At 27.1% G+C, this 57,671-nt stretch carries 57 protein-coding genes and 2 tRNA genes (2 of these 59 running past the window's edge); 52 read left to right on the forward strand and 7 right to left on the reverse strand.

The window, feature by feature from the left end:
• The 18 genes from CP965_RS10925 to CP965_RS11010 form a co-directional block, all read left to right on the forward strand.
• A protein-coding gene (locus CP965_RS10925) for a hypothetical protein (RefSeq protein ID WP_129062139.1) crosses the window boundary here: on the forward strand, positions 1-665 show its 3' portion. It extends 409 nt beyond the left edge of the window; only the last 665 of its 1,074 coding nucleotides appear in the window; the start codon falls outside the window, past its left edge; the stop codon is at positions 663-665.
• Positions 666-693: 28 nt separating this feature from the next.
• Positions 694-891: an addiction module protein gene (locus tag CP965_RS10930; RefSeq protein WP_129062140.1), complete on the forward strand. Its 198-nt coding sequence runs from the start codon at positions 694-696 to the stop codon at positions 889-891.
• On the forward strand, positions 888-1,124 hold the full coding sequence (locus CP965_RS10935) for a type II toxin-antitoxin system RelE/ParE family toxin (protein ID WP_129062141.1): 237 nt from the start codon (positions 888-890) through the stop codon (positions 1,122-1,124). Before CP965_RS10930 ends, CP965_RS10935 begins: the two co-directional genes overlap by 4 nt.
• Positions 1,121-2,053 (forward strand): glycosyltransferase family 9 protein, encoded by a 933-nt coding sequence (locus CP965_RS10940; RefSeq protein ID WP_129062142.1) that lies wholly within the window; start codon positions 1,121-1,123, stop codon positions 2,051-2,053. The genes CP965_RS10935 and CP965_RS10940 overlap by 4 nt, the downstream gene beginning before the upstream one ends.
• 62 nt (positions 2,054-2,115) lie before the next feature.
• Positions 2,116-3,429, forward strand: a complete 1,314-nt coding sequence (locus CP965_RS10945; protein WP_129062143.1) for an ATP-binding protein — start codon at positions 2,116-2,118, stop codon at positions 3,427-3,429.
• A gap of 207 nt (positions 3,430-3,636) precedes the next feature.
• Positions 3,637-4,380, forward strand: a complete 744-nt coding sequence (locus CP965_RS10950) for a hypothetical protein (RefSeq protein ID WP_129062144.1) — start codon at positions 3,637-3,639, stop codon at positions 4,378-4,380.
• Positions 4,381-4,499: 119 nt separating this feature from the next.
• Positions 4,500-5,870, forward strand: a complete 1,371-nt coding sequence (locus CP965_RS10955) for a mannose-1-phosphate guanylyltransferase/mannose-6-phosphate isomerase (protein ID WP_129062145.1) — start codon at positions 4,500-4,502, stop codon at positions 5,868-5,870.
• Positions 5,871-5,881: 11 nt separating this feature from the next.
• The gene (locus CP965_RS10960) at positions 5,882-7,159 is read left to right on the forward strand and encodes a glycosyltransferase family 4 protein (RefSeq protein ID WP_129062146.1); all 1,278 of its coding nucleotides are present in this window, start codon (positions 5,882-5,884) and stop codon (positions 7,157-7,159) included.
• On the forward strand, positions 7,149-7,922 hold the full coding sequence (locus tag CP965_RS10965; protein WP_164971021.1) for an ABC transporter permease: 774 nt from the start codon (positions 7,149-7,151) through the stop codon (positions 7,920-7,922). Before CP965_RS10960 ends, CP965_RS10965 begins: the two co-directional genes overlap by 11 nt.
• Positions 7,922-9,139: an ABC transporter ATP-binding protein gene (locus CP965_RS10970; RefSeq protein ID WP_129062147.1), complete on the forward strand. Its 1,218-nt coding sequence runs from the start codon at positions 7,922-7,924 to the stop codon at positions 9,137-9,139. The genes CP965_RS10965 and CP965_RS10970 overlap by 1 nt, the downstream gene beginning before the upstream one ends.
• Positions 9,129-9,605: an acyltransferase gene (locus tag CP965_RS14445; RefSeq protein ID WP_129062148.1), complete on the forward strand. Its 477-nt coding sequence runs from the start codon at positions 9,129-9,131 to the stop codon at positions 9,603-9,605. Before CP965_RS10970 ends, CP965_RS14445 begins: the two co-directional genes overlap by 11 nt.
• Positions 9,606-9,763: 158 nt before the next feature.
• Positions 9,764-11,323 carry a methyltransferase domain-containing protein gene (locus CP965_RS10980; RefSeq protein WP_129062149.1) on the forward strand — a complete coding sequence of 520 codons (1,560 nt, stop codon included), beginning with the start codon at positions 9,764-9,766 and terminating at the stop codon, positions 11,321-11,323.
• Positions 11,320-12,351 (forward strand): glycosyltransferase family 4 protein, encoded by a 1,032-nt coding sequence (locus CP965_RS10985; RefSeq protein WP_129062150.1) that lies wholly within the window; start codon positions 11,320-11,322, stop codon positions 12,349-12,351. The genes CP965_RS10980 and CP965_RS10985 overlap by 4 nt, the downstream gene beginning before the upstream one ends.
• Position 12,352: 1 nt before the next feature.
• On the forward strand, positions 12,353-13,618 hold the full coding sequence (locus CP965_RS10990) for a class I SAM-dependent methyltransferase (RefSeq protein ID WP_129062151.1): 1,266 nt from the start codon (positions 12,353-12,355) through the stop codon (positions 13,616-13,618).
• Entirely contained in the window at positions 13,615-15,936 is a 2,322-nt protein-coding gene (locus CP965_RS10995) for a glycosyltransferase family 4 protein (protein ID WP_129062152.1), read from the forward strand. Before CP965_RS10990 ends, CP965_RS10995 begins: the two co-directional genes overlap by 4 nt.
• The gene (locus CP965_RS11000) at positions 15,933-17,933 is read left to right on the forward strand and encodes an acyltransferase family protein (RefSeq protein WP_129062153.1); all 2,001 of its coding nucleotides are present in this window, start codon (positions 15,933-15,935) and stop codon (positions 17,931-17,933) included. Before CP965_RS10995 ends, CP965_RS11000 begins: the two co-directional genes overlap by 4 nt.
• Positions 17,930-19,066 carry a glycosyltransferase family 4 protein gene (locus CP965_RS11005; protein ID WP_129062154.1) on the forward strand — a complete coding sequence of 379 codons (1,137 nt, stop codon included), beginning with the start codon at positions 17,930-17,932 and terminating at the stop codon, positions 19,064-19,066. Before CP965_RS11000 ends, CP965_RS11005 begins: the two co-directional genes overlap by 4 nt.
• Positions 19,067-19,340: 274 nt before the next feature.
• The gene (locus CP965_RS11010) at positions 19,341-22,286 is read left to right on the forward strand and encodes a DUF4214 domain-containing protein (protein ID WP_129062155.1); all 2,946 of its coding nucleotides are present in this window, start codon (positions 19,341-19,343) and stop codon (positions 22,284-22,286) included.
• Between the two features lie 154 nt (positions 22,287-22,440).
• Here the strand turns inward: CP965_RS11010 and CP965_RS14450 are convergent, their stop codons facing one another.
• The 3 genes from CP965_RS14450 to CP965_RS11025 all read right to left on the reverse strand — a co-directional run bounded on the left by CP965_RS14450 (position 22,441) and on the right by CP965_RS11025 (position 25,662).
• Positions 22,441-23,949: a nidogen-like domain-containing protein gene (locus CP965_RS14450; RefSeq protein ID WP_129062156.1), complete on the reverse strand. Its 1,509-nt coding sequence runs from the start codon at positions 23,947-23,949 to the stop codon at positions 22,441-22,443.
• A 33-nt stretch (positions 23,950-23,982) separates the two neighbouring features.
• Positions 23,983-24,759, reverse strand: coding sequence for a DUF4214 domain-containing protein (locus CP965_RS11020; protein ID WP_129062157.1), 777 nt, complete (start codon positions 24,757-24,759; stop codon positions 23,983-23,985).
• A gap of 108 nt (positions 24,760-24,867) precedes the next feature.
• A complete protein-coding gene (locus tag CP965_RS11025; RefSeq protein ID WP_129062158.1) occupies positions 24,868-25,662 on the reverse strand; it encodes a DUF4214 domain-containing protein in 795 nt (264 codons plus the stop codon).
• 199 nt (positions 25,663-25,861) lie between these two features.
• Between CP965_RS11025 and CP965_RS11030 the strand changes: the two genes are divergently transcribed.
• The 21 genes from CP965_RS11030 to CP965_RS11130 all read left to right on the forward strand — a co-directional run bounded on the left by CP965_RS11030 (position 25,862) and on the right by CP965_RS11130 (position 43,905).
• A complete protein-coding gene (locus CP965_RS11030) occupies positions 25,862-26,107 on the forward strand; it encodes a type II toxin-antitoxin system Phd/YefM family antitoxin (protein ID WP_129062159.1) in 246 nt (81 codons plus the stop codon).
• The gene (locus CP965_RS11035; protein WP_129062160.1) at positions 26,101-26,370 is read left to right on the forward strand and encodes a Txe/YoeB family addiction module toxin; all 270 of its coding nucleotides are present in this window, start codon (positions 26,101-26,103) and stop codon (positions 26,368-26,370) included. The genes CP965_RS11030 and CP965_RS11035 overlap by 7 nt, the downstream gene beginning before the upstream one ends.
• 133 nt (positions 26,371-26,503) lie before the next feature.
• A complete protein-coding gene (locus CP965_RS11040; protein ID WP_129062161.1) occupies positions 26,504-27,709 on the forward strand; it encodes a Calx-beta domain-containing protein in 1,206 nt (401 codons plus the stop codon).
• 118 nt (positions 27,710-27,827) lie between these two features.
• Complete coding sequence (locus CP965_RS11045; RefSeq protein ID WP_129062162.1) at positions 27,828-29,201, forward strand: SapC family protein; 1,374 nt, start codon at positions 27,828-27,830, stop codon at positions 29,199-29,201.
• Positions 29,202-29,212: 11 nt separating this feature from the next.
• Positions 29,213-31,024, forward strand: coding sequence for a type I secretion system permease/ATPase (locus CP965_RS11050; RefSeq protein ID WP_129062163.1), 1,812 nt, complete (start codon positions 29,213-29,215; stop codon positions 31,022-31,024).
• A 2-nt stretch (positions 31,025-31,026) separates the two neighbouring features.
• A complete protein-coding gene (locus CP965_RS11055; protein ID WP_129062164.1) occupies positions 31,027-32,319 on the forward strand; it encodes an HlyD family type I secretion periplasmic adaptor subunit in 1,293 nt (430 codons plus the stop codon).
• Positions 32,309-33,610 carry a TolC family protein gene (locus tag CP965_RS11060; RefSeq protein ID WP_129062165.1) on the forward strand — a complete coding sequence of 434 codons (1,302 nt, stop codon included), beginning with the start codon at positions 32,309-32,311 and terminating at the stop codon, positions 33,608-33,610. Before CP965_RS11055 ends, CP965_RS11060 begins: the two co-directional genes overlap by 11 nt.
• 9 nt (positions 33,611-33,619) lie before the next feature.
• Positions 33,620-34,654 (forward strand): GDP-mannose 4,6-dehydratase, encoded by a 1,035-nt coding sequence (gene gmd / locus CP965_RS11065; RefSeq protein WP_129062166.1) that lies wholly within the window; start codon positions 33,620-33,622, stop codon positions 34,652-34,654.
• A 1-nt stretch (position 34,655) separates the two neighbouring features.
• The gene (locus tag CP965_RS11070; RefSeq protein ID WP_129062167.1) at positions 34,656-35,534 is read left to right on the forward strand and encodes an NAD-dependent epimerase/dehydratase family protein; all 879 of its coding nucleotides are present in this window, start codon (positions 34,656-34,658) and stop codon (positions 35,532-35,534) included.
• Complete coding sequence (locus tag CP965_RS11075) at positions 35,531-36,628, forward strand: glycosyltransferase (RefSeq protein ID WP_129062168.1); 1,098 nt, start codon at positions 35,531-35,533, stop codon at positions 36,626-36,628. The genes CP965_RS11070 and CP965_RS11075 overlap by 4 nt, the downstream gene beginning before the upstream one ends.
• 25 nt (positions 36,629-36,653) lie before the next feature.
• Positions 36,654-37,994: a sugar transferase gene (locus tag CP965_RS11080; RefSeq protein WP_129062169.1), complete on the forward strand. Its 1,341-nt coding sequence runs from the start codon at positions 36,654-36,656 to the stop codon at positions 37,992-37,994.
• Positions 37,995-38,062: 68 nt separating this feature from the next.
• Complete coding sequence (gene rfaD, locus CP965_RS11085) at positions 38,063-39,073, forward strand: ADP-glyceromanno-heptose 6-epimerase (RefSeq protein WP_129062170.1); 1,011 nt, start codon at positions 38,063-38,065, stop codon at positions 39,071-39,073.
• Between the two features lie 60 nt (positions 39,074-39,133).
• Positions 39,134-39,361, forward strand: coding sequence for a ribbon-helix-helix protein, CopG family (locus CP965_RS11090; protein ID WP_129062171.1), 228 nt, complete (start codon positions 39,134-39,136; stop codon positions 39,359-39,361).
• Positions 39,348-39,689 (forward strand): type II toxin-antitoxin system PemK/MazF family toxin, encoded by a 342-nt coding sequence (locus CP965_RS11095; RefSeq protein ID WP_129062172.1) that lies wholly within the window; start codon positions 39,348-39,350, stop codon positions 39,687-39,689. The genes CP965_RS11090 and CP965_RS11095 overlap by 14 nt, the downstream gene beginning before the upstream one ends.
• An 87-nt stretch (positions 39,690-39,776) precedes the next feature.
• Positions 39,777-40,034, forward strand: coding sequence for a type II toxin-antitoxin system Phd/YefM family antitoxin (locus CP965_RS11100; protein ID WP_129062173.1), 258 nt, complete (start codon positions 39,777-39,779; stop codon positions 40,032-40,034).
• The gene (locus tag CP965_RS11105; protein WP_129062174.1) at positions 40,018-40,320 is read left to right on the forward strand and encodes a type II toxin-antitoxin system RelE family toxin; all 303 of its coding nucleotides are present in this window, start codon (positions 40,018-40,020) and stop codon (positions 40,318-40,320) included. Before CP965_RS11100 ends, CP965_RS11105 begins: the two co-directional genes overlap by 17 nt.
• Positions 40,304-41,731: a D-glycero-beta-D-manno-heptose-7-phosphate kinase gene (gene rfaE1, locus CP965_RS11110; protein WP_129062175.1), complete on the forward strand. Its 1,428-nt coding sequence runs from the start codon at positions 40,304-40,306 to the stop codon at positions 41,729-41,731. Before CP965_RS11105 ends, rfaE1 begins: the two co-directional genes overlap by 17 nt.
• Positions 41,728-42,294: a D-sedoheptulose 7-phosphate isomerase gene (gene gmhA / locus CP965_RS11115; RefSeq protein ID WP_129062176.1), complete on the forward strand. Its 567-nt coding sequence runs from the start codon at positions 41,728-41,730 to the stop codon at positions 42,292-42,294. The genes rfaE1 and gmhA overlap by 4 nt, the downstream gene beginning before the upstream one ends.
• 25 nt (positions 42,295-42,319) lie before the next feature.
• Positions 42,320-42,604, forward strand: a complete 285-nt coding sequence (locus CP965_RS11120) for a nucleotidyltransferase domain-containing protein (RefSeq protein ID WP_129062177.1) — start codon at positions 42,320-42,322, stop codon at positions 42,602-42,604.
• On the forward strand, positions 42,601-43,044 hold the full coding sequence (locus CP965_RS14250) for a hypothetical protein (protein WP_206732296.1): 444 nt from the start codon (positions 42,601-42,603) through the stop codon (positions 43,042-43,044). Before CP965_RS11120 ends, CP965_RS14250 begins: the two co-directional genes overlap by 4 nt.
• Positions 43,045-43,905: a glycosyltransferase gene (locus tag CP965_RS11130; protein WP_129062178.1), complete on the forward strand. Its 861-nt coding sequence runs from the start codon at positions 43,045-43,047 to the stop codon at positions 43,903-43,905.
• Here CP965_RS11130 and CP965_RS11135 read toward each other — a convergent pair.
• Positions 43,902-44,708, reverse strand: a complete 807-nt coding sequence (locus tag CP965_RS11135; protein ID WP_228712715.1) for a DNA ligase — start codon at positions 44,706-44,708, stop codon at positions 43,902-43,904. The genes CP965_RS11130 and CP965_RS11135 overlap by 4 nt on opposite strands.
• Before the next feature lie 141 nt (positions 44,709-44,849).
• On the opposite strand from CP965_RS11135, the gene rpmB reads away from it, so the two are divergent.
• From rpmB to CP965_RS11190, 11 genes are all read left to right on the forward strand, one after another.
• Positions 44,850-45,038 carry a 50S ribosomal protein L28 gene (gene rpmB, locus CP965_RS11140; RefSeq protein WP_129062180.1) on the forward strand — a complete coding sequence of 63 codons (189 nt, stop codon included), beginning with the start codon at positions 44,850-44,852 and terminating at the stop codon, positions 45,036-45,038.
• 23 nt (positions 45,039-45,061) lie between these two features.
• The gene (locus CP965_RS11145; protein ID WP_129062181.1) at positions 45,062-46,189 is read left to right on the forward strand and encodes a potassium channel family protein; all 1,128 of its coding nucleotides are present in this window, start codon (positions 45,062-45,064) and stop codon (positions 46,187-46,189) included.
• A gap of 13 nt (positions 46,190-46,202) precedes the next feature.
• A complete protein-coding gene (argJ, locus tag CP965_RS11150) occupies positions 46,203-47,384 on the forward strand; it encodes a bifunctional glutamate N-acetyltransferase/amino-acid acetyltransferase ArgJ (protein ID WP_129062182.1) in 1,182 nt (393 codons plus the stop codon).
• Between the two features lie 81 nt (positions 47,385-47,465).
• Positions 47,466-47,687, forward strand: a complete 222-nt coding sequence (locus CP965_RS11155; protein ID WP_129062183.1) for a YdcH family protein — start codon at positions 47,466-47,468, stop codon at positions 47,685-47,687.
• 128 nt (positions 47,688-47,815) lie between these two features.
• Positions 47,816-50,398 (forward strand): DNA gyrase subunit A, encoded by a 2,583-nt coding sequence (gene gyrA / locus CP965_RS11160; RefSeq protein ID WP_129062184.1) that lies wholly within the window; start codon positions 47,816-47,818, stop codon positions 50,396-50,398.
• Positions 50,398-51,435 carry an aspartate-semialdehyde dehydrogenase gene (locus CP965_RS11165; RefSeq protein ID WP_129062185.1) on the forward strand — a complete coding sequence of 346 codons (1,038 nt, stop codon included), beginning with the start codon at positions 50,398-50,400 and terminating at the stop codon, positions 51,433-51,435. Before gyrA ends, CP965_RS11165 begins: the two co-directional genes overlap by 1 nt.
• Positions 51,435-51,950, forward strand: coding sequence for a YqhA family protein (locus CP965_RS11170; protein WP_206732297.1), 516 nt, complete (start codon positions 51,435-51,437; stop codon positions 51,948-51,950). The genes CP965_RS11165 and CP965_RS11170 overlap by 1 nt, the downstream gene beginning before the upstream one ends.
• An 18-nt stretch (positions 51,951-51,968) precedes the next feature.
• Complete coding sequence (hemE, locus tag CP965_RS11175; protein ID WP_129062186.1) at positions 51,969-53,006, forward strand: uroporphyrinogen decarboxylase; 1,038 nt, start codon at positions 51,969-51,971, stop codon at positions 53,004-53,006.
• A gap of 7 nt (positions 53,007-53,013) precedes the next feature.
• Entirely contained in the window at positions 53,014-53,931 is a 918-nt protein-coding gene (locus tag CP965_RS11180) for a radical SAM protein (protein WP_129062187.1), read from the forward strand.
• A 73-nt stretch (positions 53,932-54,004) separates the two neighbouring features.
• Positions 54,005-54,079, forward strand: a tRNA-Asn gene (locus tag CP965_RS11185).
• A gap of 37 nt (positions 54,080-54,116) precedes the next feature.
• Positions 54,117-54,191, forward strand: a tRNA-Asn gene (locus CP965_RS11190).
• 144 nt (positions 54,192-54,335) lie between these two features.
• On the opposite strand, the gene CP965_RS11195 is transcribed toward CP965_RS11190, so the two are convergent.
• Positions 54,336-54,806 carry an MOSC domain-containing protein gene (locus CP965_RS11195; protein ID WP_129062188.1) on the reverse strand — a complete coding sequence of 157 codons (471 nt, stop codon included), beginning with the start codon at positions 54,804-54,806 and terminating at the stop codon, positions 54,336-54,338.
• A 173-nt stretch (positions 54,807-54,979) separates the two neighbouring features.
• Here CP965_RS11195 and CP965_RS11200 point away from each other — a divergent pair, with 173 nt between their 5' ends.
• Together CP965_RS11200 and CP965_RS11205 are read left to right on the forward strand one after the other, a co-directional pair.
• On the forward strand, positions 54,980-55,561 hold the full coding sequence (locus CP965_RS11200; protein ID WP_129062189.1) for a LysE family translocator: 582 nt from the start codon (positions 54,980-54,982) through the stop codon (positions 55,559-55,561).
• Between the two features lie 15 nt (positions 55,562-55,576).
• Entirely contained in the window at positions 55,577-56,356 is a 780-nt protein-coding gene (locus tag CP965_RS11205) for an AraC family transcriptional regulator (RefSeq protein WP_129062190.1), read from the forward strand.
• Positions 56,357-56,366: 10 nt separating this feature from the next.
• On the opposite strand, the gene CP965_RS11210 is transcribed toward CP965_RS11205, so the two are convergent.
• The gene (locus CP965_RS11210) at positions 56,367-56,795 is read right to left on the reverse strand and encodes a hypothetical protein (RefSeq protein WP_129062191.1); all 429 of its coding nucleotides are present in this window, start codon (positions 56,793-56,795) and stop codon (positions 56,367-56,369) included.
• A 95-nt stretch (positions 56,796-56,890) separates the two neighbouring features.
• On the reverse strand, positions 56,891-57,671 hold the 3' portion of the coding sequence (locus tag CP965_RS11215; RefSeq protein WP_228712716.1) for a protein adenylyltransferase SelO family protein. It continues 911 nt past the right edge of the window; 781 of the gene's 1,692 nt are visible here — the last part of the coding sequence; the start codon falls outside the window, past its right edge; it ends in the stop codon at positions 56,891-56,893.

Genomic DNA, 57,671 nt, shown 5'->3' on the forward strand with positions numbered 1-57,671 from the left:
AAAGTCACCATTTACTAAAAAAAGATTTAAACCTTATTTTTAAAAAGTTTCAAAATATTGCAAGTGAATACCAAATAGGAACTACAATAAATAGAGCAAAATGGGGCTTCTTCGCCGTAAAAGAGTATTTAGAGTTTTATAAAGTAGCTCAAGATTTAAGAGATGATAAATATAAAAATTTAAAGTTATTAGGTCCAAGTATCATTGACTTTGAATATTATTATAACATCAGAGCAATGTTTAATTTTCACAATATCAAATATGATAAATTAAGTGCTTTGCTTTATGTAGATAGAAGAGGAGCCCCAAGTAATACTCAATATGGTATTTTTGATACAAAAAATAAAATAAATTTACTTTATACTTTAGCTAAACTATCATCTAAAACAAGTGATGAAATCTATATTACAGAAGTGAATTGGCCTTTATCAAATACAGCACCTTATGCTCCAACAAGTGAAAAAGAGTGTATAAGCAATGAAAAATATTGTAAATATATGAAAGAATATATACAAATAGCAAAACAAAGTAAAAAAGTTCAAAAAGTTTATTGGCATCAGTTAATAGCACCAGGATATGGACTTGTAGATAATAGAGATGGTAAAATAAAAAAACTACCACAATTTTATACATTCAAAGAAGTTTTAAATAAAGATAAAGAATGATAAAATAAATTAAAAGTAAGGAGATATCATGGGTATAGCTGAAATAAAAGATCTTAATACAAAAGAAAAATTAATTTTGATAAATGATATTTGGGAAAGCTTAGAAAAGGAAGATTTTAATATAGAATCTCCTTCTTGGCATAATGATATTTTAGAAGAAAGAATAAAAAAAATAGAAGATGAAAAAGCAAATTATATTTCAATAGAAGAACTAAAAAATAAATGAATATAAAAGATATAATTTTATTAGATGATGTTGTTATTGATTTAAAAATAGCAGAAGAATTTTATGAAAAACAAAATAAAGGTTTAGGTAATTATTTTAGAGATACAATTATCTCTGATATAGAATCTTTATGGTTATATGCAGGAATTCATAATAAAATATTTAAAAATATATATAGACTATTGTCAAAAAGGTTCCCTTATGCAATATACTATAAAAAGATTAATATATGAAAATATTTATAGAAATACCAACTTGGTTAGGTGATGCAATTATGACAACACCTGCAATAGAAAATATTATAAAAACATATCCTGATGCAAAGATAACACTTTTGGGTTCTTTTGTTTCAACCCAAGCCTTAGGAAACTTTAAAAATATAGAAAAAGTATTAGTTGACAATACAAAAAAACAAGGTAACCGATATATAAATCTATATAAATTAGCCAAACAAATAGGAAAAGTAGATTTAGCAATCTCCTTTAGAAGAAGTTTTTCTTCAAAACTTATGATGTTTTTTATAAATGCAAAAAAGAAATTCAACTATAAAAGACTAGAAAAAAAAGAAATCCATCAAGTCCTAAGATATAATGACTTTGTAAACCATGTACTAAACTTACAAAATAAAGCAGGGGATTTAAAACTATATTTTACACCCTTTAAATATCCAAAACCAACTTTAGGAATAAACCCTGGAGCAACCTATGGAAGTGCAAAAAGATGGTATCCAAAAGAGTTTGCTAAACTTGCAATAAAACTTGCCTCAAAATATGATATTGTTATTTTTGGAGGACCAGCTGAAACAGATATTGCAAAAGATATAGAAAATGAACTTATTGAAAATAATATCACCAACTACCAAAACCTAGCAGGGAAAACAACAATCCCTGAGTTAATAGAAAAAATAGCAGGTTTAAGTTTATTTATTACAAATGATTCAGGACCTATGCATGTTGCAGCAGCATATAAAGTAAAAACAGCAGCTATTTTTGGACCTACAAGATTTAAAGAAACAAATCAATGGAATAATCCAAATGAAAATATAATCACAAAAAATTTGGATTGTGCCCCTTGTATGAAAAGAACCTGTCCTTTGAAACATCACAATTGTATGAAGCTAATCACAGCAGAAGATGTCCTAGAAAAAATTGAACTAAAATAAAAACAATTTTTAAGTATTAACTTACTATAATAACCTAGGTTATCATAATAAAGGTTATCATAATGAAATTTTATAATAGAGAAAAAGAATTAGAGATTTTGAAAAAAGCAGATATTCTCAAATATCAGCATTCTATTATGACAATGCTTATTGGTAGAAGACGAGTAGGGAAAACTACACTTGCTTTACAAAAATACTCAAAAGAACAAGTATTATATTTCTTTGTATCAAAAAAAAGTGAACAATTACTTTGTGAAGAGTTTGTAGAAGAAATCATAGCTAAACTAGAGGTTAAAATCTTTGGAAAATTATCAAGATTTGAAGAAGTCTTTGAATATTTACTTGAACTTGCAAAAACAACATCATTTACCCTTATTATAGATGAGTTCCAAGAGTTTTTGAAAATAAATGAATCAATTTATTCTTCTATTCAAAAATTATGGGATATAAACAAAAAAACTACAAAAATTCATTTCATAGCTTGTGGTTCAGTATATTTTTTGATGAAAAAAATCTATGAAGATAATAAAGAACCTCTCTTTGGTCGATGTGATTTTAAAATAGATTTAAAACCTTTAAAAATATCTGTTTTAAAAACAATTTTAGAAGATTATAATGCCTATTCAAATAAAAACTTATTAGATTTCTATCTATTTTCAGGTGGAATTGCAAAATATATTGAGCTTTTTGTTCTAAATAAAAGTTTTGATTTAGACTCAATTATAAATACTATTATTGAACCAAATTCTATATTTTTACAAGAAGGTAAAAACAGATTAATTGAAGAGTTTGGAAAAGAGTATGGAACCTATTTTTCGATACTCTCTCTTATATCTGATTCAAAAACTTCAAGAAGTGAGATAGAATCAATTTTAGAAAGAAATATATCAGGTCATCTTGCAAGACTTGAACATGATTATAATATTATACGCTCAATTAAACCTATAAATGCAAAACCAAATGCAAAAATCCAAAAATATGAAATAATCGATAACTTTTTGTCTTTTTGGTTTAGATTTATTTTTAAGTATCAGTCTCTTATAGAAGCAGAAAATTTTACTAGGTTAAAAGAGATTATATATAGAGATATTTCCACTTTCAAAGGAAAGTTTCTAGAGAAACTTTTTGTAGAACAGTTAAAAGAACAGCAACTATACACAAAAATAGGTTCATATTGGGAAAGAAATAATCAAAATGAAATAGATATTGTCGCAATAGATGAGATAGAAAAAAAACTTTTGATATGTGAAGTAAAGTTAAATGAAAAAAAACTAAATTATAATAATCTAGTTGTCAAATCTCAAAAATTGTTACAAAATTATAAAAACTATGAAATAGAATATAAATTATTATCTATAAAAGATTTAAACAATTGAATAATTAAAAACTAGAACAAAAAGGTGAGTATATTTGCTAAGAAATGATTTTTCTTTTAAAGTAGATTTAGTTAATTAAAATACAAAAGATGAACTTCTTAAAAATGAAATAGAAAAAAATTTTATTTTACTTTGAAATTGAACTACTATAAAGTCTGTATTTGTTAAAATATTTAATATATAACAACATTTTTTATAGGATTAACATTGATTTACGATTTTTGGAAAAACTACCAAGAACTACTTTCTTACGAACAAGCATTAGCCTTTGATTATCGACTTGATAATATTGTATTAAAATTAAATGAATTTTTTCAAAGACTTATGGTAGAACAAGTTTCCAAAAAAGAAATAAAATTCTACCTTGCAGGTTCATGTATCAAATCAGATGTTTTTAGAGACCTTGATATGATTTTTCCAGTAAGTGAAGATAGAGAACTTATAAATAACTCTTTAAACAAAGACTACTTTGAGTATGAAAACAATTCATATACCTATAGATATAAAAATGATATTTATCAATTAGTTTTCAGAGAAAAGTTTAAAAATGCTACCTTAGAAGAACTTGTTGAAGGTTTTGACTTTGATTCTACAAAAGTAGCTTTTGAGTGTGTTTATAATACAAAAAAAAGACTTCTTACTATTCTTGATTGTAAAATTCAAACAGAGTTTATTACTTATATTAATACAAAAGTAAATAACCTTTCAAAAGTAAGTGTCAACCCTTTTGTATCTTTACAAAGAGCAATTCATTTTCTAAAAAGAGGAGATGATGTACCTTATTCTGTTTTTTTAGATATTTGTGAAAAAGTAGCAGAATTAAAAATAAAAGAAAATGAAGATATCTCAAAACACTTTGATAGACTTCAAGGAAACCCAAACAAGTTAGAAAATATCAAAGATGCAATTACAAATTTTATCGAGCATAAAATTGAAGAAGAAACAAAATAGGTAAAATTGTAAAAAAAGACCCTTTCATTTAAAAGAGAATATTACTTTTATTAGATATAATTTATAATCTATCAAATAATAAAAATCCTATAATATATAGCTATTAAAAAAGGTGATAAATGACAAATATTATTTTATGTGGAGGTAGTGGTACAAGACTTTGGCCTATAAGTAGAACACTTATGCCTAAACAATTTGTAAAACTCTTTTCTGATAAATCCTTATTTCAACTAACGGTACAAAGAAACAAAAGTTTTTGTGATAAACAGTTCATTGTTTCAAATTCAGAACAATATTTCCTAGCATTAGATCAGCTTGAAGAATTAGAACAAGAAAACAATAACTATCTTTTAGAACCAATTGGAAGAAATACAGCTCCTGCAATAGCACTTGCTTGTTTTGCATTGGAGTATGATGAACTTGTTTTAGTAACCCCTAGTGACCATTTAATAAAAAACTATAAAGAATATGAAAAAGTGGTACATCAAGCAAAAGCGTTAGCAGCAAAAGATTCTTTAGTTACTTTTGGAATAACACCTACTTTTGCAGAAACTGGTTTTGGATATATTGAAGCAAATGGTTTAGATGTGAAAGCTTTCCATGAAAAACCAGATGAAGAAACTGCAAATAAATATTTAACAGCTGGTAATTATTATTGGAATAGTGGAATGTTCTGTTTTAAAGCAGGAGTATTTTTAGAAGAATTAAAAAAATACTCTCCAATTATATATGAAACTTCTCTTAATGCTTTTAAAAATGCAAAATGTGACTCAATGATAAGAATAAAACATGAAGATATGGAAAAAATTCCAGAAGATAGTATTGATTATGCAGTAATGGAAAAAAGTTCAAAAGTAAAAGTAATTCCTTCAGATATTGAATGGTCAGACTTAGGAAGTTTTGATTCCCTTTATGAAGAATTACCAAAAGATGAAAATGCTAACACAGTAAATGAAAATCATATCTCATGTGATTCTAAAAATAATTTAATCTATGGAAATGAAAGAAAAATAGCAACTATAGATGTAAATGACTTAATAGTTGTAGATACAGGAGATGCCTTACTTATTTCAAAAAAAGGAAGTTCCCAAAAAGTAAAAACAGTAGTAAATGAGTTAAAAAAACTTGATAGTGAACTTCACAATATACATCTAACAGCTCATAGACCTTGGGGAACTTATACTGTTTTAGAAGATAATGCAAATTATAAAATAAAAAGAATAGAAGTAAAACCAGGTTCTAGACTATCTTTACAAAAACATTTTCATAGAAATGAACATTGGATTGTAGTAAGTGGAACAGCAACGGTAACAGTAGGTAATGAAACAAAATATATAAGACCAAATGAATCAACTTATATCAAAATGGGAGAAGTTCATAGATTGGCAAATGAAGGTAAAATCCCTGTTGTTCTTATAGAAGCACAAGTTGGAGAATATACAGGCGAAGATGATATTATAAGACTTGATGATGATTTTGAAAGAAAATAAAAACAATAATAATGCAGAAAATATATATAGATTGTACTCATACATATTATAGTGGCTTAAATACTGGAATCCAACGTGTTGTAAGAAATATTGTTAAAAAATCATCATTTATAAATGATACAAGTATAAATATTGTTCCTGTTATTTTATATAATGACAAGTATATAGAAATAAATGAACTACCCGTAGTTTCATATACAAAGAAGAAAATCAACATAAAAAATTATTTAAAAAAACTTTATGTAAAAATAAGAAATATAATTTCTATTATTCCTTTTTTTAAAAAAATATTATATTCACCTTCTTTAACTACATATTTAAATAGAAGTTATGATTTAATTGCTTTTAATTACTTGAAGAAACCTAAAAATAATAAAAAAGTATTCTTCAAGGATAAGGATATCTTAATATTATTAGATGCAACTTGGTTAGATAGTAATTTTAAATTATTAGAGGAATTAAAACAGAAAAAAGTTTTTTTAATAAGTATTGTTTATGATATTATTCCTATAACTCATAGTAGATATTGTAGTGATGATTTATCAAGGGCTTATTCTTTATGGCTTAATAAAATATATCCTTTAGCAGATGCTTTTATTTCTATTTCAAAGACTGTTGAAAAAGAGTTAGTGTCATTTATGCAAAATAATTATAAAGATATAAATAAGAAATTTTTTGACCATTTTCTACTAGGAGTAGATTTCAAAGATATTCAATATACTCCAAATACTTTAGATGCTAAATATAAAAATATTTTTATTAAAGATAAGACTTATATAACGATAAGTACTTTAGAACCAAGAAAAAATCATGAATATCTTTTAGACGTTTTTGAAAAATTATGGGATTCTGGTATAGATGTTACTTATGTTATCATAGGTAGATTAGGCTGGAAAATAGATAAACTTCTAAAACGTATTAAAAACCATAAAGAATTAGATAAAAGACTTTTTCTTTTTAACCATATTGATGACAATGCTCTTATTTATGCCTATAAGAATTCAAAAGCAATGATATTTGCTTCTTATGCAGAAGGTTTTGGCTTACCTATTATAGAAAGTCTTCATTATAATTTACAAGTTTTAGCTTCTGATATACCCATACATAGAGAAGTAGGGCATAGTTATGTAACTTATTTTGATTTAGCAAAGAAAGAAACTTTAATTAAAATAATAAAAGAAAATAATTTTAATAAAGACTTAAATAAATTTAAATATATAGATTGGGAAGAAAGTACCAAACAACTAATTACAAAATCTTTAAAGGTGACGAAGAATAATGAAGCATAAAATAAAATTAATGTTGAGTTTTGCAAAAAGAGACTTTCAAGAAAGATATGTAGGTACGGGTCTAGGTCAATTTTGGTATATTTTATCTCCTTTAATTATGATTTTTATTTATACTGTAATATTCTCAGATTTTATGAAAATGAAACTAGATATTGTTGATAGTAAATATGCATATAGTATATATTTAGTTCCTGGTTTACTAGCTTGGACTAGCTTTAGTACTACTATCTCAAGGTTAAATAATTCCTTCTTCGATAAAGCAAATTTAATTAAGAAAATAAATATTCCTATGTATATATTTCATGTAAGTATCTTATTGACAGAATTATTTATTTTTTTCATATCTTTTTTATTAGCTTTAGGCTTTTTACTTATAATAGGACATAAAATAACTTTTGTTTTTTTACTTCTTATTCCTATCATGATTTTACAAATGATATTTTCTTTTTCTTTAGGGGTTATTTTTTCTTTATTTAGTCCTTTTTTTAAAGATATTAGAGAATTTATTCCAATTTTCTTACAATTATGGTTTTGGATGACTCCTATTATTTATATGAGAGAAATGATTGAAAACAAATATCCTTTTTTATTAATTTATAATCCATTCTCTTATTTTAGTTCTATTTATCAGGATATTTTCCTTTTTTCTAAAGTACCCAGTATTGATAAAATATTAATAATTAGTAGTATGTCATTTTTATTTCTTTTATTAGCAATGTATTTGTATAAAAAAATGATTAGTACTATAAAGGATATTATCTGATGGCTAATAGTATATTACAAGTAAAGAATATAACAAAAATATATAGAATTTATAAATCAAACTATGATAGATTAAAAGAAATCTTTTTTAATAAAAAATATCATAAAGAGTTTATTTCTAATAAGAATATTTCTTTTGAACTTTTAGAAGGTGAAACACTAGGAATAGTAGGAGTAAATGGTGCAGGAAAATCTACTATCTTAAAAATAATAGCAGGAGTAATAAATCCTACAAAAGGTCAAATAATAAGAAATGGTAGAGTAACAGCATTATTAGAATTAGGGACTGGATTCAATGATGAACTAACTGGTTATGAAAATATATTTTTAAACGGTACTTTAATTGGTATGACAGAAGAAGACTGTAAAAATAAAAAACAGCAGATTATAGATTTTAGTGAATTGGGAGATTATATTTTTGAACCCATAAAAACTTATTCTTCAGGGATGCGTATGAGATTAGCTTTTTCTATAGCAATTTTTTCTGAACCACAAGTTTTAATAGTAGATGAAGCTTTATCCGTAGGTGATGCTCATTTTTCAGCAAAATGTACAAAAGCTTTAAAAGATAGAAAAAAACAAAATATGAGTATTATTTATGTATCCCATGATTTAAACTCACTAAAATTACTTTGTGATAGAGTTATTCTTTTAAATCATGGTGAAATAGTTAAAGAAGGAGAACCAGAAGAAGTTATTAACAGTTATAATTTTTTAATTTCTAAGTTAAATGATGATGAAGAAAAAATAATAATTAATGATAATGACTCTTTTGGAACTTTTGATGTGGAAATTGTAAAAGTGACAATAACAGGAATGAACTCCAAATCAAATATAATAAGTTCTGGAGAAAATGCTGAAATTGAGTTAGAAATTAAATCACGCAAAAATATAAATAATTTAAATATTGGTATTTTAATAAAAGATAAATTTGGTCAAGATATTTTTGGAACAAGCACTAAGAATGAAGGTTTTGAATATAATCTTCAAGAAAATGAAACCTATAAAATAAAATTTAATCTTGATTTAAATATTGGAATTGGAAAATATAGTATTAGTGCAGCTTTAGTTATTGGAGAAAATCATTTAGACAATTGTTTACATTGGTTAGATTTTGCTACAGATTTTGAGATTGCAGGTATTAAGGGTAATATATTTACAGGTATGAGTAAACTATATCCTAAATTATCTAAAATGGAGAAAATAAATGATAAATAGTGATTTTGAGAAAATCATACATAAAGGTTCAAATATACACTATGAAGAAAAATTTAGAGTATTTACAGGACATCATAATATTTTTTTAGGTTCAAATATATATTTAGTTGATACTTTAATTAATGCAGGTGATTCTATTGGTAAAGTGACAATAGAAGATTATGTTTTTTTTGGGCATGGTGTTAAGATATTAGCAAGAGCTCATAATTATAAAGTTTATAATGAACAAAGACAACAAGATATTACAGAAAAGCCAATACATATAAAAAAAGGTGCTTGGATTGCAAGTGGAGCAATTATTCTAGGTGGAGTAACTATTGGTACAAATGCAGTTGTAGGAGCAGGAAGTGTGGTAACAAAAGATATACCTAATAATGCAGTTGTGACAGGCAACCCTGCAAAAATAGTAAAATATACTCATAGAAAATTAAACCTATTTGAAAAACTAAGAATATTACTAAATTGAATTATCTTTAATAGAATTCATATAAGAGAATTGGTAAAATAATTTTAATTATACTCATGTAGAAATAAATACTATTTACAGTAAAATCAACAACTTGCAGCATAATATTAATAACTTTAATATATATTTATTAAGGTTGTATTTTAGGATAAATAAATATGTTAAATTCAGAAAACAAAAATAGTTCTGTAGATCAGATTATACAAAAAGTGAAAGAAGAAGCAAAAAATAGAGCACCACTCAATACCAATATTGAATTTGAAGAATATAAAGAGACACCAACTTTTTCAACTTTAGAAGAAAAAGAGAGCAATTTATATAAAGTAGCTAAAACTATAGGAAAATTTTTAAAAAAATTTGGATTAGGAAGTTTTGTTAATTTTATAAAATTAAATCTAAACTTGAAAAAGTATACATATGTCTATAATTTAGAGGATCTTACCAAATTTAATGATGAAGAATTTATTGACAATACTTATAATATAACTTTAAATAGACAAGCCGATGATGAAGGAAGAGCATACTACTTAGAAAAATTACGAAATGGTAGCTTATCAAAGTCACAAATTATTGCATTTTTACATTTTTCAAAAGAGGGTAAAGAACAAAATATAAATATTAGTGGTGTTAAAACACAATACATTCTATCTAAGATATATAAAATTCCTTTTTTAGGTTCTTTTGTTAAAGTAATTTATTATGTTGTAACTTTACCAAAGTTAGTTAATAAACTAAATCATACTGAAAATTATATGAATAGAGAATTTATAAAAAATAAAGAACAATATTCTCAATTAGAAGATATTTTAGAAACAAAAGTTGATGAAGTTGTTTTCCAAAATTTAGAAAAAAACTTCTATAAAGAAAATGAAAGTTTAAATAAAATAATAAAAGAAAAAATTGATAAAAAAGAGTTCGAGTTTTATTTAGAGTCTGTAAACTATGGAACTAAACAAATTGAATTAAGTAAACAAAATTTAGAAACTTTAGTGGAAGAAGCAAAAAATAGATTACCTTCTGAAGTTTTTAATAAAGAAGAAGTAATTTCTATTGTTAATGAACAAAATCATAATTTTGATAGCTTATATGTATCTTTTGAAAATCAATTTAGGGGAGAAAATAAAGATATAAAAAATAAATTAAAAGTATATCTTCCTTATATTAGTAACTTTTCTTTAGATATTAATATTTTAGATGTAGGATGTGGTAGAGGTGAATGGCTAGAGCTACTATCAGAAAATGGTTATAAAAATATAAAAGGAATAGATTTAAATCAATTAATGATATCTTTTTGTAAAGATTCAAACTATAATGTTGAATGTATAGATGTAATAACGTATTTAAAATCTTTAAATGATGAAACTTTATCAATTGTTACAGGTTTTCATATAATAGAACATTTACCTTTTGAAGTTTTAATGACTCTTTTTAGTGAGACATTAAGAGTATTAAAAAAAGGTGGAATGATTATTTTTGAAACTCCAAACCCAAGAAATATTTTAGTAGGTTCTTCTGATTTTTATTTAGACCCTACACATATAAAACCTATACATCCCGCAACACTAAAATTTTTAGCAAAACAAACAGGTTTTAATAATGTCAAATCGCTTATTTTAGATAATGAAAAATTATCAGACTTTGATGAATTACCATTTAATGACTTAAATGATTATATAAATATAGGTAGAGACTTGGTTGTAATTGGTTATAAAGCATGAGAATCTTAATTCCTTCTATTCAAGTTCCTTTTATAAGTGGTGGTTCTATTCTTATGACTCAAGGATTAAAGAATGCTTTAATAAAAGCAGGACATGAAGTAGAAGTAGTAACTATACCTTTTAAGTTTTCTCCTCACTCTTACATAGAAGATTTAATAGAGTTCTGGAAAAAACAAGATTTCAATAACTTTAATGGTTTCCACATAGATATGGTTATTGTTTTACAATTTCCTGCCTATTATGTTCAGCATAAAAATAAAGTCTTATGGCTTATGCACCAACATAGATCTGTTTATGAACTATACAATGAAGAAAAAGCATTAGAAGAGGATAAACAATTAAAAGAATTGATAGTTAAAAGTGATACGCAAGAATTAGCCTTGATTAAAAGTAGATTTAGTATGTGTCAAAATGTTTCAAATAGATTAATGAAATATAATAATATCTCTTCAATACCTTTATATCATCCTCCTTTTAGAGAAGAGAAGTTTTATTGTGAAGAGTCTTATGATTTTATCTTTTGTCCTAGTAGGTTAGAAGAGTTAAAAAGACAAGATTTACTTATTCAAGCTATGCAATATACTAAAACAAATGTAGTAGCTATAATTGCAGGAACAGGTGGACAAAAAGAAAACTATGAAAAACAAATAAAATCCTTAAAGTTAGTAGATAAAGTTAAACTAATAGGACATATTTCTGATGAAGAAAAAGAAACTTTTTATGCAAGAAGTTTAGGTGTCTTTTTTGCTCCTTTTGATGAAGATTATGGTTATATAACTTTAGAAGCAATGTTAAGTTCTAAACCTTTAATAACTTGTATTGACTCAGGTGGTCCTTTAGAATTTGTTATAAATGATGAAACGGGATTTATTCTTGAACCTAATCCAAAAGAAATAGCAGAAAAAATAGATTATTTATATCAAAATAAACAAAAAGCTAAAGAAATGGGGATTAAAGCATTAAAGCATTATAAATCAAAAAATATTTCTTGGAATAATGTTGTAAATAAAATATTAGGAAGTAAATAATATGAATAATAATTTTGATATTACATATGAAACTTGTGGTATAACTGATGTTGAAACTTTTTATAAAGAAAAGTTTGCTCATAATGTAAGTTATGATATTGAAGAAAGTTTACTATATGAATATAATATTCTAAATTTAAAACAAATGTATATTTATGATTATATTAAACCAAATTCTAAAGTTTTAGATTTTGGTTGTGGTAGTGGTACTTTTAAAATATTAAAAAAATTAAACTGCTACCTTGTTGGTGTAGATATGTCTTCAAAAGCAGTTGAATATGCAAAAACTTTAAATCAGTATGATGAAGCATATTCTCTTGATATCTTTGATACTTTTTTTGATAAGTATATTAATTCTTTTGATTATATTATTTCTTCTGATGTTTTTGGACATATTGAATTTAAAGATAAAGATAATGTCATAAAAAGATTAAAATCTTTACTAAAAGAAAATGGTACTATGATTCATGGAATTGAAACAGGTGATATCAAATATAGTGAAATGACAAAAGAACAAAGAAAAAGTTTTGCGATAGTAGATGGTCATATTGGTATGGAGAGTGAAGAAAATACTAGAAAAAGATTTAAACAGTTTTTTAATCATGTAGATGTCTATACTCCCTATGGAATAATAAATGATTTAGATGAAATCATAAAACAAAATGAAAGTTATGATGTATCATATTTAGACCAAAATCTTATGGAATATTTAAAAAATAATCGCTCAAATAAATTTTTTCTTGATGCTTTTAACATCAGTCAATACTGTGCTCATAAAGCATATGAATATAATGTACCTAAAAATACTTTTTTTAATTTATATGGTTTTAGCTTTCTAATCTCTAGTGATAATAAAATAATAAAAAATACAAATACTTATCCTAAATCTCATATTCAATTTTCTTCAGACTTTTATCAAGAAGAATTATTAGAAAATAAAAAATTTAGATGGTCAAAACCATATAGTTATATCTATTTAAATAACATATCAAGTATTACCTTTGAAATAAAATCATATATTCCTGCATATACACAAAAAGAACAAAATATAACATTAGTCTTAAATAATAAAAAGATAGAAAAACTTACTTTTAATTCTGAAGTACAAACTTTATCTTACACTTTAACAAATCAAGAAAAGTCAAAAAATTTACTTTTAGAGTTTTATGCAGATTCAAACTTTACTCCAATGTTATTTGAAGAAAACTCAAATGATAATAGAATTTTAGCTTTTAATCTTTCAATTATTTCAAAGGAACTTATGTGAAAATTGCAATAGTAGCCCCAAGTCCAATTCCTTTTGGTATTGGAGGTGCAGAAAAATTATGGTGGGGAATGATTAATTATATTAATACTAAAACAAATCATCAATGTGAGTTAATAAAAATACCTATTAAAGAAAATAATTTTTGGAACCTAATAGATGCTTATTATAAATTTTATTGTTTAGATGTTTCTCATTTTGATATGGTTATTACTACAAAATATCCAGCTTGGATGTTACAGCATAATAATCACCATATCTATTTACAACATTGTTTAAGAGGTTTATATGATACTTACTCTTTAATGTCTTTACCTGAAGAATTTATTTCTAAACATCAAAAAGTAAATCATTTACTTCATCTTTTAAATACCCCAAGTACAACAAGTATAAATCAATTTTTCAATGCTTTATTTGACTTAAAAAAAGACCCTACAATTTCTCAAAATACTTATGATTTTCCTGGTCCTTTAATAAGAAAAATAATACATTTTTTAGATAAAAAAGCAATGGAAAATATAAAAGCTTTTTCAGCAATATCACAAACAGTTATCAATAGAAAAGAGTATTTTCCTAAAAATACCTTAGTTCAAAAAGTTTATCATCCTTCAAATCTTGAAGGTTTACACAACAATACTTATGAGTATTTTTTTACAGCAAGTAGACTTGATGATGCTAAAAGAATTGAAATGATAGTAAAAGCTTATTTGAAATCAAAAACAAAAATACCTTTAAAAGTTGCAGGAACAGGTCCTTTAGAAGCACAATTAAGAAAATTAGCGAAAAATGACTCAAGAATAGAATTTTTAGGCTTTATAAGTGATGAAGAACTTATAAAATACTATTCAAATGCCTATGCTGTCTTATTTGTTCCTTATGATGAAGATTATGGATTAATCACAATAGAAGCTGCAATGTGCCATAAACCTGTATTAACTTTCTCCGATACAGGTGGAGTAGTAGAATTCATAAAAGATAATGAAACAGGCTTAGTATGTGAACCAAAAGTTTCTGAACTTACAAAAAAAATTGATTTTATTTCTGAAAACCCTCAATTTTGTAAACAAATGGGTGAAAAAGTTTATAACTCAGTAGTTGATATAACATGGGAAAATACTATTACTTCTTTACTAAATCCTTCAATAGAAAATACAAAAAAAGATAAAATTACAGTTGTAACTACTTATTCTATTTATCCACCACGTGGAGGAGGACAAAATAGAATATTCTATTTATATAAAGAAATCTCAAAGTTTATAAAAGTTGAAATAATATGTTTAGTTGGAAGAAATCAAAATTATAGAAAAGTTGAAATTTCTCCAGATTTTTTTGAGATAAGAGTTCCAAAAAGTAGAATTCATGAGAAAAAAGAAATAGAAATAGAAAAAAAAGCTGGTATTCCTATTACAGATATTGCAATGCTTTATTTATATAATGAAACACCAAAGTTACAAGAGGAAATTAAAAAATCAGCAGCAACTTCAAAATATATTATTACAAGTCATCCTTACACATATAGTTTGATAAAAGAAATAGTAAATATTCCAATTATTCATGAATCTCATAATGTAGAATATAATTTAAAAAAACAAATGTTAGAAGACAACCCTTATAATAAAAAACTATTAGAAAAACTTTTTGAAGTAGAAAAAGAAGCTTGTCAAGACTCAATTTATACAACAGTATGTTCTAAAGATGATGCTTATGTTATGGAAGAGTTATATAATCTTGATATTAATAAATCTCTTGTAGTTCCAAATGGAGTAGACTTAAATACAGTTCCTTATATTTCATCTGAAAAAAGACAAGAGTTACAAAGCTCTTTTAAAGCAGAAAATGAAAAAATTGTTTTATTTATTGGAAGTTGGCATCAACCAAATATAGAAGCAGTAGAAGAAATATTTTTATTGGCAAATACCTTACCTGAATATAACTTTATTATTTTAGGAAGTGTAGAAGGATACTTCTCTTCACATAAAAAACCTAAAAATGTTGGTTTTACAGGAATTGTTACTGATGAAGAAAAAGAAATTTATTTAAGTATTGCAGATATTGCAATTAATCCAATGTTATCAGGTTCAGGAACAAATCTAAAAATGCTTGATTATATGGCAAATGGAATACCTGTAATAAGTACTAAAATAGGAGCAAGAGGACTTGATATTCCTGCAGAATATATTGTAAACTGTGATATAAAAGAGTTTAAAAATTATATCTTAAATATAAAAGATTATGTAAATATTGAAAAAAGTAGAAAATATGTGGAAGAAAATTTTTCATGGGAAGTAATCCAAAAACAGCTGGAAAAGATTCTTAAATGACAAATACGTATAAATTAGGCTATATAAAATCTATTGACAGTTTAAGAGCATTTGCAGTTCTTTCTGTTATGTTATATCATCTTTACCCAAAAGCATTGCCTGGAGGTTTTACTGGGGTTGATGTATTTTTTGTTATTTCTGGGTATGTTGTTAGTAGTTCCTTATTTAAAAACTATAATTCAAACTTTTTTAAATTTACTTTAGATTTTTATTCAAGAAGAATTATTAGATTAATTCCTGTATTTTTAGTCTTTGTACTTTTTTCTACACTTATAACAGTACTTTTTATTCCTTCTTCTTGGTTAAGTGATACTATAAACAAAACAGGTTTAGCTTCTTTATTTGGACTTAGTAATTTTGCTTTAGTTTGGTACAATGATGGGTATTTCTCCCCTAGAATAGAGTTTAATCCCTTTGTACACACTTGGTCTTTAGCTGTTGAAGAACAATTTTATATAGTTTTTCCTTTGATATTTTTCTTGTGGTACAAGTTTCAATCTTCATCAAAAAAAATTATTTCACTTGGATTAAGATATTTATTACCTTTATTACTTGTGCTTTCTTTAATATATTCTTATTATGAAACATCAGCAAATCCCCAACACGCTTTTTATCTTTTATTTAGTAGATTTTGGGAATTAGCCTTAGGAGCTTTTCTTTTTAAATTACATTCTTCTAATAAATTAGTAAATCATTCAACTAATATAAATAAATTATTTTTGCTAACAGGAATTATTTTAATAACAATAGGTTTTGTTTTTTCAAAATCAAATTCATTTCCTTTTCCTTGGGCTATAGCACCTGTATTTGGAACTGTTTTTATGATTATAGCTTTTGTTCATAAATCTTATCAAAATTCTTTATTTTTAAAAGTATTTGAAAATCCTTTTTTAACTTATATAGGAAAAATATCTTACTCTTTATATTTATGGCATTGGGCTATTTATGTATTTTTTAGATGGACTGTAGGTTTACAAACAATTACTCAAATGATATGTGCAGCACTTCTTACTATAATTTTTGCAGTTTTATCTTATCACTTTGTAGAAAATTATTTTCTTAAAAATAAAACTCTTCATAGAATGTCAAGTTGGAAAATTGTTTTATCAGGACTATTACTATTAGCCTTATCATATTTTGGAATAAAGCAATTATTCTCTAACCAAACAACTCTTAGTTTAAGTGTAACAAAAAATCAAACAGTTTGGTATCCGTACCCATATCCTAGTACTCAAAAATCAGAAAAAGATTTTAGCTCACATACTATTTTTGTTTTAGGTGATTCTCATACAGGAGCTTACAGTACTATGCTTCAACAGTTAAAAGATGAATACAAAATCAATGTTTTTCAATATTCATCAGGAGGCTGTGGAGTTGCAGATTTTCATTCAGCAAATATTTCTAAAAATCCTTCTTGCTTGAATTATATTAATACAATATTAAAAGAAATAGAAGAAAAAGCAAAACCAAATGATATTTTATTTTTAGCTTCATTAAGAATGGTTAGATTTTGTGACCAATATGCAGTTTTCCCTTTAAATGATGTTTTAACTAAACTACACTCAAAAGAAGCTAATGAAAATAGACAAATTATAGTAAATGAAACTTCAACTTTAATACAAAAATTTCATAAGAAAAATATTAATGTATTAATTGATGCCCCAAAACCTACTTTTTTTGCACCTGCCTTTAGATGTTCTGATTGGTTCAATAAATCAAATCCTATTTGTAAAGGTGAATTAAAAGTAGAAAGAGACTTTTTAGAGCAAACAAGACAACCAGTTATAAATGCTTTAAATACTTTACAAAGTAAATTCCCAAGTCTTATTGTTTGGGATCCTTTCCCTATCTTATGTCCAAATGATACTTGTTTTGCTTATGATAATGAAAAGCCACTATTTTTTGATGGAGACCATTTAAGTGCACATGGAAACAGAGTTCTTTATCCCTCTTTCTCAAAACTCATAGAGTCAATTATAGAAGATAAAAAACAATGATTTATATAGATTTAACTCAATATATTCAGAATAGATTAAACACAGGTATTCAAAGAGTAGTGAATCAATATCTTAGAAGAGCACTAAAAGACTCTTCTACTATTTCAATTCTTTATTATGATGAAAAAAACACTTTCCATCTTTTAGACAATAAAGAAGTTACAGTTTTTTTAGATAACGTTATAAATTATCAATTTAAAACTTATACTAAAATAGATATATTTAATTTGAATATAAATAAAAAAATATTTTTTGAAATAGATTCTGTTTGGAATAGTTCTTATTCTAGAATAACACTTTATAAAAAACTAAAAGAACAGAATTTTAAAATTTATAATTTTATATATGATCTTATTCCTATACTTTTTCCTCAATTTCTACATGAAAAAACAAAAAAAAACTTTAAGCCATATATGAAAGCTATTTTTCAATATAGTGATAAAGTTTTTTTTGATTCAAAATCAGCACGAAATGATTTTTTGAAATTAAAAAATACTATTTTTGAAAATTCAAAACAAATATCCACTGAAGTTGTTTATTTAGGTTCTGATTTTAAAAAAGAAGCAAAACATATAAATAAAACTTATGAGCATATTCTTTCAAAAAAATTTATTTTATTTGTAGGAACAATAGAACCTAGAAAACAACAAAAACTTCTTTTAGAAGCCTTTGAAATATTAAATAAAACTTATAAAAATTTAAATATAGTATTCATAGGAAAAATAGGTTGGAATGTAGAAGAATTTATTTATACCTTAAACACCCATCCACTAAAAGATAAAAATATTTTTCATTTTGAAAATATTGATGATGAAACATTAGTAAGTTTTTATAAAAAAGCTTTTTTAGTTACTTATCTTTCTTTCTATGAAGGTTATGGCTTACCAATAGTAGAATCGCTGAAATACTCAAATATAACAATTGTTTCTTCAAATAGTTCTATTCCAGAAGTGGGCTTAGACTTTGTAGAATACATAAAAGATAATTCAAAAACTGAACTTATAGAAAAAATAAAATACTACATAGAAAATAAGACAAAATATCAAGAAAGAAAAAACTATATTTTTGAAAAATATCAAATACCAAATTGGGATATTTTTTATACAAAATTAAAGCAAAAATTAATTAAATAATATAGTGATATTTTAAACCAACAATTAATAAATATTTTCCTTTGTAAAGTTTCTACACATATTGAGTATTAGGGATGTAATTAAGATAGATATTTTCAAAAAAAACCATAACTTTTTATAATTATTTAAGTTTATACAGATTATAATTACATAGTTTCGCCTAGGAACGCATGCTGTAATCTAGTCTTAAGATGATTAGCGTGTCAAAATTCATATACAAATGACATCTAGTTAGACTAGATATCCTAGGATTGAACTTAATTAAGGAGAAAAAATGGCATTTAACACAAATCAATCGATTGTAGCAGAATACTATGTTGCTGCATTAGGTAGACTACCTGATCAAACTGGTTTTGATTTTTGGGTTGGACAATTAGATTCAGGAATGACTGCAGAGGCACTTATGGGAATGTTCTTTAGCCCAGATTTTCCAGAAGTAGCAGAAAGATATCCAGAAGATCAAACATCTGAAGAAACTATTAACTTTATTTACTCAAGTGTGTTTGGAAGAGAAGCAGATGCTGAAGGACTTGCATACTGGTCTGAAAAATTAGATAGTAGTACTAAGCCAGCTATCTTAGAAGAAATGTTAGCAGTAGCTAAAGACCCAGCTAATATTATTGATGGTAAATATTTAGAAGATCAAAAAGCAATTGCTGAAGAGCAATTAATTGTTGATCCAGGTACTCCAGGTGAGACTAAATACTTACAAGTTTCTCAAGACATTATTGATGGTACATCAGATGATGATACATTTGTATCTTATGTAGCTCAAAACCAAAATGGACAACAAGTTAACACTTTAGGTTCAGGTGATGTTATTAATGGTGGTGCTGGTGAAGATACACTAGACGCACAAGTAACTGCTGGTGCATATGTAAATGGTCAAGCTACAAGTAATATGGCTATTGCTCCTATTACAAACAGTGTTGAAAACATTGTTTTACATGCAGAAATTGCTGATTTCAATTCAACTGCGAATAATGATCTAGTAGTTTTAAATGCAAAATATACAAATGGTGTTGAAACTATTGCTTCTAACTATTCTGATGCAAGTTTATTAGTTCAAAATATGAATACTAAAGGTACAAACGGTACTGCTTCTCAAACAGTAGCTATGGAATATACTGGAAACAAAGATAGTGATTGGAATGAGTCAGATATGACTGTATTCTATGACCAAGATTATTTAGTAAGAAGTGCTGTAGAAACTAACAGTTTATACTACTTCACACAAGATAGACTTGCAACTCAACAAGATGATAAACCATTTGGTGAAAATACAGCTGTTGATGGTATCAAATTCAGAATTGATGGTGAAACTGAAGTTGTAGTTACAATCGCTCAAGATAAATTAGATGCATTCTTAGCAAATGTACCAGCAAATGGTGTAGAAGCTTATGAAGAATTCGCAGGTTTATTAGCAGAAGCATTAGCACTTAAAAACGTTGAATTAGATGGAGCTTTAGATGGTTTTGAAATCACTTTAGATAAATCTTTCTATAGAACAAACGGTGGACAAAACAATGGTGGGGATCCATTAGACCAATATGCATACGCAATTGTTTTAACAGCTCCAGATAATGTTGATATTGACCAACCAGCAATGAACCAAACAACTAAATTCATCCCAACATACGATATGTTTAATGATACATCAGCAGAGAAAAAAGCTTCTGATACTTCAGTTTCAATCAATGTTGATTTAGAAAAAGTAGGTTTAGCAGCAGATGGTGGAGATTTAACTATCGGTTCTATGAACAAAGATGGTAATAATACATTTAATGCTAATCAAGCTATTACAGTAACTGATACTTTAGCTGGATTTGATGAGTTTAATGTACATGTTGCAGGTGATAAGTCTAAAAACTCTTCATTAGCATCTTTACAATCAACTGATAATACATTAAGAAAAGTTACAATTGATTCAAAAGCAGGAAGTATTGCTAACTTAACAATTGGTAACTCAAATACTGATAATCTTACTGGTATTTTTGATACATCTGCAGAAAATATGGAAGCATTCAAAGATGTACAAATCATGGACGCAAGTACATTTGCAGGTGATTTAACATTAAATGCTGGTTTCACAGATGAAATCGTTGCTAAATACTTAGACAATGTTACTGAAACTACTTTATATGGATTAGATGATGCAAAAACAGAATTAGCATCTTTTGATTACAATGGTGGAAATGGTGATGATACATTAAACTTAGCATTTGACTTAGATGGTATTGTTACTAATAACTTTGCAAATGCAACTGATACAGTTGGATTAAATGTATTTAAAATGGATATCGATGGTGGAAAAGGTGATGATACTATTATTATAACTACTGATGCTGTAGCTTCAGCTAGTTCTGCTACAAATATCACTATTGATGGTGGATTAGGTGATGACTTAATTGACATCTCTTCAAATGGTGGTTCTTGGACTTATAATGTAGCATTTAGTGGTACTCATTTCGGTCATGATACAGTTGCTGGATTTGATGAAGGTGCAGTTACTGTTACTGATGAAGCTCAAAATCTTGATTTAACAGGATTTGTAGCTCACACAAATGAAACTATCGTAGTAACTGTAGGTGATAAAACTATGACTTTCACTGCTACTGCTGATATGGCTGATACAGATATTGCTACTCAAGTAAATGGAATGTTAAGAGGTTCTATAACAGGTTCTTATGAAGAAGAACATTTTGATGGATCTACAAATAATGGAACTGATATTGATTTAACAAATACTGATGCAAATGTAAATGAAGTAACTGTAGAAGTTAGATCTCAAGTAGAAGCAAATGGTACTTATGATAAAGACACTACTCCAATTCATACTGCTACATCAACTACTCAACAACAAGGTGGTTTAGTAGAAAGTGCAACTGGTGCTGATACTTTAGATTTCTCAGCATACAATGTAGATGGTGTTCTTATGGATAATGATACAACTGATGTTGTTGCAGCAGGTTCAGATTTATCTACTGTTGGTGATACATTCATTTGGTTAGAAGCTTCAGCTCATGATGCAACTGTATACAATGTTTATAAATCAACAGTAACTGATACTGGTATTACTGCTGTTGCAGATGTTGACTTTACTGCAGGTACTGGTAATGCAACTAAAGGTTCAGTTATCGGTTCTATTAACTTAGATGCTGATGCAGCTGGTACAGCAATTGATTATAATACAATTGTTGCATCTCAATTATTATTCTAATAATAGAATATAATAATTGACTTAAAAGATTTATTCTTTTAAGCCTCAAAGCCCAAGGTTTTTACCTTGGGCTTTTTTTTATATAAAAAATAAACCTTACAATGTTTAATCTATTAAGCATAAAAAAAGGTAGAGCCTAAACCCTACCTTAAAATTAAATTAAAATATAATCATCCAAAGGGACTTCTTGTAGATATTGATTTATTTCATTTTCAGTATTATTTATAAACTCCTCAGAGTTTGCAAAATTAACAATCATACCACCTCTATCATTTGTTGAACCTATTTCATTTAACCAATAGTTATATCCACCTGTATCTGCTTGTCTATTTAATATATTTTGATATAGTAGGTTTATAAACTCTGAATTATTAACATCATTTCCATATAGTTCTTGAAACTCATGAGAATCTGCAAAAGCCTGAGCTGCACCTTGAATAGTATTTCCTCCACCACCAAGAGAAGTATCTATAAGATCATTTACCCAATAAGATAATCCTTCATTATCTGGAAGTCTTTGAAATAATGCATTATAAAATCTTGCAAATTCTTCTTGATTTTCTCTTACTTCAACTGCATAATCTACACTCATATCTCCATCATCAAAACTTATAAGTTCAATACTATCTAAAATATCTTCTATATCTTCACTTGTTACTGTAAATGTTCCATTATCATTACTACTAATATCTAAAGTATTTCTTATACCTAAATAAAGAGCACTATCTATTCCATCTCCACCAAAAAGTTGATTTGAACCATTTCCTCCAATTAAAGAGTCATTTCCTTCATTTCCATATAATATATCATCACCTTCTCCACCACTTATAGTATCATCACCTAAGCCACCAGATAAAATATCATTTCCACTTCTTCCATCCATAATATCATTTGATGGAGTTCCTATAATAGTATCATCATTGTTTTCAAGTCCCATTCCTATTACAGAACCTTCATTTACACTATATTTCCAAACTCCTGATTCACTTGAACTTGTAAGTTGGTTTTCATCTAGGTTTAACATAAAGTTTTGATCACCAGAAAAATAAAACTCATGGTAGTTTAAACCATCTCCTGCTGAGAATCCAGCTCTTGCCACAGTTCCACCTAAGCCATTTGAACCATAACTTGCATCACCTGTTGTCCAGTTTATATCTTCATATCTATAGACAATATCAAAGTTTCCATTTCCTGTTGATATAAGTTGTAGTTGAAAAGCATTTACTTTTTCAGTATTTCTACTAAAATAGCCAACATCATCCCATGTAACAGTAAATGTTTTATTTACTTCATCTATATCATACCAAGTAAGATTTGTACCTTGTGATGTTCCTCCTTCACTTGGAGTCACATAACCATCACTAATATCACTATCATACCAATTTGTACTTCTTGTATCTACATCAGCCCAAAAAGGTGCAATTATAGGATTACTAAAGTTACCACCAATCACTGTTGGTGTATAATTTGATAAACCATATCCAAATGTTACATTGCCATTGTTATTTACATAAAGACCAGTATATGTTTCTCCAAAAAAATTTATTCCATTTTCAAAAATAGAACTTAAATCTATGTATGAACTATAAGAGTCATCATTTCTACTTAGATAATTTTCTCCAAAACCAAATGTACCACCTAAGTTATTAATTAAGTTTGCCATTAGCTACTCCATATATATATTAAAATTAGATATTTAAGCAAGAATATCATTTAAGTATTGTTCAGCAGAAATAGTATTATTTGCTACTAATTCCACAGAAAAAGTACCTGAGGCACCGATAGAGCTATCAGACCAAGTACCATTTAAAGTATGATTTTCAAAAGTACCATTATAAGTTACAGAATCATTGATAATAGACATAATACCTAAATCTTCATTTACTATTCCAGATAAATAATTTCCTACTCCATAGGAAGTATTGTACCAAGTACCAACAGCAATATCATCATCAATATTAAAAGCTACATGACCATTTTGACCTCCAGAATAAGTACCATAGTACAAACCATCAGTTACTAAATCAGGAATTTCATTATCCATTAAATCATCATAGTAGTCTTCAGCTGCTTCAAGTTTAACTTGTAAATAAGCTCCATCAATATAGTTTTGAGGATTTTTAGCAGTATTAAGCATTATTGTAATTAACTCGTTTTCACCTAAAGGCTCAAACCCATCAATAGAACCATCTAATCTATTTGCCCAATAATTAAGACCATTTTCATCAGCTTGTCTACCAAAAATATTTTCATATATATTTGAAACAGTACTTAAAGAGTCTTGATTTTCAGGAAACCTAGCAGCAACTTCAGGAATAGATTTGTCTAAAAACATATCTCTTACTTGATTTACTGTCATTTCATTTGAGTCAAGTTTATTTGCCCAAAAATCCAAACCTTCTTTATCAGGAGACCTTCCCAATGAAGCTATATAATATTCTGCAACAATCTTTTGATTATATGTAAAATTCATTATTTTCCTTTTATTAATTTAGTTTATAATTATAAAAATAATTTTTATAATAACAACTTAAATATAAAAGTTAAATAACTCTAATTATTTATTATATTTATTTACTTATTAAAAGTATCCTATCGTCTCATCAGTAAATGTTCCTACATTAGTTATCAATGAGACTTCCATAGTCATTTGTCCTGATACATCAGGTATATCTTCATAAACACTTGTTGGTAAAAAGTCATTAAAATAAAATGATTCATTTTCATATATTATTTGGTCTGGAAAATTATAACCTGCTATAAATTCTTCTTCTCCATTCCCTCTTATATAAAAACCATTTTCTAGTGAACCTTCCATATCAAATGAAAATGTTTCTCCATAGCCACTAAATGTTCCACTTATATCAAAAGCGAAATCTTGTAAAATAACATCAGTATTACTAGCATTTGTAAATGTCCCATTTGTGACTATGTAGTCTATGTTTTGTTCCTCTAAATAAGAGTTTTCTGCATTATTAAGTTTATTTTGAAGATAAGCTCCATCAATATAATTTTGAGGATCTTTAGCAGTATTAATCATTATTGTAATTAACTCGTTTTCACCTAAAGGTTCAAACCCATCAATAGAACCATCTAATCTATTTGCCCAATAATTAAGTCCTTCAACATCACCTTCTCTACCAAAAACATTTTCATATATATTTGAAACAGTAGTTAAAGAGTCTTGATTTTCAGGAAACCTAGCAGCAACTTCAGGAATAGATTTGTCTAAAAACATATCTCTTACTTGATTTACTGTCATCTCATTTGAGTCAAGTTTTCCCGCCCAAAAGTTTAAACCTTCAACATCAGGAGACCTTCCTAATGAAGCAATATAATACTCTGCAACAATTTTCTGATTTTCTGTAAATGCCATATTTCACCTTAATGATTAGTATAATAATAAAACTATTATAACAAGAAAATAATTTATATTTCTCTTGATTTATCTTATTTTATATATTTTTCTTTAGAAAAAATCAGATTTAATTAAACAATATTGGGGTCAGATCCCATTTTATTGACAAAACGTACGATATTTAGTACAATATAGTAAATAAATAAAAAGGTTAACCATGCCACGAGTTATGTCCGTAAGTCAAGTTAGAGCAGATATTTACAATATAATGGATGAAACAGCACAAACTCATGAACCAGTACTTATTACGGGAAAAAGAAACAATGTAGTTATGCTTTCTCAAGAAGACTGGAATGCAATAGAAGAAACATTATATTTAAATTCTATACCAAATATGGCTTCTTCAATTCAAGAGTCTATGAATGCAGATGATAGTGAGTTTAGTGAAGATATTGAATGGTAGAGTATAAAATACTTTATAGTAAATTAGCATTAAAAGATGCCAAAAAACTATCAAGTGCTAATTTAGATAAAAAAGCTAAAGAGCTTATTGAAATAATAAGAAAAGATCCATTTCAAAACCCACCTCCTTATGAAAAATTAGTAGGAAACTTAAATGGTTCCTATTCCAGAAGAATAAATATTCAACATAGACTGGTTTATGAAGTAAAAGAAGATGAAAAGAAAGTAAGAATTTCTAGAATGTGGTCACATTATGGAGAATAAGATAACAAATCAGTGGAGCCAATATATATATAGGTGTCAGGCACCATTTTATTTCCTATCTTATTTATTGCACTAATACCTTTTAAACAAAACAACGATATAGTTATACACATTAAATAAATGGAGAATTAATATGACTACTTATTTAAATGACTATAGAAGTTATATATACCAAACTAATTATACAGATTCTTATAATGCTGTTGTAAGAGTGTCAAATACAGAAAGTTATGGAACAGGTGCTTTGCTTTATGATGGTCGTTCTATTTTAACAGCTGCTCATATTTTTGAAGGATACAATACTGATAATATTACAGTTTACTTCGATACTGCTTGGGGTACACAAGCTTATAGTGCAACTTTAAATATATATGATTACTATGATTCTTTAAATTCAAACGGTGATATAGCAATTTTAACTGTAGATGAAAATCCCTCTGCTTTTTATGAAAGATATGATATTTACAGAGGAGATGATGAACTAGGTAGTAATTTTACAATGGTAGGATATGGAGCTTATGGTTCAGGTTCAACTGGAAAGTTAGAATATGAAACTGAAATTCTAAAATTAAAAACTACAAATACCTTTGAAGCTGATTTTTATTCTATTGATTTATCTTCTAAAACTAACTTATCTTGGGATCCTTTACAAAGTTCTATATTAGCTGCAGATTTTGATAGTGGATATACTTCAAATGATGCTTTAGGATATCTTTTAAATATTAATGATTTAGGAAATGGAACTACAGAAGGAATGATTGCAAGTGGAGATAGTGGTGGTCCAGCTTTTATAGATGGTTTAATAGCTGGTATAGCTTCTTATACAGTTTCTCTTTCTTCAAACTTTAATGAGCTTGATGTGAATAATATAATTGATTCAAGTTTTGGAGAGATTGGAGCTTGGCAAAGGGTAAGTTACTATTCTGAATGGATAGATAAAACAATTAGAGAAGGTTATGAAAATGCTCCTACTTCAAGAGATGAAGTTCAAACAGAAATCTTAGAAGCAGATGAGGGTGATATTTCTTATGCTTATTTTCTTCTAGAGTTTTTAGAAGATAGAGATAATGTTTCAGAAAATATTACTTTAAACTATACCACAAGAGATGGTTCAGCAACGGCAGGTGAAGATTATATTGCAACATCAGGAGTTATAACTTTATATAAAGACGAGTCACAAGTTATTATACCAGTAGAAGTTTTAGGAGATAATATTTCAGAAGGAAATGAAACTTTCTATTTAGATGTTACAAATCCTTCTTATGGAAGTCTTGGGGATAATACAAGCACACTTACAGCTGTTAGGACTATTATTGATGATGACTACAATATAGCATAAACTATTTAAATCACTCTGACCCCAATTTATTTTATAAAAAATACATTACGAGTGATTTAATCTTTTTTAAAGCTGTTTTCCTATACTATTTTAATAATTTTAATTAAAAGAGTAGTTATTGGCTAAAAAACAAAGAATATTTATAGAAAATATGACATATCATATTTTGTTAAATTGTTTAAGTGATATGAATGTATTTAAAAAAGATATTGACAAAGAGTTCTTTTTGGAGCTTGTTTCTCAGTATAGTAAAACTTACAATGTACAAATCCACTCATATATTTTAGACACAGAATATTTTGAGTTTTTAGCTACTTCAAAGAATATTGAATCTATCCCAAAATTTATGCAAACCTTAGGACGACTTTATGTAAGTTACTTTAATAAAAAGTATGAAAGAAGTGGTACTTTATGGCAAGGTAGATACAAATCTTCATTGGTGGAGTTTAATACTTACCTTTTTGATGTAATGTCTTTTATTGAAAGAAGAGTAAAAACCAATTATTCAAGTTTGAATAAAAATTTATTTGATAAAAAAGACAATATAGTTATTTATCATGATAAATATAAAAAATTAGGCTTTACTCAAGAGCAAAGAATAAAAAAATATAAAGTTTTTTTTGAACAAAACAATAAAGAAAAAGATGACTTTATATTAAATTGCTTAGAAAAACAAAAAATCACAGCAACAAAAAAGTTTATTCAAAAACTTGAAAACAACTTAGGTTTAGCTCTTCAATCAAAAAAAAGAGGAAGACCAAAAAAAACAAAAAAGGATATAAAAATGTACAAAAATTTACAGATTTTAGATAAAGAAAAACATAAAACTTTAAAAGTTTCAGAAATGAAAGATTTATTCTTTGCAAAAGATATGTCTTCTATCCCTGTAATGGTAAATGAATTAGGAGCAGTAGGTAAAAGTTTTCCTGTTGTTTTTATAAATAGTGATGAGGCATCAACTTTAGTTGCAATAACTTCTTTAGGAAATGGAAACTTAGCAATAAATGAAGAGGGTAAATGGATCACAAATTATATTCCTATCTCTTTAAGAAAATATCCATTTTCAATGGCAGCTGTGAGAGATAACCCAGAACAAAAAATAGTTATGATTGATGAAGATGCTTCTTTAGTTTCTAAAACAAAAGGACGACAACTATTTAAAAAAGATGGCTCTCAATCAGAACTTTTAGAAAATGCTATTAAATTTTTATCTGACAATGAGAATACTGTATTAATGACAAAAAAAATAGTAGAAGAAATAGTTAAAAGTGGAATTTTAGAAGATAGAGAAATTTCTGTTGGTGAAGGTGAAGAAAAAAAAGTATTATTAAGTGGTTTTAAAGTAGTGGATAAAGAAAAGCTTAATAAACTAAGTGATGATATTTTAGCTTCTTGGGTAAGAAGAGGTATTATCTCATTTATTGATTTACACTTAAAATCTCTTGATAATATAAATACTTTATTTCAACTTGCAAACCAAAGACAAAAATAGAAAGGAATTGAATGGCTTCGCCAAATAATAATCCAAAAAAAGATGAAAGATTAAAAGAATTAAAAAATGCAATTTTAGACTCAAAAAAATCGTTTTTTATAGCAGGCTTTTTTAGTTTATTTATAAACTTACTAATGCTAGTACCACCATTATATATGCTTCAATTATATGATAGGGTAATCACAAGTAGAAGTGAAGAAACACTATATTTTCTAACAGGAATTGTAATTGTACTATTTATTACAATGGCTTTATTAGAAATTGTACGTTCAAAGCTTCTAATAAGAATCGGAAATAAGATAGATAGTCTTTTAAGTCAAAGGGTATTTGATATTCTTTTTGATTTTGCTAATAAGTTTCCAGGAAAAGCAAATTCAACTCCTTTATCTGACTTAACACAAATTAGACAGTTTATGACAGGAAATGGTCTTTTTGCATTTTTTGATGCTCCTTGGATTCCTATTTATCTTGCTGTATTATTTATGTTTCACCCATATTTTGGGTTTTTTGCTATTTTTGCAGCTATTGTTTTACTTTCTTTTGCAATTATAAATGAATATGTAACTAAAGAAAAGTTAGCAGAATCAAATAATTTGAGTAGGGCTTCAAGTATTTATGTTGATTCAAACTTAAGAAATGCAGAAGTTGTAAATGCCATGGGTATGAAAAGTGCTATTAGAAAAAGTTGGCAAGAAAGATATTTTGGTTTTTTAAATGCACAAAATGACGCTAGTAATAAAGCAGGTGTTTGGTCAAATATTTCAAAAATATCAAGAATGATGTTCCAATCTATGATGTTAGGACTTGGTGGATATTTAGCTATTAATATGGAAGTTAGCCCTGGTATGATGATTGCAGGTTCTATTATTATGGGTAGAGCCTTAGCTCCAATTGATTTGATAACTAATTCTTGGAAAGGTTTTAGTTCTGCAAGGGATTCTTATGAAAGACTTGATGAATTATTAGAAGATTTTCCAAAAGAAAAAGAGTATATGGAACTACCAGCACCTAAAGGAGAATTACTTTTAGAACATTTGGTTTTAATTCCCCCTGGAGCAAAAGCTCCATCTTTAACTGGAGTTTCAATGAAAATCGAAAAAGGTGATGTTGTAGGAATAATTGGACAAAGTGCAGCTGGAAAATCTTCTTTGGCAAGGGCTATTTTAGGAATTTGGCCTCTTTTACAAGGAAAAGTAAGACTTGATGGTGCAGATATTCATCAATGGGACAAAGAACACTTAGGAAGATTTATAGGATATTTACCTCAAGATGTGGAACTATTTGAAGGAACTATTGCTGAGAATATTGCAAGATTTAATGAAGTTGATTCCCACAAAGTTGTAGCAGCAGCTCAAAAAGCTGGAGTACATGAGTTAATTTTAAGGCTTCCAGAAGGTTATGATACAAGATTAGGAGCTGGTGGAGCTTCTTTATCAGGTGGTCAAAAACAAAGAATAGGTTTTGCAAGGGCAATTTATGACAATCCAGTATTAGTAGTTCTTGATGAACCTAATTCAAATTTAGATGACCAAGGTGAACTTTCTTTAGTTAAAGCAATTCAATTATTAAAACAAAATGGTACAACAGTAGTATTAATTACTCATAGACCATCAATTTTACAAGTTACAAATAAAATAGCTTTTATGAAACAAGGTGCGTTAGAGCTTTATGGACCATCAAAAGAAGTTTTAGCAAAAATCTCAGGGAATAATACTCCAGCACAACAAGAAGCTCAGGCTCAGGCTCAACAACGAGCAGCCCAAGCACAAAAAGCAAGTGCTGCACAACAACCCAAAATTTCACTTAGTAAGCCAGGGAGTTAAGTATGAATGATAGTCTTAGTATGCCTTCACATGATACTTCAAAAGTTATATCTTTTGGATTAGGTGTGATTATTGTAGTTTTTGTTATTTTTGGAGGTTGGATGGTTTTAGCTCCATTAGCAGCTTCTTCTGTAGCAGTTGGGAAAGTTTCAGCAGATATTGACAAAAAAACAGTTCAGCATTTAGAAGGTGGAATTGTAAAAAATATTTATGTAAAAGATGGGGATAGCGTAAAAAAAGGTGATTTATTAATTAAGCTTGATGATATTCAATATAATGCAGAGTTGCAAATTTTGACTTCTCAATATCAAGATGCTTTAGGAGTTCATGCAAGAACAAAAGCTTTAGATGAAGAAAAAGACAAGGTTGTTTTTCCAAAAGAGTTAGTTAATCAAAATGTAATTGCTAATCAAAGAAATATTTTTCAAACTTATAGAAAAAGAAATTTAGATGAAAAAGCTATTTCAAAAAATAAAATTATTCAGTTAAATAATCAAATTAAGGGTTTATCATCTCTTTTAAAAAGTAAAAAACAAAGATTAGCTTCAATAAGTGAAGAAATAGTTGAATGGGAAGAATTATTAAAAGAAAAACTTGTTGATAAACTAAAGGTGCGAGAACTAAAAAGAGAAAAAAATTCTATTGAAGGTGATATTTCTAATACAATATCTGAAATTGCAAGACTTAAAGAACAAATACAAGAAGTAAAAATAGAACAACTTTTAAGAGAAAAAAATTTTAAAAATGAAAATCTAGAAACTCTTGTAAAAGCAAAATCAAATATTGAAGATTTGAAACAAAAAATAACTACTACTAAAGATAGATTAAGAAGGACAGACGTATATTCTCCTATTGATGGAACAGTTGTAGGACTTAACTTACATACACAAGGTGCAGTAATTAAACCAGGTTCAGATATTCTTGAAGTTGTTCCTGAAAATACAAAATTGATTGTAGTAGCAAAAGTTCAAACAACAGATATTGATAAAGTAAAAGTTGGTTTACATGCAGATATTAGATTTTCCGCATTTAATCTTCAAATAGCACATGTAGTAGAAGGAAAAGTAATTCATGTATCAGCAGATAGCTTTGTAGATGAACAATCAGGGAATCCTTATTATGAAGCAAAAATTGAAGTAACTGAAAAAGGAAAAGAACAATTACAAGAGTATGGATTTGTACTTGTTTCTGGTATGCCTGCTGAAGTTATGATTAATATTGGAAATAGAACAGCCTTTAGTTATTTTGTTAAACCATTTAGTGATATGTTATCAAGGGGATTTAATGAAGAATAGTGTTTTTGTTTTACTTTTAAGTATCTTTTGCTCAAGTTTATATGCTCAAAATTTAACATTTTCAAAAGCATATGACTTAGCATTAGCTAAATCAAACAAAATACTATCGTCTAAATATACTTTTCAATCGAACAAAGAGGGTGTAACACAAGCAAAAGCTGGTTTATACCCACAGCTTTCTTCAAAAATTTCATATGGAAATAGATATAGTCATATGAATGAATTATTAAATAGAAGGGATGATGGTGAAAGAGAAAGAAGTTTAGATTATAGTATTTCTTTAAATCAAAGTATTTATGATCCAGAATTGTATTCTAAAATTGAAATGGAAAAGCAAAGAGTAAAACTTTCTGATATAGAGTTTCAAAAAAATAAACAAGAGTTGTTTTTAGAAGTATTTGAAAGTTATATAAGAATATTTAAAATTCAAAACAGAACATCTTTGCTTGAGTCTAAAACAATGTATTTTAAATATTTAAATGATGCTGCAAAAAAGAAACATAATTTAAGTTTGATGACTAAGATGGATATGTTAAAAGCTGAAGTTGATTATAATACGGCAAAAATAGAATTAAGAAAAGAAAAACAACTTTTAAAAATTGCTAAAAATAGTTTAGAACAATTAATAGAGTTATCTAATTTTACATTACCTATGATTAACTATGATATTAGTTTAGAGAAACTAGAAAAGTTAAAAGAGATTATCAGAGGCGAAGATATTTATTTATCAAGTTTAGATGTACAAGAAGCTAAAGCTTCAAAAGAGTTTTCTAAAAGTGTTTTAAATAATGCCTTTGATGCTCACTTGCCTAAACTTTCATTTGATGCAAGTTATACAAAATATTATTCTCCTGATAAAGCAGCTGATTATGAAGATACAGCTAGATATATGGTAGTTTTAAATATCCCAATTTATCAAGGTGGAGCAGTACGTTCAAGAGTTAAAGCTTCAGAACTACAATATAATGCAACACTAGAAGAGCTTAAATTAGCTCAAAAAAGAACAAAAATTGAGTTTGAAGAGTATAAAAGTGAATTTGAAGCAGCAGTTGAGTCATTGATTTTATATAAGACTTCTTTAAAATCAGCAAATCTTTATTTAGATTCTATAAAACAAGCATATGATAAAGGTTTAAAAAGTATTATTGATTTATATGAGGCGCAAAGTAAATTAGATGAAATAAAGTTTTCATATGTTGATTCTTTATCAAGTTTAATTGATTCTTATGCAGGTTTATTAAAAGTAACTAATAATTTTCAAAGAATAGAATTAATAGATAATATAATATAAAGGTAAGTAGTGAAAAAAGCAATTATTACGGGAATTTCAGGACAAGATGGTGCATATTTAGCACAATTTTTGTTAGAAAAAGGTTATGAAGTATATGGCACATATAGAAGAACTGCTTCAGTTAATTTTTGGAGAATTGAAGAGTTAAATATAAAAAATCATAAAAATTTGCATTTGGTAGAATATGATTTGACTGATTTATCAAATTCTATTAGTATGATTCAAAAAATACAACCTGATGAAGTTTATAACCTTGCTGCACAAAGTTTTGTTGGGGTATCTTTTGAACAACCAATTACTACTACACATATTACAGGATTAGGTTGTGTTCATTTATTAGAAGCTATTAAAATAGTAAATCCTAAAATAAAATTTTATCAAGCAAGTACTTCAGAAATGTTTGGAAAAGTTCAAGAAGTACCTCAAACAGAAAAAACTCCTTTTTATCCAAGAAGTCCTTACGGTGTGGCAAAACTTTATGCTCATTGGATGGTTATAAATTATCGTGAGTCATATAATATTTTTGCATGTAGTGGAATTTTATTTAATCATGAATCTCCTTTAAGAGGTCAAGAGTTTGTTACTAGAAAGATTACAGATTCAGTTGCAAAAATAAAATTAGGTAAACTTGATTGTCTAGAGTTAGGTAATATGGATGCAAAAAGAGATTGGGGTTTTGCTAAAGATTATGTAGAAGGAATGTATCTTATGCTTCAAGCCAAGAATCCAGATACTTATGTTTTAGCAACGAATAGAACGGAGACAGTAAGAGACTTTGTAAGCTTAGCTTTTAAGGCAGTTGATATAGAAGTGGAGTTTATTGGTAGTGATGAAAATGAGATTGCAGTAGATAGAAAAACAGGAAAAACTTTAGTAAAAGTAAATCCTAAATTTTATCGACCAGCAGAAGTAGACTTATTAATAGGAAATGCCCAAAAAGCAAAAGAAGTTTTAGGTTGGGAAGCTAAATGCACTTTGGAAGAACTTTGTTCAATGATGATAAAAGAAGATTTAAGAAGAAATAAATTAGGGTTTTCTTTCTAAAATGAAAAAAGTTTTAATAATAGGTATAGATAGTTTTACTGGGGTACATCTAGCTTCATATCTAAAAAAAGATAACTATGATGTCTATGGAACAACTTTATCAAAAAGTACAAACAAAAAATACAAATGTGATATTACCCAAAAAGAAAATATTTCAGAAGTGTTAAATATAGTAAAGCCTGATTATTTAATTCATCTCTCAGGAGTATCTTTTGCAGCCCATGGAAACAATGAAGATTTTTATAAAATAAATACTATAGGAACTATAAATATCCTTGAAACTTTATTATCTTTAAAACAAAAACCCAAAAAAATTATCCTTGCAAGTAGTGCAACAGTTTATGGTAATCAAGGCTTGGAAGTATTAGATGAATCTTTATGTCCTAAACCAGCAAACCATTATGGAGCTAGTAAATACTCAATGGAATGTTTAGCAAGTGGATATTTTGATAAACTATCGATAATAATAACAAGACCTTTTAATTATACTGGGCAAGGACAAGCAGAACATTTTTTAGTTCCAAAAATAGTTAAGCACTTTAAAGAAAAAAAAGATTTTATTGAACTTGGAAATTTAGATGTTATTAGAGAATTTAATGATATAGATTTTGTGTGTGAATCTTATAAAAAACTTTTAGAATGTAAAGCTTCAGAAGAAATTGTAAATATCTGTTCTGGTCGTGGAATTAAATTATTAGATATAATTGCTCTTTTAAAAAAAATTACAAATCATAATATTGAAATTAGAGTTAATCAAGAATTTGTAAGAAAAGATGAAATTAAAAGTTTAACAGGTTCTCCTTTTAAACTTTTTAATCTTATAGGAGAGGTTAAACAATTTAACTTTGAAGAAACATTACTTAAAATGTTGGATAAATGAAGAAAATAGCTGTAGTGCATGACTGGCTTGTGACAAATGCTGGTGCAGAAAAAGTTTTAAAAAGTATACTTGAACTATATCCTACAGCTGATTTGTTTTCTTTAGTTAATTTCTTATCCCATAAACAAAGAGAAGAGATAATAAGAAATAAAAAAGTCAACACTTCATTTATTCAAAACTTGCCTTTTTCAAAAAATAAATTTAGAAATTATTTACCTTTTTTTACAAAAGCAATTGAAAGTTTTGATTTAAAAACATATGATTTAATCATAAGTTCTTCTTGGGCTGTTGCAAAAGGGGTGAAAACTCACAAAAATCAAATTCATATCTGTTATTGTCATACTCCTATTAGGTATGCTTGGGATTTATATGATGAATATACTTCAAATTTAATACAACCTAAAAAATTTTTAGTTGAACAAACTTTACAATATATAAAAAAATGGGATATAAAAACATTAGATAGAGTAGATTACTTTATAGCAAATTCTAAATTTGTAGAAAAAAGAATAAATGAAACATATAAAAGAAATGCAAAAGTTATTTATCCTCCTGTAGATACAAGTAAGTATACTTTATGTTTAGATAAAAGTGATTATTATCTTACTGCTTCAAGGTTAGTTCCTTATAAAAAAACAAAACTTATTGTTGAAACTTTTAATGAAATGCCTGAAAAAAAACTTATAGTTATAGGCGAGGGCGAAGATTATAATTCTATAAAAAAAATTGCAAAAGATAATATTCAAGTTCTAGGTTATCAAAAACAAGAACAATTAATAGAATATATGCAAAAAGCAAAAGCTTTTATTTATGCTGCTATTGAAGATTTTGGTATTGTTCCTATTGAAGCAATGTCTTGTGGAACACCTGTTATTGCTTTAAATTATGGAGGAACAGCAGAAACAGTAAAAGATGGTTTTTCAGGAATTCATTTTCAAGAGCAAACAATAGAAGATATTTTAAATGCAGTGAAAAAATTTGAGTCAATAAATTTTGATTATAAAAAAATTTCACAAAGTGTTCAAAACTATTGTGAGGATAGATTTAAAAAAGAAATAAAAGATTTTATAGAAAGTAAAATTAATCAAGCTTGATAATAATATCATGTATAATTCTATTATGAAAACAAATAAATTAAACTTCAATTTTATCTTATATATTATTTTAATAGTTTTAGTAGATATTTTTGCACTAATTTTATCTTTACAATTAGCTGTAGAATTTAGAACTAATTTTTTTCCAAGAACTTTCCCTACTTTTTCTTTTGATGAAATTGATAAATATTATTGGGTTTTACTTTTAATCCTTACTATTTTTGCATATGAAAAAATATATTTTATAAGATATGATTTTTGGAGTGATACAAAAAGAGTTTTAAAGGGACTTTTTTTATCTTTTGCAACTATTTTAATAGTAATAACACTTACAAGAATATCAAATGATTATTCAAGGGCAGTATTTATACTTTTTTTCTTATTTGCTGCTTTTTTAGTGCCTTTTTTTAAAAGAATATTTAAAAAAGTATTATTTAAATTTGATATTTTTAAAATAAAAGTAAAAATATTAGCAAATGAACCAGAGTATTCAATGATAAAAAAAGAAATAGAGTTAAACTGGTATTTTGGATTTATTCCAAATGATTCCAAATATGATATGGTTTTAATCTCTTCAAAAAAGTTTACTGTAAATGAACTGCAAAAAGCAATAAAGAAGTTCAGTAAAAAAACAAAAGATATTTATATTATTCCTTATGTTGACAATATTGACTTTACTTATGTTTCTATTGTAAACTATTCTAATATTAGATTATCAGCAATTCATATTGAAAATAAATTATTAAACTATAAAAATATAATAATAAAAGCAATCTTTGAAAAAATGTTAGTTGTTTTATTAGCTCCTTTTATTTTATTTTTACACCTTTTTATTGTTGTTTTAATCAAACTTGATTCTAAAGGAAGTGCAAGATTTAAGCAAAAAAGGTTTACAAAAAACTCTAAAGATTTTTCTTGTTATAAATATAGAACAATGTATGAAAATAGTGATGCTCTTCTAAAAAAATATTTAGAAGAAAATCCTGATGAAGTAGAATATTATGAAAAATATCATAAATATAAAAATGACCCAAGAATAACAAAAGTTGGTAAGTTTTTAAGAAGTACTTCTTTAGATGAACTTCCCCAGTTTTTTAATATATTAAGAGGAGATATGAATTTAATAGGACCTAGACCTTATATGTTAAATGAACTAGATAAAATTGGACTTGATAATCAAAATATAATTTTCCAAGTAAAACCAGGTATTACAGGACTTTGGCAAGTAAGTGGAAGAAATGATTTAACCTTTGAACAAAGATTAGAATTAGACAATTGGTATATTCAAAATTGGTCATTATGGTTGGATTTTACAATTTTTATGAAAACAATAAAAGTAGTTTTTATGAAAATAGGAGCAAAGTAGATAGTAGTAAGTTGAATTAATAAAAATTTTGTTAAAATATTACCTTTTAAATAAAGAGAGAAAATATTATGAAATATACAAATATAGATTTTAACAATAAAAATATACTAATAACAGGTGCTGCAGGATTCATAGGTTCTAACCTTTGTTTCTATTTTCAAGAAAATTACCCCCAAGCAAATATTATAGCCCTTGATTGTTTTAGAAGTGGCGAGACTTTTTCAAATGGAAACCTTAAAAGCTTTGGACACTTTAAAAATCTTTTAGGTTTTCAAGGAACAGTTATAAGTGGAAATATAAATGACAAAGAACTTTTAAAAGATTTAGAAAACTCTTATTCTTTTGATTATATTTTTCATCAAGCAGCGATTTCAGATACTACAGTTCAAGAACAAGACTTAATGATTCAAACAAATGTTAATGCCTATGAAGATTTACTTAAAATTGCAATTAAACATAAAGCAAATATGATTTATGCAAGTTCAGGTGCAACTTATGGAGATAGTGACAGATTTGAAGTAGGTTTTGAATCGCCAAACAATGTATACGGTTTTTCAAAAGTTATGATGGATAATATCTCATATAAATATCTTAAACAAGGTGTTGATATTTCAATCGTAGGATTAAAATACTTTAATGTATATGGTCCAAGAGAATTTTTCAAAAATAAAACAGCTTCTATGGTAGTACAATTTGGACATCAAATTTTAGCTGGAAAAACACCAAAACTTTTTGAAGGAAGTGATAAAATCTTAAGGGACTTTGTTTATATAGAAGATGTAATTCAAGCAAATATAAAAGCAGCTAGCCCAAAAAAATCTGGTGTTTATAATGTAGGTACTGGACTTGCTAGAAGTTTTGAAGATATTGTAAATATTTTACAAAAAGAATTAGAAATAGACAATGGAAAAGAATATATACCAAATCCATTTGTAGGTTCTTATCAGTTTTTTACCCAAGCAAATATTGATACTACAATAGCAAACTTAGACTATGAACCAAGATTTACTATGGAAGACGGGATAAAAGCCTATATCCCAGAAATCAAAAGACTGTTTGAATCAGAGTTTAAAAAGTAGATTTTATTTATCTTTTTTTTGTGATATAATACTGTATTACATAAATACAAAGGAGTATTCATGACAGCTACAGTTAGACTTGATGATAGTTTAGAGAAAAAGTTAAATAACTTATCTAAAACATTGAATAAAAAAAAGAGTGATGTGATTAGAGAAGCTATAGAATTTTATTCAAATAGTATTCAAGATAATAAAAAATCAAGAATCAAAAATGCAGTTGAGAAAACAAAAGAAATAGATAAAAAAGAGTATTTAAATCTTGAGGGAACTATTAGTGATACTATCTAAAGGTGATATCTGGTTAGTTAATTTTAATCCCATTAAAAAATCAAATGAAATAGGAAAAATTAGACCTGCTGTTGTATTTCAAAATAATGAATTAAATGAAAGGGCTTATCCTACAACTATTGTCTTTCCTCTTTCAACATATTTGATTGACGATTCAGAACCTATCAGATTTAGAATAACTAAAAGAGAAAAACTTAAAGAAGATTCTGATTTGATTATCACTCAGATTAGAGCTATTGATAACAGTAGATTTATAGAAAAGCTAGCTAGTTTAAGTATTCGTGAAATTGAAGAAATAAAAGAACTTTTTGATGAAATTACAGAATAATTATAAAAGCAAATAGAGCTATTTGACAAAAAAGATGTTAAAAAGTATAATATTAAGTATTAAATAAAGTACTAAAAAGGAAAATATATGCAAGCTATTTTTTCAAACTATACAGCAAGTATAACAGAACTTAAAAAATCACCGAGTCAACTTTTAAAAGATTCAGGTAATGAAGCTATAGCTATTTTAAATCATAATGTTCCAAGTGCTTATTTAGTTCCAAGTGAACTTTATGAAAAAATGATGGATATTATAGATGATTATTATTTAGCCCAAGAAGTTGAAGAAAGATTAAAAGATAATGAAAAACCAGTAAGAGTAAATATAGATGAGTTATTATCTTGATTTTAAACCTAAAGCTTTAGAAGAGTGGAATAAATTAGATTTAAGTATAAAAATACAATTTCAAAAAAAGTTAAAACAAAGACTTGAAAATCCAAAAGTTCCAAAAGATAAATTAAGTGGCTATGAAAATGTGTATAAAATCAAGCTACGAAGTGTAGGATATAGACTTGCCTATGAAGTAAAAGATGAAGAAATAGTTATTTTAGTATTAAGTGTAGGCAAAAGAGAAAACAATAGTATATATGAAAATTTGAAGAAAAGAAAAGAAGATGATAAAAATAAATAAAAAGCCAAATATCTTAGTTATTGGTGATTTAATGATAGATGAATATCTTTGGGGATCTTGTGAGAGAATTTCTCCTGAAGCACCAGTTCAAATTGTTGATATAAAAAAAGAAACAAGAGTTCTAGGTGGAGCAGGTAATGTAATCAGTAATCTAGTTGCCCTTGGTTCAAATGTTGCTGTTATGTCAGTTCTTGGAAACGATGAAGTAGGTATAGAAGTAAAATCAATGCTTGATGAACAAGGTGTAAAAACTTTTTTAGTAGAACAAGTAGGAAGAAAAACATCAAGAAAAACTAGACTTATGGCTTCTCACTCTCAAGTTGTACGATATGATAAAGAAAGTAAAAACTCAATTTCTCCTACAAGTGTAAAAGCACTTTTTGAGAAATTCCAAGAGAAAATAAATAGTTATGATATTGTTCTTTTATCTGATTATAATAAAGGAGTTCTTACTCGTGAGCTTCTAGAAAAAGTAATCTCTTATGCAAATAAATACAATAAAAAAGTTTTAGTAGACCCAAAAGGAGATGACTTTTCAAAGTATAAAGGAGCATATCTTTTAACACCAAATAAAAAAGAAGCACAAGTAGCTTCAAAAATAGAAATAGACAATGATACGCATTTAAAAAAAGCCTTAGAAAAATTAAAAGAAGACTCAAACCTTGGAGTATCATTAATAACTCTTAGTGAAAATGGAATTGCAATTTTAGAAAATGATGAGGTTACAGTAAAACCTACAGTTGCAAGGGAAGTTTATGATGTAACAGGAGCAGGGGATACAGTCTTAGCTTCTTTAGGGTTTGCTTTAAGTTTAGATTATAATATTTTTGACTCAGTAGAATTTGCAAATCTAGCAGCAGGGGTAGTAGTTGGTAAAATAGGAAGTGCTACTGCAACTCTTGATGAAATTGAAGAGTATAAAGCAAGTTTACATAAAAGTTCTATTGAACTTCATATTAAAACAAAAGAAGATATTGAAAAAATATCAAAAAGATTAAAAGAACAAGGTAAAAAAGTTGTTTTTACAAATGGTTGTTTTGATATTTTACATAAAGGTCATGTAAGTTATTTAAATATTGCAAAATCTTTTGGTGATGTACTAATTTTAGGTTTAAATTCTGATGCTAGTGTAAAAAGATTAAAAGGTGAAAATAGACCAATAAATACCCAAGATGATAGAGCTTATATTCTTTCAGCTTTAGAGTGTATAGATTATGTAGTAATTTTTGATGAAGATACTCCCTATGAACTTATAAAAACAGTTGAACCTGATATTCTAGTAAAAGGTGCAGATTATGAAGGCAAAGAAGTAGTTGGAAGTGATATTGCAAAACAAACAAAATTAGTTGAATTTGTTGATGGCAAAAGTACAACAAAAACTATAGAAAAAATAAAGAAGGCAGAAAAGTGAGAAATGTAATAGAAAAAGAGTTTCAAGGTCATCTTGAAACTATAAATAAAGTAATAGAAACTATGGCTTCTCCTTTAGAAGAGGCTTCAAAACTAGCTGTTGAAACACTAAAAAATGGAAATAAAATCTTATTTTTTGGAAATGGTGGAAGTGCAGCAGATGCACAACATATTGCAGCAGAACTTACAGGAAGATATAAAACTGAAAGAAGAGGGCTTCCTGGAATAGCTCTTACAACAGATACAAGTGCATTAACTGCAATAGGAAATGATTATGGTTATGATAGGGTTTTTGATAGACAAGTTGAATCTTTAGCACAAGAAGGAGATTTATTACTTGGAATTTCAACTTCAGGAAATTCAAAAAATGTAATAAATGCTTTCAAAGTAGGAAAAGAAATAGGCTGTAAAATTATTGGTTTTAGTGGAAGAGATGGGGGTGCTATGAATGATTATTGTGATATCAATTTAGTTGTTCCTTCAAATGATACTCCAAGAATACAAGAAATGCATATTCTTTTTGGACACACAATTTGCCAATTAATAGATAATGAGTTATCGTAAATAAACTTATTTTTAAAGGCTTGAAATGAGACTAAAAAAAGAAGAGATAACTTTTTTAAAAGATAGTTTTAAAACTATTATAAAAACAGGAAAATTATATCTTTTTGGTAGTAGAATTGATGACTCTAAAAAAGGTGGAGATATTGATTTACTAATTGTTTCAAATACAGCTAATAAAAAAGATATAAGAAAGTTTAGAATAGAGTTTTTTAAAAAGTTTGGAGAACAAAAATTAGATATAGTTTTAGATGATGGCTCTTTTAAGAATCCATTTATAAAGCATATTTTAAAAAAGGCTGTTTTATTATGATGATAGAAAAATTAGAAAATGACTACAATCTTTTAAAAAAACAATTATTTTGGCTTGAAACTTCATACAATGAATGTTTTAATATAGGTATTAAAAATGAATATAGTATTGATGAATTTGGAAAATTTGAAACTTTATGTAGTAGATATAGTAGAAGTATTGATTTTTTAATTAGAAAAATATTTAGAACTCTTGATGAGTATGAATTTGAAAATCAAGGAACATTAATAGATGTTGTAAATAATGCTCATAAAAGGGAACTTTTTGACTCTGTTGATGAAATAAGAATGATGAAAGATATTAGAAATACTATTGTTCATGAATATATTGATGATGAATTAATAGATGTTTTTGATGAGGTACTTGAATACTCTTTATTTTTGATTAATATTATAAATAATACTTTAAAATATATAGAAAAAACTTTACGAAAGAAATAAATGCTAACAATAAACTACAAGAAAAGAACTTTTTTTATCAGTAAACTACTAGAACAAGAAAATATAAAAGAGTTAAAAAAGCCATCTTTTTTTTCAAAAGTTTTAGGAAAAAAAGAGTTTGCAGATATCTATTTTCATAGTGGAGAATTTGATAAAGAAGCTTTAGAAAATATTGAAAAAGCAAAAAAAGTTTTTGTAAACTCTCAAACCGTTCATCATCAACTTCTTAGAGTTTTACAAACTAATCTTGACAAAGTAGAGGTTTTATATCCTAGTATTAATATAGAATATAAAAAACCAAAAGAAATAAAACAAAAATTTTGTGAAGAACAAAATATTGACCCTAAAAAAAAGATTATATTTTTTACTGGAAAAAACTTTAAAACCTCTGGAGTAAAAGAGTTTATTTCTACTATTTTACAGTTAAATGCACAGGATTTTATAGCTGTAATAGAAGGGGATAAAAAACAAATCACAAGTTTAAAATTCCAATTATCTAAAATAAATATAGAAGATAAAATCTTATTGCTAGATAATTATGAAAGAAAAGATGAACTTTTTTTAGCAAGTGATATTTTTATTTTACCAACACATAGTAAAAATTTTGCCTCAAATGTTCTTAAAGCAATGTTTTGCAAATGTGCTGTATTTGTTCCTGCAACTAATCCTGCAAAAGAGTTAGTTGATGTATTTGCAATGATGGAAAGTCCCCTTGATAGAAGTATGCAATTTAAAGTCGATGCACTTTTACAAAATAAAGCTGATTTAAAATTAATAAAAAAACAAAATAGAAATATAGCTTTAGAACATACTTTGGAAAAATCATTGGAAAAGGTAAATGAAGTTATAACTTCAATTTAATCTTTTCTAACTCTTAAAAAAGAAGCAAATTTTGGTTTTTTATATTTTGTAAAACCATAATACTTAAAAGTTACTATCTCTCCAATCTTTGGAGGATTTATTCTTTGTTTTTTTGTAAAGCCAGTTCCTAAATTAAAAACTATACCATTTTCAAGTTTTACTTTTAGGCTTTTTAAAACTTTTGTTTTTTCTGAAATATTTATTCCTATAACTTCCCCTTCCATATCTTGAGCTTCTTTTACTTTCAAAATATGTGAACTTCTTCCTGTATGATAAGATTTATTTGGATTTTTTACTATTAAGCCTTCCCCTTTTTTTGAAATAATTTCTTGTAAAAGTCTATTTAAATGTTCTTTGTCTTTAACTTTAATTTGAGGTATTATTGTTACTTGTTTATTATGATGTCTTTCAAACCACTTTTTTGCAATCTCTAATCTTTGGCTAAAGTTCCCTTTTTGCTTTGGAACTTCAAAAATATTATAAGTAATCTCTTTCCAATCTTTACTAGGAGTTTTATCCATAACTATACTTTGAATATTTTCAAAATCATTTCTTTTGGTCCACAACTCTCCATCAAGTTCAAAGTTAGGAAAGTTTTTTAAAAACTCTTTTGGAACATGAATTTTTTTACCTTTTCTTGTTAATAACTCTTTTGTATTCCAATAGGCTCTTATTCCATCTAGTTTTTCACTCATAAACCAATTTTTTATTTCTATATGTTCTTTATATACTTTAGGTCTTTGTAGTTCAAGAGAAAATAAGAAAGAATAGCTTACAATAATACTTACTAATATTCGTAACAAAATAAAATCCTTTTAAAAATAATTTAAAACATTATACAAAAATAAGATAAAAAATAAAATGATTCTTATTTAAATAAAACTTAAGCAATTTAAGATATAATACGCGAATATTTTTCACTAAAAAAACTTAAGGAAATAAAAATGGCAAGAAGATGCGCAATATCTGGAAAAGGACCTATGGTTGGTCACAACGTAAGTCACGCAAATAACAAGACTAAAAGAAGATTTTTACCAAACTTAAGAACTGTTAGAGTTACTTTAGAAGATGGTACTACTAGAAAAATCAAAATTTCTGCAAAAGAGTTAAGAACTCTTAAAAAGAACTCATAAGAAAGCACTGATAAAGTGCTTTTATGGGCATTTTTAAACGAATAAAAAAAGCTCTAGGCTGGGAGATACGTTCAGCTAAACCAGAATATGACTTAAATCCTGTCATATATTCTCAACTTAAACCTTTTAGATTACCCCTTATTTTAGTACAACTGATTTTGATGATTGGTACATTTGGTTATGTTTATATTGAAGATTATTCAATTATGCATGCAATTTTTCAATCAGCCTATACCTTTACAACTACAGGTTTTGGTTCTTTAAATGAAGGAAATTTTAGTAGTGCAGGAATAGTTTTTACTGTAACCTTGATGTTAGCAGGATTTGCAGTACTTACTTTCTCAGTGGGTATTTTAATAAATACAATTTCAAACGGTACTCTTTTTAAGCTAATAAAGGAAAGAAATATGCTTTATAAAATAGCAAGGCTTAGACGGCATTTTGTGATTTTTTATCATAATGAATACACAGCTCAGTTAGCAAAACAGTTCAATGAAAATCATATACCCTTTGTGGTAGTTGATCCAAGTGAAGATATTGAACAAATAGCAAAGGATTGTAATTATCCTTATTTTGTAAAAGAAGAACCATATAAAGAACTTGCTTTTTTAAAGGCTCATTTAAGTTCTGCAAAAGGTGCAATTTCTTTATCAAAAAATATTTCAAACAATATTACTTTGATTGCTTCTGTAAGGTTATATGAAAAGGAACTTGGAAGAACACCTTTTTTAATCATTTCTAATGCTGAAACACAAAATGAAAAAATTAGATTAAAAAAACTTGGAGCAGATAAAGTTGTAGCAACACCTTCTCTTATGGCAAAGAGGGTTACTGCAATGGCTATTAGACCAGATATGGAAAATGTACTTGAAGAGTTTTTATATAAAAGAGATACTCCAATTGATATGGAAGAAGCTTTTGTAAATGAAAACTCATGGGTAATAAACAGAGAAATAAAAGATTTAAGATTAAGAGATAAGATAAAAGTTTCAGTTATTGGAATTACAGAAAAAAAAGGAAGATTTATTCAAATGCCTAAAGGTTCTACAGTAATTACGGCTGAGTCTAAACTTTTGCTAGTAGGAAATCAAAAATCAATTATTAGAGCAAAGAGAATTATCTCTTTAGAAGAAAAACCAGAAGATTTATAAGGATATATTAAAGATGTTTACAATTTTACCTATAAAAGGATATTTAGATCAAATTGATGGATTTTATTGTGATGGGATTAGTGCAGGATTAAAATCTAATGGAAAAAAAGATTTAGGTTTTATTTATTCAGATACACTTTGTGATGTTGAAGCAGTATTTACAAAAAACAAATTTCAAGCCGCACCACTTAGACATTATCAAATGTATGATAAAGATTTCCAAACAAATTTTATTTTAATTAATTCTAAAAATGCAAATGCATTAACAGGACAAAAAGGAATTGATGATATAAATGAAATCTTTTCATCTTTAAAATTTGATATTACAAATCCAATTATGAGTAGTACAGGAGTTATTGCAAATCCTATTCCAAAAGAAAAAATAATAGCAGGCGCTAATACTTTTGATTTATCTTCAAAAAATGCAGAAAGTCTAGCAGAAGCAATAATGACAACAGATGCTTATCCTAAAACTTGTATGTATGAAGTTAAATTAGAAGATGGAAGCAGTTTTAAAATAGGAGCAGTTTCAAAAGGTGCAGGAATGATAAATCCAAATCTTGCAACAATGCTTTGTTTTATTTGTACAGATGCTTCAATTCCTAAAGAAGATATGAAAGAGTTACTTGAAGTAAATTCCCATACAACATTTAATGCAATTTCAGTTGATGGAGATACTTCAACAAATGATACAGTATTATTATTAGCAAATAAAAAATCTAAGGCTTATGATAAAGAAGCTTTCAAAGAAGTATTAAGACTTGTAATGCATGATATGGCAATGTTAATGGTTGCAGACGGTGAAGGAGCAAAAAAAGCAGTTGCCTTTGAAGTTATAAATGCAGCAAATGATGAAGAAGCTCAAACAGCAGCAAAAGCTCTTTCTAATTCATTATTAGTAAAAACAGCTCTTTATGGAGAAGATCCAAACTTTGGAAGAATTGCTTCAACTATAGGTGCAAGTCAAATACAATGCGATGAAACAAAACTTGTAATTTCTTATAACGATGTTATAGTATATAATAAAGGTGAGATTCTATTAGATGATATTTGTGAAGCAAAAGCTGTTCAGGTACTTAAAAATAGTGAATATAAAGTTTTATGTGACTTAGGAATAGGTGAAGGAAAATTCACTGCTTATGGTTGTGATCTTGGTTATGAATATATAAAAATTAATGCAGACTACAGAACTTAAAATATTAGTCTAAAATTTAAATATAATTAAGTCCTATATAGTTATAATATAGTTAAATTAAAACAGAGAGGAATAAAGACAATGTTTCATGAATACAGAGATGTTATTACAGAATTAAAACAAAAAGATGCACACTTCATAAAAGTGTTTGAAAAGCATAATGAATTAGATGAAAAAATTCAAGAAATGGAAAAAAATCATGCGGATCAATTTGAAGTTGAGAAGCTAAAAAAAGAAAAACTACAATTAAAAGATGAAGTATATAATATCATCGTAGATTATAAAAAAGAGAATAATCTATAATTTTCTAGATTATTTAACCAAGGGGATGGGAGTTTTTTACTTCCATCCCTTTTTTTTAGCTTAAAAATACCCAATACTAAGGACTTTTTAGGTAAAATATCTAAATTTTAGAATAAAGGCATTTATTAATGGAAAACCTTTTTGAAAACCAAGACATAATTGATATTAATATAGAAGATAGTATCAAGGGATCTTACCTAGACTACTCAATGAGTGTAATTATTGGTAGAGCACTACCTGATGCAAAAGATGGACTAAAACCAGTTCACAGAAGAATTCTTTATGCAATGCATGATTTAAATATGAGTTCAAGAAGCCCATATAAGAAATCTGCAAGAATTGTAGGGGATGTAATTGGTAAGTACCACCCTCACGGAGATAGCTCTGTATATGATGCCCTTGTAAGAATGGCACAAAACTTTTCAATGAGAGCTCCACTTGTTGATGGACAAGGAAACTTTGGTTCAATTGATGGTGACAATGCAGCTGCAATGAGATATACAGAAGCAAGAATGACTAGAGTTTCAGAAGATATTTTAAAAGACATTGATAAAGATACCGTTAACTTTGTAACAAATTATGATGATACATTAAAAGAGCCTGATGTTTTACCAACAAGAGTGCCTACTTTATTATTAAATGGAAGTGAAGGTATTGCAGTTGGTATGGCAACTAAAATTCCACCTCATAATTTAGATGAGTTATTAGAAGCAGTACTTCATTTAGTAGATAATCCTAAAGCTACAGCAGATGAACTAATGGAGTTTATTCAAGGACCAGATTTCCCAACAGGTGGTACAATCTTTGGAAGAAGAGGTATTATTGATGCCTATAATACAGGTCGTGGTAGAGTAAAAATAAGAGCAAAACACCATGTTGAAACAAAAGGTAAAAAAGAAGTAATTGTTTTAGATGAATTACCATATCAAGTAAATAAAGCAAGACTTATTGAACAAATTGCAAATCTTGCAAAAGAAAAACAGATTGAAGGTATTTCAGAAGTTAGAGATGAGTCTGATAGAGAAGGTATTAGAGTTGTAATTGAACTTAAAAAAGATGCAATGAGTGAAATTGTATTAAATAATCTTTATAAGTCAACTCCAATGGAAACTACATTTGGTATTATTCTTTTAGCTGTACATAATAAAGAGCCAAAAGTATTTAATTTACCAGATTTATTGAATGTATTTTTATCTCATAGAAAAACTGTAATTATTAGAAGAACAATTTTTGATTTAGAAAAAGCAAAAGCAAGAGCTCACATCTTAGAAGGTTTAAAAATTGCTTTAGATAATATTGATGAAGTAGTTAAAATTATCAGAGCAAGTGCAAATGATGCAGAAGCAAAAGAGAGTTTGCAAGATAGATTTGGATTAAGTCCAATTCAATCTCAAGCAATCTTAGATATGAGACTTGGAAGATTAACAGGTCTTCAAAGAGATAAATTAGAAGCAGAGTATCAAGAATTATTAGCTCTTATTGCTGAGCTTGAAGCTATTTTGAAATCTGAAGAAAAATTAAATGAAATAATTGTAGAAGAGTTAGCTGAGATTAAAGAAAAATACTCTAGTCCAAGAAGAACAGAAATTGAAGACTCTTATGATGAAATAGATATTGAAGATTTAATTCCAAATGAACCAATGGTAGTTACAATTACTCATAATGGATATGTAAAAAGAGTTCCAATTAAGTCTTATGAAAAACAAAGAAGAGGTGGAAAAGGAAAAGTAGCCGTAACCACTCATGATGATGACTTTATTGAAAAATTCTTTGTTTCTAATACTCATGATACTTTAATGTTTATTACAAATATGGGACAATTATATTGGTTAAAAGTTTATAGAATTCCAGAAGGAAGTAGAACTGCAAAAGGTAAAGCAGTTGTTAACTTAATCAATTTAAGAGCAGATGAAAAAATCATGGCAATTTTACCAACAAGTGATTTTGATGAATCTAAATCTTTAGCATTCTTTACTAGAAATGGTATTGTAAAAAGAACATCATTAAAAGATTTTGCAAATATCAGAAGTAATGGAGTAAGAGCAATTGTTCTTGATGATTCAGATGAAGTAGTTACTGCAAAAATTACTACACCTGAAACTCAATACTTAATGATTTTTACATCTTTAGGTCAATGTATTAGATTTGATATTGAAAAAACAAGAGAACAAGGAAGAACTACAAGAGGGGTAAGAGGTATTAAGTTTAAACATGATACTGACTTTGTTGTAGATGCTGAATTAATTGAAGATGACCAACATGAGTTATTAACTGTATCTGAAAAAGGTATAGGAAAAAGAACTACAGTAGATGAATACAGACTTACAAATAGAGCAGGTTCTGGTGTTATTTCTATGAAACTTCATCAAAAAACTGGAAATGTAGTTGGAGCTGTACTTGTTGATGAATCACAAGACCTAATGGCATTAACATCTATTGGTAAAATGATTAGAGTTGATATGCAAACAATTAGAAAAGCAGGAAGAAATACTTCAGGTGTAATTATTGTAAATGTTGATTCAAAAGATAAAGTTGTATCTATTGCAAGATGCCCAAAAGAAGAAGATGAAGAGTTAAATATTGAAAATGCTGATACTATGGATGGAATTGATTTAAATGAATATAATCTTTTAGATAACAATGAAGAAAAAGTGGAGGACTCAAACAACTCTTTAGATATAGAAAATAATGATGAAAAAGGAAATGAATAATGAAAAAATTTAATGTAGCAGTTGTCGGTGCTACTGGTGCTGTTGGGGAAGAATTGTTTAGAGTATTAAAAGAATATGATTTTCCTATTAATAATTTAGTACCTCTAGCAAGTGCTAGAAGCGCTGGAGAAAAAATTGAATATGCTGGAAAAGAGTATACAGTTTTAGAATTAACTGATTCAGTTTTTGAAGAAAATGAAGTTGATATCGCTTTTTTTAGTGCAGGTGGAAGTGTTTCTGAAAAATTTGCTAAATTTGCAGTAGATGCAGGGGCTGTTGTAATCGATAATACAAGCCATTTTAGAATGGAACCAAATGTTCCTTTAGTAGTTCCAGAAGTAAATCCAGAAGATATTGCAAAATGGAGAGAAAAAGGGATTATTGCAAATCCAAATTGTTCAACTATTCAAATGGTAATGTCTTTAAAACCATTAGATGAATTATATGGAATCAAAAGAGTTGATGTTTCAACATATCAAGCAGTATCAGGAGCTGGAAAAACTGGTATGGAAGAGTTAGTAAAACAAATGCAAGACTTCTTTACTTTTAAACTAGATGAAAGTGAAAAAAATGCTTTTGCACACCAAATAGCTCTTAATGTAATACCTCAAATTGATGTAGCTCAAGCAAATGGTTTTACTAAAGAAGAAATGAAAATGGTAAATGAAACTCAAAAGATTTTACATAAAGATGTAGCAGTTGCAGCTACTTGTGTAAGAGTTCCAGTTTTAAGATCTCACTCAGAATCTATTACAGTTACTTTTGATAATGATGTTGAAGTAGATGTAAATGAAGTAAGAGAAGCTTTAGAAAAGTTTGAAAATGTTGAAGTAATTGATGATTTAGAAAACAATGCTTACCCAATGCCAATTATTTCAACTGATACTGATATTACATATGTAGGAAGAATTAGAAAAGATGTATATTCTCCTAATATAGTTCACTTCTTCAATGTTGCTGACCAAGTAAGAGTAGGGGCAGCTACAAATGCAGTAAGAATTGGTCTAAAATGGATTGAAATGGAAAGTGAAATCTAATGATAGAAAAACTATTCGAAAGTTCACTGTGGGGAAGTAGATTTATTGTACTTCTTGCAGTGATTTTTGGATTAATTGGAGCTATAATACTTTTTATAGTTGCAAGTGTAGATATATATGAAGTTGCTAAGTATGTATATATAACATTTTCTACAGGGGCACATCCTGAAAATTTCCATGAAGATATAGTTGCAAGTATTATAGGAGCAGTTGATTTATACTTAATTGCTGTTGTAATGCTAATTTTTTCTTTTGGATTATATGAGCTTTTTATTTCAAAAATTGATGCAGCAGAAAAAGCCCATGAAGATGCAAGTACCATTTTAGCAATACATTCATTGGATCAATTGAAAGATAAAATAGCTAAAGTAATAGTTATGGTTTTAGTTGTGAACTTTTTTCAAAGAGTAATTCATACAGAGTTTAAAACTCCACTTGAAATGATGTATTTTGCACTATCTATTACTGCTTTAGCAGTAGGACTTTACTTTATTGGTAAGGTACAAAAACACTAATTAACAAGGTAATTTATTATGTCAAAAATTTTTGTAGACGCATGTTTAAGAAAAGAAACTCCTTACACTCCTGTATGGATGATGAGACAAGCTGGTAGATATTTACCAGAATATATGGAAGTAAGAGCACAAGCTGGTAATTTCTTAAATTTATGTCATGACCCTGAAAAAGCTTGTGAAGTAACAATTCAACCCCTTGATATAGTAGGAGTTGATGCAGCTATTTTATTTAGTGATATCTTGGTTATTCCTGATGAAATGGGAATGGACTTAGAGTTTATCAAAGGTTTTGGACCAAAATTTCATGACCCTATTAAAACTGAAGAAGATTTAGATAGATTAATTGGTGGGGAAGAAGCTGCAAATAAATTAACATATGTTTATGAAACTATCAAACTTTTGAAACAAAAACTTCCAGAAGATAAAGCTCTTATAGGTTTTACAGGAGCACCTTGGACTTTAGCAACATATATGATTGAAGGGCAGGGAACAAAAACATATAATTTATGTAAAAAAATGATGTATTCTAATCCAGAATTCTTGCATAAAATATTAAGAAAAGTAACTGATGTAGTTAAGCATTATATGATTAAACAAATTGAAGCAGGTGCAGATGTTGTTCAAATCTTTGATTCATGGGCTTCTGCGATTGAAGTTTCAAAATATGATGAATTTTCATGGAAATATATGGTTGAAATAGCAGATTATATCAAAGAAAAATATCCTGAAATTCCAGTAATTATGTTCCCTAAAGGAGTTGCTGCATTTATTGAAAGAGATTTAGTTTATGGTAACTTCGATGTATTTGGTGTAGATTGGGGAACTCCAATGGCACTAGCTAAAGAAAAACTAGGAAGTAAATATGTTCTTCAAGGAAATATGGAACCTTGTAGACTATATTCAAAAGAAGCAACAACTCAATGTGTAGAAGGAATCCAATCAATTATGCAAGGAGAAGGTCATATCTTTAACTTAGGGCATGGTATTTTACCTGATGTTCCAGTTGAAAATGCAAAACACTTTGTAAGTGAATGTCAGCGGGTTTCAAAAAAATAGTTATATAATGTCGTATTCAAATAATATAATATTTGGTCCTATCCCTTCAAGGAGATTTGGAATCTCTTTGGGAATAGACCTTTCTCCTTCTTCAAAACAATGTAATTTTGACTGTCTTTATTGTGAACTTGAAAAAGCAAAAACAGTAGAAACAATGACAAAGTATCCAAGTGTAGAAGAAGTTATAAATGAAGTAAAAGCATCTTTTAAAAAACATCCTAAGATTGATGTTATAACTATAACTGCAAATGGTGAACCAACTTTATATCCACACTTAGATAAATTAATTGATGAACTTAATAAGATTAAAAAAAATGCAAAAACTCTTATTCTTTCAAATGGTAGTACAATTTATGATGAAAAAGTTTATAAAGCTTTATTAAAAATAGACACAGTGAAACTATCTCTTGACTGTGTAAGTGAAAAATGTTTTAAAAAACTTGATAGAGTGCATAGTGGAATAGATATTGATAAAATCATTGAAAGTATGATTAAATTTAGAAAAGAAACTACAAATATACTTGTCTTGGAAGTTTTATTTGTAAAAACACTAAATGATAAAGAAGAAGAAATAAAAGCCCTATATGAAGCTATAAAAAAAATAAATCCACATAGAGTAGATATAGGTACAATAGATAGACCACCTGCATATAAAGTAAAACCTGTCTCATTTGAAACTTTACAGAGTATTGCTGAAACTTTTGAAGGTATAAATGTAAATATTGCATATAAAAATAGACCAAAATTAGAATCAAGTTTTTCAGAAGAAGAAATAAAAACTATGCTAAAAAGAAGACCTTTAACACAAGAAGATATAAATAATATGTTTGATGAAGATTCAAAAAAATTATTAGAAATATTAGTTTCTCAAAAAGTAGTATCTCTTGTAGATAGCTCAGGTTTAAATTTTTATAAAATTTTGTAAATTTTTCGAAAAACCCTTGACAAAATTTACAAATTTTACTATACTTCCACTCCATTTAAAGAGGAAGTCAAATTCCGGCATAGCTCAGTGGTAGAGTAGATGACTGTTAATCATTTGGTCCCTGGTTCGAATCCAGGTGCCGGAGCCACTTAAAACTTCACTTTAAATGATAAAACAACTTACATTCCGGCATAGCTCAGTGGTAGAGTAGATGACTGTTAATCATTTGGTCCCTGGTTCGAATCCAGGTGCCGGAGCCACTAATTTTATAATACTTATTTAAATAAATAAATTTTATAGTACCCTAAAATATTTTTACAATGAAAACTTTTATTACTTTTAGAGTAATTTTTTTAGATTTTTTCTCAAAAAGTATAAAACCGCTCTTGAATTGTTAATATATTTTATCTTATTTCAATTTGAGAATTTAAACTTATATTACCACCTTTAATAATTTGTGCTCTTAATCCTGCTTTGTGTACCATTTTTGTCAAAGCTTTCTTTTCATTTAGTCGTTGAGCTAAAATCTTACAAGGTTCACATAGTCTTATTCCTTTTAAAACTACTTCACCTATTTGAAACTCTTTGTCTATTAAAGAGTTAAGGTCACAATTAGAAACAACTATATTTCTTCTAAAATCTTCAGGTGTAAAACTTAAATCATAATCTTTATTTAAAGTATCTATTTTTTCAATTTCTATAAGAGTTACATCTCTATCAGGCTCTATTTTACCTTTATTTGAAAAGGTACCTTCTTGATAATAGTATCTATCTCCAAAGATACCTTTCTTTTCTTCTAAAACTATTTGATTTACACTGTGCATTGGAGATTCCACATCTTTTGCAATAAGAAGTTTTGATATTTTTCCAGACATATTTTTTCCTTTTATAGATTGTATTTTGTTTACTAATTATTTATTTCTGATAAATAATATCAATATTACCTTTAAGATACAAAATTTATATATTATTAAAACAGTTTTTACTGCAATAATGTACTATGATAAAAGTTTTTAGATAAGTATAATTCTTAAATTAGGAGTTTATTATGAATATTACATTTTTTCTATTTTATTGTCTACTTATTACTATTACTCCCGGTCCTACAAATATTGTTATTTTTTCAACTGTTCAAAATTATGGGGTTAAAAAAGCAGTTGAATTTTGTTATGGAGCTATTTTAGCTTTTGCTATTATTTTAGTATTATCAGTACTTCTTAATTCCTTTTTAACTTCACTTTTACCTGAGGTTCTTTTTTATATGCAAATTATAGGAAGTTTATATATATTGTATTTAGCTTATTTGATTTTTAATATGGACTCTACATCAATTTCTAATAGTACAGAAATAGGAACTTTTAAGATTGGTTTTTTTATTCAATTTATAAACCCAAAGGCACTTATTTTTTGTTTAACTGTATTTCCAAGTTTTATAATGCCTTATTATACTAATTTATTCCAATTGCTAACATTTGCTTTACTTATTACAATTATTGCAGGAATAGCTTTTTTCTCTTGGGTTTTATTTGGTAAGTTATTAAAAACTTTTTTACAAAAGTACCAAAAACTTGTTAATATATTGATGTCAATATTTTTAGTATATTGTGCATATATGATTTCAGACTTATAAGGTTTTAAAGAATAGATGGCTAAGTTTATATATAAAGAAAAGTTAGGTATTACGGCATTAAAAGCAAGCTTTAATAAGTTTTCTTATAAAAAACATTCCCATGAAGAGTATACTGTGGGAGTTACATTAAGAGGAACTCAAAAATATAGTTTAGATGGTTCTTCTCAAGTCTCATACAAAAATGGAATTATGTTATTTAACCCTGAACAAGTTCATGATGGAACAGCAGGAAATTACAAAGAGGGTTTAGATTATGTAATACTTTATATAAAACCTAAACTGTTTTTAGAAGGTTTAGAGAAAAAAGAGTTAGTGAAATTCTCTTCAGCTATTATATATAATGAAAAAATCAAAAATGATATTTTAAATCTTAGTAGTGCAATTTTACATCAAAAAAATGAAGCTTTATGTAGTGAATTATACTTAAAGTTTGTAGATAACTTCACATTAGAAGAATTATTCTCAAAATATAAGAGTGAAGATATCTTTATAAAAAAAGCAAAAGAGATTATATATTATGAGCTTGATGATGTATTAAATCTAGAACAAATGTCAAAGGAGTTTAATCTTTCAAAGTTCCAGTTTATTAGAATGTTTAAAGCAAATACTGGAATGACTCCTTATCAGTACTTTTTGAATACAAAGTTAATTCAAGTAAAAAAATATCTTGATATTACAAAAGATTTATATGCAACTGTAGTTGAGTTTGGTTTTAGTGACCTTTCTCATTTAAATAGACATTTCAAAAGAGTTTATGGAATAACTGCTTATGAATATTTGAAGGTAAAAGCTTAGGATTTTAAAACTATTCTACTTTTTCTAATAATGCTTTCATTAGTTCAGCTTTGTTTTGTAAATCATAGCTTCTGCTTTCTAACCATTCATTTATTACTTCTTTTTTATATTCTAATTCTCTTTCTTTATACGCTTCATTTTCTGCTTTAACATCCCAATTCCCATATTTATCTAAGAAAGAATCTTGTGCATAAGCACCTTTAAGAGTGATTTTTGTAGGTACTTGATTATTATTTTTATCAAGAGTATATCCATCTAATTGTACATATTTTGAAGGAGCTGGAGTATAAGCTTCTGTACTCATTACTTCAAGGGTATCTTTAAAATCAGAAAACTTTGGATTTTCGGAAATATTAAAATTAATAGAATTTTTATGATTAGTATTAGTATTGAAAAAACCAATATTAAAATCATTTACAAGATCATTAATAGAAGACATAAATACCTCTTTATATATTATTTAAATACTATGTGAAAATTATAACTTATTTTAACTAAAATAATTTTATTACAAACTAATAAGCACTTTATTTTTTATGAGGAACAACTTATATGAGATATTCCAGCTATTCCAAAAAAATCTGATGGTTTTTTGTTATAGTACTTTTTTTCTATTTCTTTTGTTTGTTCAGCATATGGATTTGTCATTATCTCTTGTAGTTCATTTACAAGGCTATAATCTCCTTCTTCAGCTTTTTTATATGCACGCACTAAAATCCACTCCCTTAAGATGTATTTTGGATTTATAAGTTTCATTTGTTTAGATAAATTTTCTATATCTTCTTTTGAATTTAGGTTTAGTTTATTATTCCATTCTTCTAACCAATTATTCCATTTTCTTTTGATATTTTCATTTTCAAATGTAGTATTATAAAAACTTTCTTTAAGTTCTTCTATATTATTAGGAATATTTGATAATTCTCTAAAAAATATAGTATAGTCAACTTCACTTTCTATCATAAGATTAATAAGTTCATTATATAGTTTAGGATCGAATTTATTAAGTCCTAATTTTGAAGCCCACATATTTTCTATTTTTTCTTGTATAGCTTTGGGAAAATCATTTTCTATTTCTTCAAGTTTTTTTATACTATCTAAATCTGAAATGATTAATGGTTTTAATGCACTACAGAAAGATTTGAAATTTTTTTGTGCAGCTTGTGGTTGGTTGAAAAATGAAAAGTGCATTCCTCCACCAGTCCAAGGTTGATAATTAGGGTCAAACATATCAATAAAACCAAAAGGACCATAGTCAAGGGTAAAACCTCCTGCCGCACAGTTGTCACTATTGAAATTACCTTGACAATATCCAACT

The organism is Halarcobacter mediterraneus (assembly GCF_004116625.1).
GTDB classification, from domain to species: domain Bacteria; phylum Campylobacterota; class Campylobacteria; order Campylobacterales; family Arcobacteraceae; genus Halarcobacter; species Halarcobacter mediterraneus.

Excerpts from the sequence above, each read along its gene's own strand:
- CP965_RS10930 (WP_129062140.1), top strand. The coding sequence starts at position 694 with ATGGGTATAGCTGAAATAAAAGATCTTAATACAAAAGAAAAATTAATT.
- CP965_RS10935 (WP_129062141.1), top strand. The coding sequence starts at position 888 with ATGAATATAAAAGATATAATTTTATTAGATGATGTTGTTATTGATTTA.
- CP965_RS10940 (WP_129062142.1), top strand. The coding sequence starts at position 1,121 with ATGAAAATATTTATAGAAATACCAACTTGGTTAGGTGATGCAATTATG.
- CP965_RS10945 (WP_129062143.1), top strand. The coding sequence starts at position 2,116 with ATGAAATTTTATAATAGAGAAAAAGAATTAGAGATTTTGAAAAAAGCA.
- CP965_RS10955 (WP_129062145.1), top strand. The coding sequence starts at position 4,500 with ATGACAAATATTATTTTATGTGGAGGTAGTGGTACAAGACTTTGGCCT.
- CP965_RS10960 (WP_129062146.1), top strand. The coding sequence starts at position 5,882 with ATGCAGAAAATATATATAGATTGTACTCATACATATTATAGTGGCTTA.
- CP965_RS10965 (WP_164971021.1), top strand. The coding sequence starts at position 7,149 with ATGAAGCATAAAATAAAATTAATGTTGAGTTTTGCAAAAAGAGACTTT.
- CP965_RS10970 (WP_129062147.1), top strand. The coding sequence starts at position 7,922 with ATGGCTAATAGTATATTACAAGTAAAGAATATAACAAAAATATATAGA.
- CP965_RS14445 (WP_129062148.1), top strand. The coding sequence starts at position 9,129 with ATGATAAATAGTGATTTTGAGAAAATCATACATAAAGGTTCAAATATA.
- CP965_RS10980 (WP_129062149.1), top strand. The coding sequence starts at position 9,764 with ATGTTAAATTCAGAAAACAAAAATAGTTCTGTAGATCAGATTATACAA.
- CP965_RS10985 (WP_129062150.1), top strand. The coding sequence starts at position 11,320 with ATGAGAATCTTAATTCCTTCTATTCAAGTTCCTTTTATAAGTGGTGGT.
- CP965_RS10990 (WP_129062151.1), top strand. The coding sequence starts at position 12,353 with ATGAATAATAATTTTGATATTACATATGAAACTTGTGGTATAACTGAT.
- CP965_RS11000 (WP_129062153.1), top strand. The coding sequence starts at position 15,933 with ATGACAAATACGTATAAATTAGGCTATATAAAATCTATTGACAGTTTA.
- CP965_RS11005 (WP_129062154.1), top strand. The coding sequence starts at position 17,930 with ATGATTTATATAGATTTAACTCAATATATTCAGAATAGATTAAACACA.
- CP965_RS11010 (WP_129062155.1), top strand. The coding sequence starts at position 19,341 with ATGGCATTTAACACAAATCAATCGATTGTAGCAGAATACTATGTTGCT.
- CP965_RS14450 (WP_129062156.1), bottom strand. The coding sequence starts at position 23,949 with ATGGCAAACTTAATTAATAACTTAGGTGGTACATTTGGTTTTGGAGAA.
- CP965_RS11020 (WP_129062157.1), bottom strand. The coding sequence starts at position 24,759 with ATGAATTTTACATATAATCAAAAGATTGTTGCAGAATATTATATAGCT.
- CP965_RS11025 (WP_129062158.1), bottom strand. The coding sequence starts at position 25,662 with ATGGCATTTACAGAAAATCAGAAAATTGTTGCAGAGTATTATATTGCT.
- CP965_RS11030 (WP_129062159.1), top strand. The coding sequence starts at position 25,862 with ATGCCACGAGTTATGTCCGTAAGTCAAGTTAGAGCAGATATTTACAAT.
- CP965_RS11035 (WP_129062160.1), top strand. The coding sequence starts at position 26,101 with ATGGTAGAGTATAAAATACTTTATAGTAAATTAGCATTAAAAGATGCC.
- CP965_RS11040 (WP_129062161.1), top strand. The coding sequence starts at position 26,504 with ATGACTACTTATTTAAATGACTATAGAAGTTATATATACCAAACTAAT.
- CP965_RS11050 (WP_129062163.1), top strand. The coding sequence starts at position 29,213 with ATGGCTTCGCCAAATAATAATCCAAAAAAAGATGAAAGATTAAAAGAA.
- CP965_RS11055 (WP_129062164.1), top strand. The coding sequence starts at position 31,027 with ATGAATGATAGTCTTAGTATGCCTTCACATGATACTTCAAAAGTTATA.
- CP965_RS11060 (WP_129062165.1), top strand. The coding sequence starts at position 32,309 with ATGAAGAATAGTGTTTTTGTTTTACTTTTAAGTATCTTTTGCTCAAGT.
- CP965_RS11070 (WP_129062167.1), top strand. The coding sequence starts at position 34,656 with ATGAAAAAAGTTTTAATAATAGGTATAGATAGTTTTACTGGGGTACAT.
- CP965_RS11075 (WP_129062168.1), top strand. The coding sequence starts at position 35,531 with ATGAAGAAAATAGCTGTAGTGCATGACTGGCTTGTGACAAATGCTGGT.
- CP965_RS11080 (WP_129062169.1), top strand. The coding sequence starts at position 36,654 with ATGAAAACAAATAAATTAAACTTCAATTTTATCTTATATATTATTTTA.
- rfaD (WP_129062170.1), top strand. The coding sequence starts at position 38,063 with ATGAAATATACAAATATAGATTTTAACAATAAAAATATACTAATAACA.
- CP965_RS11090 (WP_129062171.1), top strand. The coding sequence starts at position 39,134 with ATGACAGCTACAGTTAGACTTGATGATAGTTTAGAGAAAAAGTTAAAT.
- CP965_RS11100 (WP_129062173.1), top strand. The coding sequence starts at position 39,777 with ATGCAAGCTATTTTTTCAAACTATACAGCAAGTATAACAGAACTTAAA.
- CP965_RS11105 (WP_129062174.1), top strand. The coding sequence starts at position 40,018 with ATGAGTTATTATCTTGATTTTAAACCTAAAGCTTTAGAAGAGTGGAAT.
- rfaE1 (WP_129062175.1), top strand. The coding sequence starts at position 40,304 with ATGATAAAAATAAATAAAAAGCCAAATATCTTAGTTATTGGTGATTTA.
- CP965_RS11120 (WP_129062177.1), top strand. The coding sequence starts at position 42,320 with ATGAGACTAAAAAAAGAAGAGATAACTTTTTTAAAAGATAGTTTTAAA.
- CP965_RS14250 (WP_206732296.1), top strand. The coding sequence starts at position 42,601 with ATGATGATAGAAAAATTAGAAAATGACTACAATCTTTTAAAAAAACAA.
- CP965_RS11130 (WP_129062178.1), top strand. The coding sequence starts at position 43,045 with ATGCTAACAATAAACTACAAGAAAAGAACTTTTTTTATCAGTAAACTA.
- rpmB (WP_129062180.1), top strand. The coding sequence starts at position 44,850 with ATGGCAAGAAGATGCGCAATATCTGGAAAAGGACCTATGGTTGGTCAC.
- CP965_RS11145 (WP_129062181.1), top strand. The coding sequence starts at position 45,062 with ATGGGCATTTTTAAACGAATAAAAAAAGCTCTAGGCTGGGAGATACGT.
- argJ (WP_129062182.1), top strand. The coding sequence starts at position 46,203 with ATGTTTACAATTTTACCTATAAAAGGATATTTAGATCAAATTGATGGA.
- CP965_RS11155 (WP_129062183.1), top strand. The coding sequence starts at position 47,466 with ATGTTTCATGAATACAGAGATGTTATTACAGAATTAAAACAAAAAGAT.
- gyrA (WP_129062184.1), top strand. The coding sequence starts at position 47,816 with ATGGAAAACCTTTTTGAAAACCAAGACATAATTGATATTAATATAGAA.
- CP965_RS11165 (WP_129062185.1), top strand. The coding sequence starts at position 50,398 with ATGAAAAAATTTAATGTAGCAGTTGTCGGTGCTACTGGTGCTGTTGGG.
- CP965_RS11170 (WP_206732297.1), top strand. The coding sequence starts at position 51,435 with ATGATAGAAAAACTATTCGAAAGTTCACTGTGGGGAAGTAGATTTATT.
- hemE (WP_129062186.1), top strand. The coding sequence starts at position 51,969 with ATGTCAAAAATTTTTGTAGACGCATGTTTAAGAAAAGAAACTCCTTAC.
- CP965_RS11180 (WP_129062187.1), top strand. The coding sequence starts at position 53,014 with ATGTCGTATTCAAATAATATAATATTTGGTCCTATCCCTTCAAGGAGA.
- CP965_RS11195 (WP_129062188.1), bottom strand. The coding sequence starts at position 54,806 with ATGTCTGGAAAAATATCAAAACTTCTTATTGCAAAAGATGTGGAATCT.
- CP965_RS11200 (WP_129062189.1), top strand. The coding sequence starts at position 54,980 with ATGAATATTACATTTTTTCTATTTTATTGTCTACTTATTACTATTACT.
- CP965_RS11205 (WP_129062190.1), top strand. The coding sequence starts at position 55,577 with ATGGCTAAGTTTATATATAAAGAAAAGTTAGGTATTACGGCATTAAAA.
- CP965_RS11210 (WP_129062191.1), bottom strand. The coding sequence starts at position 56,795 with ATGTCTTCTATTAATGATCTTGTAAATGATTTTAATATTGGTTTTTTC.